General features: G+C 35.6%; 57 protein-coding genes and 1 pseudogene (1 of these 58 running past the window's edge). 23 read left to right on the forward strand and 35 right to left on the reverse strand.

Going from position 1 to position 57,671, the window contains the following annotated elements:
- Positions 1 to 121 precede the first annotated feature (121 nt).
- From N3C60_07920 to N3C60_08035, 24 genes are all read right to left on the reverse strand, one after another.
- Entirely contained in the window at positions 122 to 883 is a 762-nt protein-coding gene (locus N3C60_07920) for an indole-3-glycerol-phosphate synthase (GenBank protein MCX8084829.1), read from the reverse strand.
- Complete coding sequence (trpD, locus tag N3C60_07925) at positions 876 to 1,865, reverse strand: anthranilate phosphoribosyltransferase (protein MCX8084830.1); 990 nt, start codon at positions 1,863 to 1,865, stop codon at positions 876 to 878. The genes N3C60_07920 and trpD overlap by 8 nt, the downstream gene beginning before the upstream one ends.
- A gap of 11 nt (positions 1,866 to 1,876) precedes the next feature.
- Positions 1,877 to 2,431, reverse strand: coding sequence for an aminodeoxychorismate/anthranilate synthase component II (locus N3C60_07930; GenBank protein ID MCX8084831.1), 555 nt, complete (start codon positions 2,429 to 2,431; stop codon positions 1,877 to 1,879).
- Positions 2,415 to 3,884 (reverse strand): anthranilate synthase component I family protein, encoded by a 1,470-nt coding sequence (locus tag N3C60_07935; protein MCX8084832.1) that lies wholly within the window; start codon positions 3,882 to 3,884, stop codon positions 2,415 to 2,417. The genes N3C60_07930 and N3C60_07935 overlap by 17 nt, the downstream gene beginning before the upstream one ends.
- Before the next feature lie 261 nt (positions 3,885 to 4,145).
- A complete protein-coding gene (locus N3C60_07940; GenBank protein MCX8084833.1) occupies positions 4,146 to 4,592 on the reverse strand; it encodes an Hsp20/alpha crystallin family protein in 447 nt (148 codons plus the stop codon).
- A gap of 68 nt (positions 4,593 to 4,660) precedes the next feature.
- Positions 4,661 to 5,731 (reverse strand): radical SAM protein, encoded by a 1,071-nt coding sequence (locus N3C60_07945; GenBank protein MCX8084834.1) that lies wholly within the window; start codon positions 5,729 to 5,731, stop codon positions 4,661 to 4,663.
- A 60-nt stretch (positions 5,732 to 5,791) separates the two neighbouring features.
- Positions 5,792 to 6,580, reverse strand: a complete 789-nt coding sequence (locus tag N3C60_07950) for a TonB family protein (GenBank protein MCX8084835.1) — start codon at positions 6,578 to 6,580, stop codon at positions 5,792 to 5,794.
- A 103-nt stretch (positions 6,581 to 6,683) separates the two neighbouring features.
- Positions 6,684 to 7,091, reverse strand: coding sequence for a methylmalonyl-CoA epimerase (gene mce / locus N3C60_07955; protein ID MCX8084836.1), 408 nt, complete (start codon positions 7,089 to 7,091; stop codon positions 6,684 to 6,686).
- Positions 7,092 to 7,099: 8 nt separating this feature from the next.
- Positions 7,100 to 8,536 carry an Asp-tRNA(Asn)/Glu-tRNA(Gln) amidotransferase subunit GatB gene (gatB, locus tag N3C60_07960; protein ID MCX8084837.1) on the reverse strand — a complete coding sequence of 479 codons (1,437 nt, stop codon included), beginning with the start codon at positions 8,534 to 8,536 and terminating at the stop codon, positions 7,100 to 7,102.
- Positions 8,533 to 8,937 (reverse strand): gamma-glutamylcyclotransferase, encoded by a 405-nt coding sequence (locus tag N3C60_07965; protein ID MCX8084838.1) that lies wholly within the window; start codon positions 8,935 to 8,937, stop codon positions 8,533 to 8,535. Before N3C60_07965 ends, gatB begins: the two co-directional genes overlap by 4 nt.
- The gene (gene bioC, locus N3C60_07970) at positions 8,927 to 9,673 is read right to left on the reverse strand and encodes a malonyl-ACP O-methyltransferase BioC (protein ID MCX8084839.1); all 747 of its coding nucleotides are present in this window, start codon (positions 9,671 to 9,673) and stop codon (positions 8,927 to 8,929) included. Before bioC ends, N3C60_07965 begins: the two co-directional genes overlap by 11 nt.
- Entirely contained in the window at positions 9,663 to 10,319 is a 657-nt protein-coding gene (locus tag N3C60_07975; GenBank protein ID MCX8084840.1) for a DUF452 family protein, read from the reverse strand. The genes bioC and N3C60_07975 overlap by 11 nt, the downstream gene beginning before the upstream one ends.
- Positions 10,316 to 11,479, reverse strand: a complete 1,164-nt coding sequence (locus N3C60_07980; protein MCX8084841.1) for an 8-amino-7-oxononanoate synthase — start codon at positions 11,477 to 11,479, stop codon at positions 10,316 to 10,318. The genes N3C60_07975 and N3C60_07980 overlap by 4 nt, the downstream gene beginning before the upstream one ends.
- Complete coding sequence (gene bioA, locus N3C60_07985) at positions 11,464 to 12,843, reverse strand: adenosylmethionine--8-amino-7-oxononanoate transaminase (protein MCX8084842.1); 1,380 nt, start codon at positions 12,841 to 12,843, stop codon at positions 11,464 to 11,466. The genes N3C60_07980 and bioA overlap by 16 nt, the downstream gene beginning before the upstream one ends.
- Before the next feature lie 39 nt (positions 12,844 to 12,882).
- Complete coding sequence (lpxK, locus tag N3C60_07990; GenBank protein ID MCX8084843.1) at positions 12,883 to 13,794, reverse strand: tetraacyldisaccharide 4'-kinase; 912 nt, start codon at positions 13,792 to 13,794, stop codon at positions 12,883 to 12,885.
- Positions 13,795 to 13,797: 3 nt separating this feature from the next.
- Positions 13,798 to 14,037 carry a hypothetical protein gene (locus N3C60_07995; GenBank protein ID MCX8084844.1) on the reverse strand — a complete coding sequence of 80 codons (240 nt, stop codon included), beginning with the start codon at positions 14,035 to 14,037 and terminating at the stop codon, positions 13,798 to 13,800.
- Positions 14,038 to 14,156: 119 nt separating this feature from the next.
- Positions 14,157 to 15,539 (reverse strand): amidophosphoribosyltransferase, encoded by a 1,383-nt coding sequence (purF, locus tag N3C60_08000; protein ID MCX8084845.1) that lies wholly within the window; start codon positions 15,537 to 15,539, stop codon positions 14,157 to 14,159.
- Positions 15,540 to 15,542: 3 nt separating this feature from the next.
- On the reverse strand, positions 15,543 to 17,774 hold the full coding sequence (purL, locus tag N3C60_08005) for a phosphoribosylformylglycinamidine synthase subunit PurL (GenBank protein ID MCX8084846.1): 2,232 nt from the start codon (positions 17,772 to 17,774) through the stop codon (positions 15,543 to 15,545).
- Positions 17,771 to 18,472, reverse strand: coding sequence for a phosphoribosylformylglycinamidine synthase subunit PurQ (gene purQ, locus N3C60_08010; protein MCX8084847.1), 702 nt, complete (start codon positions 18,470 to 18,472; stop codon positions 17,771 to 17,773). Before purQ ends, purL begins: the two co-directional genes overlap by 4 nt.
- The gene (gene purS / locus N3C60_08015) at positions 18,472 to 18,714 is read right to left on the reverse strand and encodes a phosphoribosylformylglycinamidine synthase subunit PurS (protein MCX8084848.1); all 243 of its coding nucleotides are present in this window, start codon (positions 18,712 to 18,714) and stop codon (positions 18,472 to 18,474) included. The genes purQ and purS overlap by 1 nt, the downstream gene beginning before the upstream one ends.
- Before the next feature lie 96 nt (positions 18,715 to 18,810).
- On the reverse strand, positions 18,811 to 20,265 hold the full coding sequence (locus N3C60_08020; GenBank protein ID MCX8084849.1) for a leucyl aminopeptidase: 1,455 nt from the start codon (positions 20,263 to 20,265) through the stop codon (positions 18,811 to 18,813).
- Between the two features lie 13 nt (positions 20,266 to 20,278).
- Complete coding sequence (locus tag N3C60_08025) at positions 20,279 to 20,659, reverse strand: hypothetical protein (GenBank protein ID MCX8084850.1); 381 nt, start codon at positions 20,657 to 20,659, stop codon at positions 20,279 to 20,281.
- A 10-nt stretch (positions 20,660 to 20,669) separates the two neighbouring features.
- Entirely contained in the window at positions 20,670 to 24,989 is a 4,320-nt protein-coding gene (locus N3C60_08030) for a tetratricopeptide repeat protein (protein ID MCX8084851.1), read from the reverse strand.
- Positions 24,990 to 25,013: 24 nt separating this feature from the next.
- On the reverse strand, positions 25,014 to 27,023 hold the full coding sequence (locus tag N3C60_08035) for a hypothetical protein (protein MCX8084852.1): 2,010 nt from the start codon (positions 27,021 to 27,023) through the stop codon (positions 25,014 to 25,016).
- Between the two features lie 130 nt (positions 27,024 to 27,153).
- Between N3C60_08035 and N3C60_08040 the strand changes: the two genes are divergently transcribed.
- From N3C60_08040 to N3C60_08085, 10 genes are all read left to right on the forward strand, one after another.
- Positions 27,154 to 27,933 carry a DUF72 domain-containing protein gene (locus N3C60_08040; protein ID MCX8084853.1) on the forward strand — a complete coding sequence of 260 codons (780 nt, stop codon included), beginning with the start codon at positions 27,154 to 27,156 and terminating at the stop codon, positions 27,931 to 27,933.
- Entirely contained in the window at positions 27,917 to 29,188 is a 1,272-nt protein-coding gene (locus N3C60_08045; protein MCX8084854.1) for an aminotransferase class III-fold pyridoxal phosphate-dependent enzyme, read from the forward strand. The genes N3C60_08040 and N3C60_08045 overlap by 17 nt, the downstream gene beginning before the upstream one ends.
- Positions 29,181 to 29,453 (forward strand): EscU/YscU/HrcU family type III secretion system export apparatus switch protein, encoded by a 273-nt coding sequence (locus tag N3C60_08050; GenBank protein ID MCX8084855.1) that lies wholly within the window; start codon positions 29,181 to 29,183, stop codon positions 29,451 to 29,453. Before N3C60_08045 ends, N3C60_08050 begins: the two co-directional genes overlap by 8 nt.
- Before the next feature lie 9 nt (positions 29,454 to 29,462).
- Positions 29,463 to 30,248: an SDR family NAD(P)-dependent oxidoreductase gene (locus N3C60_08055; GenBank protein ID MCX8084856.1), complete on the forward strand. Its 786-nt coding sequence runs from the start codon at positions 29,463 to 29,465 to the stop codon at positions 30,246 to 30,248.
- Between the two features lie 10 nt (positions 30,249 to 30,258).
- Positions 30,259 to 30,552 carry a metalloregulator ArsR/SmtB family transcription factor gene (locus N3C60_08060; protein ID MCX8084857.1) on the forward strand — a complete coding sequence of 98 codons (294 nt, stop codon included), beginning with the start codon at positions 30,259 to 30,261 and terminating at the stop codon, positions 30,550 to 30,552.
- A gap of 62 nt (positions 30,553 to 30,614) precedes the next feature.
- Positions 30,615 to 31,115, forward strand: a complete 501-nt coding sequence (hfq, locus tag N3C60_08065; GenBank protein MCX8084858.1) for an RNA chaperone Hfq — start codon at positions 30,615 to 30,617, stop codon at positions 31,113 to 31,115.
- Position 31,116: 1 nt separating this feature from the next.
- Positions 31,117 to 31,488 (forward strand): response regulator, encoded by a 372-nt coding sequence (locus N3C60_08070; protein ID MCX8084859.1) that lies wholly within the window; start codon positions 31,117 to 31,119, stop codon positions 31,486 to 31,488.
- Between the two features lie 88 nt (positions 31,489 to 31,576).
- Positions 31,577 to 32,704 carry an efflux RND transporter periplasmic adaptor subunit gene (locus tag N3C60_08075; GenBank protein ID MCX8084860.1) on the forward strand — a complete coding sequence of 376 codons (1,128 nt, stop codon included), beginning with the start codon at positions 31,577 to 31,579 and terminating at the stop codon, positions 32,702 to 32,704.
- Positions 32,704 to 35,829, forward strand: a complete 3,126-nt coding sequence (locus tag N3C60_08080; protein ID MCX8084861.1) for a multidrug efflux RND transporter permease subunit — start codon at positions 32,704 to 32,706, stop codon at positions 35,827 to 35,829. Before N3C60_08075 ends, N3C60_08080 begins: the two co-directional genes overlap by 1 nt.
- Entirely contained in the window at positions 35,826 to 37,202 is a 1,377-nt protein-coding gene (locus N3C60_08085; GenBank protein MCX8084862.1) for a TolC family protein, read from the forward strand. The genes N3C60_08080 and N3C60_08085 overlap by 4 nt, the downstream gene beginning before the upstream one ends.
- Here N3C60_08085 and rsmD read toward each other — a convergent pair.
- The 11 genes from rsmD to N3C60_08140 all read right to left on the reverse strand — a co-directional run bounded on the left by rsmD (position 37,193) and on the right by N3C60_08140 (position 45,342).
- Positions 37,193 to 37,735 carry a 16S rRNA (guanine(966)-N(2))-methyltransferase RsmD gene (gene rsmD / locus N3C60_08090; protein MCX8084863.1) on the reverse strand — a complete coding sequence of 181 codons (543 nt, stop codon included), beginning with the start codon at positions 37,733 to 37,735 and terminating at the stop codon, positions 37,193 to 37,195. The genes N3C60_08085 and rsmD overlap by 10 nt on opposite strands.
- Positions 37,671 to 38,651, reverse strand: a complete 981-nt coding sequence (locus tag N3C60_08095; protein MCX8084864.1) for a radical SAM protein — start codon at positions 38,649 to 38,651, stop codon at positions 37,671 to 37,673. Before N3C60_08095 ends, rsmD begins: the two co-directional genes overlap by 65 nt.
- On the reverse strand, positions 38,638 to 39,327 hold the full coding sequence (rnc, locus tag N3C60_08100; protein ID MCX8084865.1) for a ribonuclease III: 690 nt from the start codon (positions 39,325 to 39,327) through the stop codon (positions 38,638 to 38,640). The genes N3C60_08095 and rnc overlap by 14 nt, the downstream gene beginning before the upstream one ends.
- Entirely contained in the window at positions 39,320 to 40,558 is a 1,239-nt protein-coding gene (fabF, locus tag N3C60_08105) for a beta-ketoacyl-ACP synthase II (GenBank protein ID MCX8084866.1), read from the reverse strand. The genes rnc and fabF overlap by 8 nt, the downstream gene beginning before the upstream one ends.
- A gap of 78 nt (positions 40,559 to 40,636) precedes the next feature.
- Positions 40,637 to 40,873, reverse strand: coding sequence for an acyl carrier protein (locus N3C60_08110; protein MCX8084867.1), 237 nt, complete (start codon positions 40,871 to 40,873; stop codon positions 40,637 to 40,639).
- A gap of 22 nt (positions 40,874 to 40,895) precedes the next feature.
- Entirely contained in the window at positions 40,896 to 41,636 is a 741-nt protein-coding gene (fabG, locus tag N3C60_08115) for a 3-oxoacyl-[acyl-carrier-protein] reductase (GenBank protein MCX8084868.1), read from the reverse strand.
- The gene (gene fabD, locus N3C60_08120; GenBank protein MCX8084869.1) at positions 41,629 to 42,561 is read right to left on the reverse strand and encodes an ACP S-malonyltransferase; all 933 of its coding nucleotides are present in this window, start codon (positions 42,559 to 42,561) and stop codon (positions 41,629 to 41,631) included. The genes fabG and fabD overlap by 8 nt, the downstream gene beginning before the upstream one ends.
- A gap of 15 nt (positions 42,562 to 42,576) precedes the next feature.
- A complete protein-coding gene (locus tag N3C60_08125; protein ID MCX8084870.1) occupies positions 42,577 to 43,554 on the reverse strand; it encodes a ketoacyl-ACP synthase III in 978 nt (325 codons plus the stop codon).
- Between the two features lie 7 nt (positions 43,555 to 43,561).
- Positions 43,562 to 44,641, reverse strand: a complete 1,080-nt coding sequence (plsX, locus tag N3C60_08130; protein ID MCX8084871.1) for a phosphate acyltransferase PlsX — start codon at positions 44,639 to 44,641, stop codon at positions 43,562 to 43,564.
- The gene (rpmF, locus tag N3C60_08135) at positions 44,642 to 44,824 is read right to left on the reverse strand and encodes a 50S ribosomal protein L32 (protein ID MCX8084872.1); all 183 of its coding nucleotides are present in this window, start codon (positions 44,822 to 44,824) and stop codon (positions 44,642 to 44,644) included.
- A 14-nt stretch (positions 44,825 to 44,838) separates the two neighbouring features.
- Positions 44,839 to 45,342, reverse strand: coding sequence for a DUF177 domain-containing protein (locus N3C60_08140; protein MCX8084873.1), 504 nt, complete (start codon positions 45,340 to 45,342; stop codon positions 44,839 to 44,841).
- A gap of 196 nt (positions 45,343 to 45,538) precedes the next feature.
- Between N3C60_08140 and trkA the strand changes: the two genes are divergently transcribed.
- The 13 genes and pseudogenes from trkA to N3C60_08205 form a co-directional block, all read left to right on the forward strand.
- Positions 45,539 to 46,882 (forward strand): Trk system potassium transporter TrkA, encoded by a 1,344-nt coding sequence (trkA, locus tag N3C60_08145; GenBank protein MCX8084874.1) that lies wholly within the window; start codon positions 45,539 to 45,541, stop codon positions 46,880 to 46,882.
- Between the two features lie 46 nt (positions 46,883 to 46,928).
- Complete coding sequence (locus N3C60_08150) at positions 46,929 to 48,338, forward strand: TrkH family potassium uptake protein (protein ID MCX8084875.1); 1,410 nt, start codon at positions 46,929 to 46,931, stop codon at positions 48,336 to 48,338.
- A gap of 9 nt (positions 48,339 to 48,347) precedes the next feature.
- Positions 48,348 to 49,022: a 7-cyano-7-deazaguanine synthase QueC gene (gene queC / locus N3C60_08155; GenBank protein MCX8084876.1), complete on the forward strand. Its 675-nt coding sequence runs from the start codon at positions 48,348 to 48,350 to the stop codon at positions 49,020 to 49,022.
- A gap of 9 nt (positions 49,023 to 49,031) precedes the next feature.
- Positions 49,032 to 49,994: a 6-phosphofructokinase gene (gene pfkA / locus N3C60_08160; protein ID MCX8084877.1), complete on the forward strand. Its 963-nt coding sequence runs from the start codon at positions 49,032 to 49,034 to the stop codon at positions 49,992 to 49,994.
- Between the two features lie 4 nt (positions 49,995 to 49,998).
- Positions 49,999 to 50,535, forward strand: a complete 537-nt coding sequence (locus N3C60_08165) for a cob(I)yrinic acid a,c-diamide adenosyltransferase (protein ID MCX8084878.1) — start codon at positions 49,999 to 50,001, stop codon at positions 50,533 to 50,535.
- Positions 50,510 to 50,962, forward strand: coding sequence for a GatB/YqeY domain-containing protein (locus tag N3C60_08170; protein ID MCX8084879.1), 453 nt, complete (start codon positions 50,510 to 50,512; stop codon positions 50,960 to 50,962). Before N3C60_08165 ends, N3C60_08170 begins: the two co-directional genes overlap by 26 nt.
- 16 nt (positions 50,963 to 50,978) lie before the next feature.
- Positions 50,979 to 51,506, forward strand: coding sequence for a CvpA family protein (locus N3C60_08175; GenBank protein MCX8084880.1), 528 nt, complete (start codon positions 50,979 to 50,981; stop codon positions 51,504 to 51,506).
- On the forward strand, positions 51,506 to 53,779 hold the full coding sequence (locus tag N3C60_08180) for a Smr/MutS family protein (protein MCX8084881.1): 2,274 nt from the start codon (positions 51,506 to 51,508) through the stop codon (positions 53,777 to 53,779). The genes N3C60_08175 and N3C60_08180 overlap by 1 nt, the downstream gene beginning before the upstream one ends.
- Before the next feature lie 65 nt (positions 53,780 to 53,844).
- Positions 53,845 to 54,339 carry a bidirectional hydrogenase complex protein HoxE gene (gene hoxE, locus N3C60_08185; protein MCX8084882.1) on the forward strand — a complete coding sequence of 165 codons (495 nt, stop codon included), beginning with the start codon at positions 53,845 to 53,847 and terminating at the stop codon, positions 54,337 to 54,339.
- A gap of 133 nt (positions 54,340 to 54,472) precedes the next feature.
- A pseudogene (nuoF, locus tag N3C60_08190) lies at positions 54,473 to 55,933 on the forward strand (NADH-quinone oxidoreductase subunit NuoF).
- Positions 55,930 to 56,640 carry a bidirectional hydrogenase complex protein HoxU gene (gene hoxU / locus N3C60_08195; protein MCX8084883.1) on the forward strand — a complete coding sequence of 237 codons (711 nt, stop codon included), beginning with the start codon at positions 55,930 to 55,932 and terminating at the stop codon, positions 56,638 to 56,640. The pseudogene nuoF and the gene hoxU overlap by 4 nt, the downstream one beginning before the upstream one ends.
- Positions 56,637 to 57,170: an NADP oxidoreductase gene (locus N3C60_08200; GenBank protein MCX8084884.1), complete on the forward strand. Its 534-nt coding sequence runs from the start codon at positions 56,637 to 56,639 to the stop codon at positions 57,168 to 57,170. Before hoxU ends, N3C60_08200 begins: the two co-directional genes overlap by 4 nt.
- A gap of 9 nt (positions 57,171 to 57,179) precedes the next feature.
- A protein-coding gene (locus tag N3C60_08205; protein MCX8084885.1) for a Ni/Fe hydrogenase subunit alpha crosses the window boundary here: on the forward strand, positions 57,180 to 57,671 show its 5' portion. 921 nt of this gene lie beyond the right edge of the window; the window shows 492 of its 1,413 coding nt (coding positions 1-492); it begins with the start codon at positions 57,180 to 57,182; its stop codon lies off the right edge, out of view.

Raw genomic sequence — 57,671 nt, forward strand, 5'->3', positions numbered from 1 at the left:
TTCTACCCCTTTTTCAAGCCCAACAAACCTTTTGCTAAAAGGATAAAACACCACACCAATAGCAGAAAATCCAAGATCTACAGCCCAATCCACCTGTTCTTTCTCCGTCAAACCACACACCTTAACAAACATCTTTTACCCCACTCATGAGTCTTTTAAAATGCTCCTCAAGATTATCTGCTCGCATAAGCGCCGTACCCACCAAAAACCCTTTTGCTCCCGCCTTCCTAAAGAAAGCTATATCAGATTCATCATCTATACCACTTTCTGCAATGACAAAAGGGTGTTCCACCTGTGAAATAACTTCACCTGCTCCTTTTTTATCGATGACAAAGGTATCTAAATCACGACTATTTACTCCAAGCAGATCCACATTCAAACCTCTTACTCTATAATATTCTTCCAAAGTGTGAACCTCTAAAAGGATATGCAATGACAGACCCCTCGCATAACGGCAAAGCCTTTCAAGCTCCCCATCTGATAATATAGCGGCAATAAGTAATACAGCATCTGCACCATTTACATAAGCATAGTCCAACTGAACCTCAGAAATGATAAAATCCTTACAAAGCGTAGGTATAACAAGAGTATCCGATGCTTTTTTTAAATCGGCAAATGATCCACCAAAATACTTTTCATCCGTGAGCACACTCACCATGCCAGCACCAAGCCTCTCATACTCTTTTACCTGTTTTATAATATCATTTATCTCTTTAATCACCCCAGCCGATGGCGATCTCTTTTTAAACTCAGCAATAATCGGTCTATAAGACAAAAACTTAACGGGGTCTAAAACAGGTTTATCCCTTTTTAAGAAAACAGGTTTTAAACCTTTTATAAACTCCCTTTTGTAGTCCACTATTTCAACAAGCTTTCTATTCATTTTCGCCCCTTAATTGGCTTATTTTTTTGAAAGCATTCCCAGATTTAATATTATCGTAGGCCCTTTTGTAACTTTCTTTCAACTCCCACTTGTATTTTATATACAGGGCTACTGCTGTATTAAGGGCAAAGATCTTCACAATATCCTCATTTTCACCCTTAATACCTTCTATGAAAAGTTTTAGTGCTTCTTCACCATTCTCCACAACAGGTAAAGGGAAAGGTTTGAAAAACTCAGAAGGATCTATAAAAAAGTAATCTATTTTACCATCTTCTATTATATAGGCTTTTGTTATCTCCGATGTAGATACTTCATCAAAACCATCATCAGAGGAATATATAACCATATCCCCTTTATTCAACATAAGAGCTGCATCAGCATAAGTCTTTAACATCTCCCTCTTACTAATACCTATTATCTGATAGGCGGGATTACCAGGATTTAACAAAGGCCCTAAGAAGTTAAAAATTGTAGATGTCATGATCTCTTTTCTTATTTTAGCTACATTTTTTAGAATAGGATGAAAAAAAGGAGCAAACAAAAATACAAACCTATGTTTTTTAAAAAAATCTTCAGCCTCTTTTTTTTCGAGCCTACAAGGTATATGTAAAAGTTCAAGGATATCGGCAGAACCAATTTTACCAGATTGGGCAATATTCCCGTGTTTGATCACAGGCTCACCCATAGAAGCCAGATTTATAGCTACAGCTGTGGATATATTCACAGTGGACTTCCCATCACCTCCTGTACCACAGGTATCTATAGCGTCAGGTAGATCATGTTCAAAGGGGATCATCTTATCCATGAGCACCTTAGCAGCAGCAGCTATCTCTTCGGCGCTTTCTTTTCTATGTTTCATCGATATCAAAATCGAAGCTATCTGCGCTTCTGAGAGCTGATTAGTCACCATAAGCTCGAAAAGCTGTTTTGACTCTTCAAATGTCAATATTGCACCGTTATTTACTTTTTTTACCAGTTCCATAATACCTCCCTCTAACCTTCACATACATTTATAAAGTTATATGCTATTTCAGCACCATATTCACTTAGATACGACTCAGGGTGGAACTGAACACCAAAAAGCTTTCTCTCGAAATCTTCAAAAGACATAATCTCCCCATCAAACATAGATATCGATGTAACATATTGGGGTGGTGCATCCACAACCAGGGAATGGTATCTCACAGCCTTAAACTCAGTAGGCAACCCCTTTAGCAACACAGTATTTTTTACTATCTTTATAGTATCTACTTTACCATGCATAATCGACTTTGCCCTTCTAAAACCATATCCCAAAACATGACTAATAGATTGCATACCCAAGCAGACACCAAAAATGGGCTTTTTACCCTGATACTCTTCAATGTAGCGCAATGTAGTACCAGCATTGGTGGGATTAGAAGGACCAGGCGAAAGGATAATCCCCTGAAATTTATCAGCAGATATATAATCATCATTTTTTATGACATGTACCTTAGCTCCTACAGACTCAAAAAGTGCCTTTAGATTAAAAGTGAAAGAATCATAGTTATCAACTAATAAATACATTACTTTCCTCCAGTGTTTTTATTCTTTTCACAGCTGCATTTAGGGCTGCAAGCTTTCTTTCCACCTCCAAATGCTCCTTTTCAGGGACACTATCATATACTATCCCAGCACCTGCTCTAAAGATTGTTTCATCTTTTTTAACAAGGGCACTTCTAATGGTTATGCAAGTATCCAAATTCCCATTAAAAGATAAATACCCAGTGCATCCAGCGTAAAAACCCCTTGGACTTTTTTCGTAATGATTGATCAACTCCATAGCCCTGACCTTTGGGGCACCTGTCACCGTACCTGCTGGAAAGGTCTTCATGAATAGTTTTAAAGCATTTTCACCTTTTTTCATTCTCCCAGAAACCTCAGAAACAATATGCACAACATGGGAATAAACCTCTGCCTCAAAACTCTTGTCCACATGAACAGAATCTGAATCACACCCAGTGTAAAGATCGTTACGAGCAAGATCGAGTAACATGAGGTGCTCCGAAATCTCCTTTGAATCATTGAGGAGTTCCTTCTTGATCTTCTCAAGATCATCACCTACTGGGTACGTACCTGCTATAGGCTTTAAAATCGCTTTATCACCAACAACCTTTAGATGTATCTCTGGAGATGAACCCGATAGAACATAATCCTCAAACTTAAGATAGAACATATAAGGTGAAGGATTAACGTTTCGTAACGTCCTATAAAGGGTTACAGGATTTATTTTACCTTTGAGGGTATATTTATTAGAAAGAACACATTGAATAAGTTCACCACTTTCAATATCATTTTTTATCCTATTAACCGTATCTATGAACTCTTTTTCTTCAAAATCCCTTATAACTTCCCCAATATCATCGGATTCAAAGTTATCGAAATTAAAGCTAAGAATTATATTAGCCATCTCACTTAACTTTTTAACCGCAAGATCGTAGTTTTTCGAAGGTTCTTTATCCACCTTTACAGACTTTGCAGCATACATTTTGCCACAATGATTATCAAATACATAGAACTCATCCACAAGCATCAGTGCCATAAGGTCCATTTTACTATCTTCCTTGAGCTTTTCCCTTAAAAAACCGAAATAATTTGCCATCTCATACCCAAAGTATCCCACATAACCACCACAAAAGCCTCCAAAAACCTCATCTGCATAACCGTTGAATGATAAAATCTCATTATTGAGATAATCCATAGGATTGATATCAACCTCTGTCTTTTTAGACCCAGATTCTACAAAAAGTTTACCATCTTTGAATCTAACTATCTTTTGAGGATTGAACCCAAAAAAAGAATAACGCGAAAATGTCTTATCAAGGTTAGCACTTTCAAGTAAAAAGATATTCCTTTCATTGGAAAAGTTTCTTAAAAGAGCTATGGGAGTAAAAATATCCCCAGCTATCTCCTTATAAACAGTTATCCTATTGTAATTTTCAGCCAAAGACAAAAATCTTTCTTTGTCGGGAAATATCATATCTACCTCCATTTACTTTAAGTATAAAAAAAAGCCGTGTTTTTTCAAACACGGCTTTTCTTCAAACTTAAAAGCCGTGCGGTTGTCACCGCACGGCCACAATCTATGGGCAGGGGACAACCGTCATATTATATCAGCTGTCCACCACCAATTTCTTCTATTGTTTAATACTCTACAGTACATCATATTATGCTTACTATCACAAAAAAAAACGTTTGTCAAACTAATTATAAAAAAAGCCACCATAAAGGTGGCCTCTTATTACTCGATATTGATCTTAATGGCCTTAGGCTTGACTTCCTCCTCTTTTGGTAATACTATGCTCAAAACCCCATTCTTAAAAGTAGCCTTAACGTTATCAAGCTTTATAGGCTTTGGAATAGATATATGCCTTACAAAAGAACCGGAGAACCTCTCCCTGTGATAATAGTTCTCCTTCTCATCCACCTTTTCTTCCTCTTTCTTACCTTTAATACTCAGCACACCATTTTCAAAATGTACCTCAATATCCTTTTCATCAAACCCAGGTACATCCACTACAACCTTAAACTCATTGTCATTCTCAGATAGATCAAGCTTAGGTGAAAAAGAGGTAACAGCTAAATCTTTTGTGCTAAAAAACCTGTTAAAAATTTTGTTGATCTCCTCTTGAATAGTTGAAAGTTCATTAAAAGCAGAAGGAAAAGATGGCTTGAACCTCTCTAACATACCACACCTCCTTTCAATTTAATCCCTATCAAATAATATATGTATAGTTAATTTTTTTTCAAGAGTGTTCATACACCACATTTGTAGTTTGTTGGTATATAGTCACAAAACGGTTCTTCTTTCATGTATGAACCATCCACAGCATACGCCCTAGCTCGACAACCACCGCAAACACCAAGATATTTGCACACCCCACATTTACCCTCATAAGCTTTGAAGTTTCTCAAGTCTGTAAAAAGGGTAGACTTTTCCCAAATATCTTTGAACTTTTCCCTAAAAACGTTTCCTGCAGAAAATGGGAAATAAGAGCATGGGTAAACATCCCCCTCCGAATTGACAAAACATATACTCTGCCCAGCAATACACCCTTTGCCACCACCAGTAGAAAAAGTGAGGCTCCTACGATCAGTGTCTCTGCCCTCCTGTTTGCTTCTCTCATGCCAAATTCTGTAGTACTGGGGAGCACAAGTAGGTCTTACAAGGATCTCGTTTTCATCCCTTTCCATTTCGTAGTGCCAATTCAAAATCTTCTCATAATCCTCTTTGCTTACAAGCTCATTCATTATCTCTTCACCTCTACCAGTGGGCACTATAAGGAACATATACCAAGCTGTAGCACCTAATGACTTGGCAAGTTTATAAACATTTTCTATGTCGTGTTGATTTCTTTTTGTAAAAGAGGAGTTTATGATAAACTGAATGCCATGCTTTTTAAAAAGGGAGACTGCATTCATCACACCATCGAAGGCACCCTTTTGCCCTCTAAAGTCATCATGGATCTCCTTTGTGGAACCATCAAGGCTCAAAGAAACTATCTTGATCCCTGATTCTTTGATCTTGGTACACACATCATCAGTTACCAAAACACCATTGGTAGCCATACACATGCGAAAGCCCTTTTGAGTACCATATTTAGCTATATCAAAAAGATCTTTTCTTAAAAGTGGTTCACCCCCAGAAAGCACCACCACAGGAGATGCAAACTCTGAGATATCATCCATAAATTTATAACACTTATCCAATGTAAAAGCCCCTTCAGAGGAATGTAAATCAGAAGAAGACCTGCAGTGTACACATTTAAGATTACATTTAGAGGTCACTTCCCATGCCATCCATTTTAAATCCCATTTTTTATGCATAATCATCTCCAAAATTTTTATTAAATATTAAGCATATCTCATATCATATCAATAGTTTTTTTATCTTATCCACATCCCACTGATTGTATAGATAAAATATCCATCTACGTTTAATATATTCAAACCAAAGCTTTCTGGTAGTGGTACCTTACCCATTGTTTTTAGTGCGTCTACCGCAGCTCTATCCAGCGCAGAGTAACCAGAACTACTTACCAGATTTATATTGGTAATTGTTCCATCTTTTAATATGGAAAATTTTATTCTAACAGTACCTTGTTCACCTTTCAAAACAGATTCAGAGGGATAACGCCATACATTGTACAGTCTTTGTTTAAATTTATAAAAATATGATGTATATTTAACCTCAAAACGATTAAAATCCACCTCCTCCTCTTTGTTTTCCTTCTTAGCTATATCTCCTATCACATCCTTTGGATTTAAAATCTTTGCCATCTGCTCCTTTGTAAGTTTTTTCTTTTCCTCAACCTTCTGTTCATCTTTTTTCTCCTGCACTACCGGTTGTTCTCTTTTTACCTCCTCATGTTTCTCTTCCACCGTCTCTATGGGAGATGGTTCTATTTTTGGGGGTTTATGCTCCTCTTCTTTTTTTACAACAGGATCCTTTTTTTCCTCAATCGGTACTTTAAAATCACCTATTTTTGGAGCATAGCTTTCAGGAATTATGTTTTGAGGTCTTTTTTCAATACTCTGTTTCCCATTTTCAATCTCATATTTTTCAGGCAAAATCTTAACAGGCTTACGGGGAAACTTTATGATATCCACATAAGTAGGCTCTTTTTTTTGTTCTTTCTTTTGATCTGGTAACTTAGTAAAATAAATAAATATCAAATGTATCAATAATGAGATAAACAAAAATATGTTAAATCGTTTCATATTATAGTAATTAGGAGCAAAATGATACCAGAAAGTTCATTTCACCCCTTTTTTCATCTTAATGCCCTTCACCTGGTTGGGAAAGCTCCGTCAGAACTCCATTTGTACTCTTTGGATGAACAAAAGCTATCATTTTACCATGGGCACCTGGTTTGGGCTCATTGTCTATCAATTGACAACCCTGTGCCTTCAACATCTCAAGAGCCTTTGATATATCCTCCACTTCATAAGCTATGTGGTGTATCCCTTCACCCCTTTTTTCTATAAATTTAGCTATAGGGCTATCAGGGCTTGTTGCCTCCAGAAGCTCAATATTTGATTCCCCCACTTTGATAAAAGCCACCTTAACCTTCTGAGACTGCACTTCTTCAAAATGATACGGGGTAACACCTATAGATCTATAAAAATTAAGAGCATCCTCCAGAGACCTTACAGCTATACCCACATGATCGATTTTGTGTAACATAAATCCCCCTATTTTAATAGTTTTAACAATAGCTCGTTAACAATCTTTGGATTAGCTTTACCTTTTGTTTCCTTCATAATCTGCCCAACAAAAAATCCTATAAGTTTCGTTTCACCATTTTTATACCTTTCAACCTCTTTAGGCGACATTTCCAAAACTTTTACAACTACAGCTTCAAGAGCAGACTCATCTACAATCTGTACAAGCCCTTTTTCTTCAACTACTGTTTTCGGAGATTTTTTACTATTTATTACTTCATCAAAAACATCCTTTGCAATCTTAACAGAAATAACCCCCTCATCTATCAATCCAATCAGTTCTGCCAAATCATCGGGAGAAATTCCCACAGCATCTATACTCACAAGTTTTTCGTTCATTACCCTCAGCATCTCAGTTTGAATCCAGTTTGAAATAGCCTTATAATTTTTACATTTAAAAGCAACCCTGAAGAAAAATTCTGCTATCCCTCTGGAGGAAGACAGTACTTCCGCATCATACTCAGGTAGATGATACTCAGTAAGAAGCCTTTGATACACCTTATCGGGAAGATCTGGCAACTCCCTTTTAAGCTTTTCAATATAGGAATTCTCGACAACAACAGGTACAAGATCCGGATCAGGAAAATACCTGTAATCATGGGACTCCTCTTTACTCCTCATTGAGACTGTAACCCCTCTATCGGGATCCCAGAGTCTAGTCTCCTGTACTATTAAGTTACCACTTTGAATCTCACTGATCTGCCTTCTTATCTCATAATCGATGGCCTTTTGAACATTTTTAAAAGAGTTCATATTTTTTATTTCAACCTTTGTTCCAAACTCCTTTTGCCCAATAGGCCTCACAGATACATTCGCATCACATCTCAAAGAACCCTTTTCCATACTGCAATCAGAAACACCTATATATTCAAGGATCTTTTTTAAATTTTCCAAATACAGTTTGGCTTCTTCAGAACTTCTCATATCCGGTTCACTTACTATCTCAATAAGTGGGGTACCAGTTCTGTTATAATCTATATAGCTCGAATTGGGATTACCTAAATTCTCTCCATGTATCAATTTGCCAGCATCTTCTTCCATGTGTATCCTTGTAATACCTATCCTTTTTATACCATTTTCTGTTTTTATATCCACATATCCGTTCAAACAGATCGGTAGTTCATACTGGGATATCTGATAGTTTTTTGGTAAATCTGGATAAAAATAGTTCTTACGGGCAAAAATAGATCTATTTTGAATGGTGCAGTTAAGGGCTAAACCAGCCTTTATAGTATATTCCACCACTTTTTCATTCAAAACAGGCAGTACCCCAGGCATACCTAAGCATACTGGACAAACATTAGTATTTGGTTCACCCCCAAACTCTGTAGAACAAGAACAAAAAATCTTTGTATTGGTATCAAGCTGAACATGAACCTCTAAACCAATCACTGGCTCAAACTTCATACAATCTCCCTATAATTAACATTTTTATTATCCCAGATACCGCTTTCCAGTATCTGTACCCCCTTTATACCTTTTGTGCATACAAAACAATAAGCTTTGATCGGATCACTTTCCCCTTCTTTGTATACATCTATGATGGTGTTGACTTTATCGTTGTATTGGGGCTCTAAAAACTCTATAACATCCCTTACATTAAACACCGTAACCAATTCCCCATATACCTTATAATTTCCCTCAACAAAAAAAGTAGGATACCCTTTTCTTACACCTAATGTACCATAGGTATAAGCTGGCTCATTTTTTAGAACAAAATGGGAAAAAAGTTTATAAAATGGTCCGTCTGATTTTAATGTCCCATACAAAAAAAATTTATCTATAAAGACAGGCTTATTAAAAGTCATTTCCCACTCCAGTCTTTTTTTCAACGATAAAGCAAATCGGATGATATGTCAATAGATACCCCCTTTCAGTCTTAAATTTTGAATAACCATCTACAAAACCTTTGAGATCTCTTTTGGTCCAATGAATCTTTTTTATATTGTTTACCCCTGTAAGTTTCATATGTCTAAGGATCTCTACAGGATCATTAAAATATAGATCCTCTCTACTCTCTGATACATACACTAAATTAAAATCATTTTTTAGCAATTCTACATACCCATTTAAATTAAAATAGCTCAACCCCACACCTGTGATATCCTTTATCTGCTTTAAATTATCAGATCCAAATGTGGTAAAAGCAAGTATCCCTCTTTTCTTCAAACTGATACATATTTTTTTAAAAAGACTCTCCAAATCTTTCACCCATTGGAAAACAGCATTTGAGATTACAAGGTCATATCTATCAGATGGTAAATCTATATCCTCAATATCTCCTACTAAAAACTCATACTCATGATTATCAAAATCCACAAACCTGTTTATGTCATTCAAAGTGAGTTTAAGATAAGATATGTGCCTATATATAAGTTTTGTCAATAATCCAGTTCCACAGCCTATCTCAAGAATATTTTCGTAATAACTACCCACTTTAAGGGATAGACAGTTGATGAGATCTTGGGCCATATTTTTCTGAACTATTGCATTTTTTTCGTAATCCTTTGATATTTTCTTAAAATTATTTCTATCACTGAGCATTCAAGAGCTCTCTCCAACTCTTAAATCTAAAAAAAGGGAAATGGTCTTCATCCACAAACATAAAATCTAATTCATTTTGCCAAAAACTCATTTGATTTGTTGGAGGGAAAATTTTATCATTTTCAGATATAATTGCAATGTTATATATGTTTTCCAGTCTCCCAGTTTCATCAACAAAAACCTTTAAATTTTTTAACTCTTCCTTTGCAATTTCAAGATCATAACTTAGAAGATGTTTTAATTTGCTATAGTTTTTTCCAAAAACCCTTCTATAAAATCTATCCAAGCTCTCCTCAGATAAATTATTCAAAGTTCCTAAAAAAATACTCTCCGGAATACCAAAAAAATCATCCACAGGCTTAAGTGTACCGTTTACAGCAATCGATTTGAATATATTCACATTTTGTTGCTTGATTACTGAAGAAGCAATAGATACCCCAAAAGAAAAAGCTACAAGATATACCTTAAAATATGATGCCACATCCTCCCACAAAGAACTATCCAATTCAAAATCCCTGTAATCATGGATAAAAAAGATATCTAAATCAGATGAATCGATCTCTTCATAGATTTCTGGCTTCATCATATAGCCACTAAAAAAAACCAACAGCTCCTCGTTTTTCCTCTTTTTCTTAACTACTTTCATGTTTCACCCCCTTTTAAACCAGCCAACACCAACTCAATATCTTCTTCATCCATCAAACTGTTTAATGAAAATCTAAGCCTAGATGTCCCCTCTGGAACAGTAGGTGGTCGTATTGCAGGTACTAAAACCCCACTTTCTCTAAGTTTCTTAGAAACCTCAAGGGTTTTATTGGAATCGCCTAATATGAGCGGAACTATATAGCTATTACCCAATGTTTTATAATCCATCTGAATAAGCAATGATCTAAAGCGCTTTGATAGCATAAAAAGTTTATTTATTTTTTCCACTAATGTTGGTATCTTTTTCAATATAAAATAGTTCCAGAATACTACAACAGGTGGAAGCCCAGTAGTAAATATGAATGGTCTCGAAAAATTAACGATAAGCTCAAAAAAAAGATCATCTGTAGCAATAAAACCACCCACCGAAGAAAAAGCCTTGCCAAAAGTACCAGCCAGCAAATCTATTTTATCCAATACACCCATCTCATAAGCAATCCCCTTTCCATTGCCATAAACACCTATAGAATGGGCCTCATCCACATACAAATAACAGCTGAACCTTCTTTTTATTTCGACAAGCCTTTTAAGATCGGCAATATCTCCATCCATACTAAATAGAGACTCAGTAACTATAAAAACGTTTTCATACCCATTTCTATTCTTTTCTAAATAAGCCTCAAGGCCATCATAATCCAGATGTTTGTATCTTATATGTTTTGCCTCAGATAATCGCAGTCCATCTATTATACTTGCATGATTAAGCTTATCAGAAAGGATAAGATCCCTTTTATCCGTCAAAGCCGGTAAAACTCCAATATTCATATGATAACCGCTGTTAAAAACGATAGCTCTTTTTTTGCCCAGAAAGGTAGCCAATTCTTCCTCAAGCATTTTATAAATAATAGGATTACCGGAGATCAACCTGGATGATGCACTTGAAAATCCATGCCAGTTTAAATCAAGTTCGATACTATCATAAAAATCTCTCAAAAGATCTACATCAGTAGAGATACCCAGATAATCATTGGATGAAAAATTTAAATACCTATGACCTTCAATAAAGATATATTTACTATACTTTTTATCATAATACTGTAACGTACGGTAATTATTTTTTTCTTTTATATTAGATAATCTTCTAATCAGTTTTTCAACCAACTGTATCTCTCCAAAACTGTCTCAATACTCTTTTGAGATTTTAAAAAAATTAGATCAAGATCCTTCTTTTTAACAGTTATTGGTAACAGCCAATAGATGGTATCCCCTAGAGGTCTGAGGATTAGGTTATTTTTCAGTGACTCCTTATAAATCTGAAAACCTATTCTTTCTATAGCTGGGTAAGGCTTACCCGTATTCGGATTGACAATATCAATAGCCCCTATAAAACCGATAAATCGTACATCACCCACATAAGGTTTTTCAGAAAAACCTTTCACCTTTTCAACAAAGTACTCAGAACCACTACGATATTTATGTATCGGTTTTTTTATGAAGTTTTCTAAGGTACCTATGGCAGCAGAACAAGCAATAGGATTACCAGTATAGCTATGCCCATGAAAAAATGTTTTGTAAGAAAAATAATCATCGTAAAATTCATTGTAAATCCAATCGGTAGTAACTGTAAGCGCCAGCGGCAAGTACCCACCAGTCAACCCCTTTGATAGACAAACTATATCAGGAATCACCCCCGCATGCTCAAAGGCAAACATCTTCCCTGTCCTTCCAAAACCTGTGGCCACCTCATCAAAAATTAACAACACCTCAAACTCATCACACAACTGCCTTATCCTTTTAAGCACAACAGGGTTATAAATATTCATTCCTGCAGCACATTGAACCACAGGCTCCAGAATAATGGCAGCCAATTCATGACTTTTTTCTTGGAATAACAGTCTCAGTTCATCCACACATTCACCATTACATCCAGTATCTGCATTCATAGTATGGGACAAGGTGTTAAAAGGGCATCTCTTGCAATAAGGTGCTTTTACCTGATAAGAGTTAAACATGAGAGGCTTATACAACTTGTGGTATAAATCTATACCTCCCACACTTACTGCTCCTATTGTATCCCCATGGTAACTGTTTTCAAAAAAAACAAACTTTGTCTTCTGAATAACTCCCTTGTTTTGCCAATACTGAAAAGCCATCTTTATGGCCACCTCTACAGCCGTGGACCCATTGTCAGAAAAGAAAAAACGGCATAACTCTTTTGGCAAAAACTTAGTCAACAAGCTCACCAGTTTTACCGCATAAGGATGTGTCATCCCAGCAAAAATTACATGCTCCAGTGAATTTAACTGACTCCTTATATTATGGCTAATATGCTTGTTACAATGGCCAAAAACATTAGTCCACCAAGAGGAAACTGTATCATAATAGTAGTTATTATCAATATCGTAAAGCTTTACCCCTTTACCTCGGACAATAACTACATGCTCCATCTGCTCGTAATCCTTCATCTGGGTAAAAGGATGCCATATATGCTTTTTATCTAATGCTATAATTTCATTCTTTTTCATATCGACCTTAAAAAATATTAGCACCAAAAGTGGGATTTATCAAGTGGAGTTTGATTTCATAAAACTTTCTATTGTACTAAAAAAATTATCCTCCCCATCGATCTTTGTTTCTATCTTCACATACATACTTTTTTTTCTCATCTCACAGGGTAATTTTACATAATCTTTTTCTGTTGTTAAAAAAAAATCTGCATTAAACCTGTTTTGTACAATCTGTAACTTCTCATAATCCTTAACACTATAAATATGATGATCACTGAAACCTCTAAATGCAGCAATATTTACCCCATTTTTTATCAAAAAATCATAAAACTGTAAGTTATTGGCAAGCCCCGAAAAAGCGACAAAACTCAAAGATGAATAGTTAACCAACTCATCCCCATGATAAATTCCACAAAAAACCACATCAGAAAAATATATCGGTTTACCAACCACATAACAACTTACCCTGTTGGGAACCCCCCTTCTACCCTTACATTTTGTAAATACTACAATATCTGCCCTTTTTATACCATTTGGCAATTCCCTAAGGTATCCAAAAGGAAAAGGTAAGCCAGTCGAAATGGGATTTTCATAATCAAGCAAAAGGATATCAACATCCTTATCTATATCTTTTCTTTGGTAAGCATCATCAAGGAGTATAATATCAGGATTTACATCCCTAATGATATGTTTGATTGCAAAACCTCTATCTTTACAGGTTACAACGTATGCCTTTTTGAGTTTACTTGCAATCAAATAAGGTTCATCAGCTGCTAAAGGGGGACAGAGCTTAACCTGTTCACCATCTGATATCACATTGTAATCATACCCTATCCTCCCCTTGTATCCCCTCGATAAAACCGCTACCCTAAAACCCTTTTCTATATAATAAGCACCAAGCTTAATAACCATGGGTGTTTTACCAGTGCCACCCATGGTTATATTACCTATAGAAATGATTTTAGCCAATATCTAAACCTTTTTCTCCAAGTGTTCAACTATTCTCTGATAGATCTCATTTGCATCTTCCAGCCCCCACGCAACAGGTGTCTTCCCCACAGCCACATAAGGAAGAGGTAACCTATTTTCCACAATTGTGTTTATATCTTCAATATAATCGAGAACCTCCGGAGTAGATATATCCACATATTTAAGTTCGAAGGCTTCTTGTCCCATTTTGTTTGTTAGCAAAGCATCCACCTTGTTAGCCATTTCAAAGTAAGGATCATCTTTTACCCCACAACCTGAAGGGAAATAAGAAGGTGCTCAGCCAGACACAAAATCTGTACTTGTTCCAAAAATTTTGATCAAGATCTTTTCCATGTATAACCTCACATTTTATTTATAGTCTCACCATCACCATGCAACGTTGGGTAATCGCCAGTAAAACAAGCATCACAAAAGGGTAGGTTTTTCACACACTCATACATCCCTTGAATAGATAGATAACCCAGTGAGTCCGCGGTAATATATTTTCTAATCTCATCTATAGTATGGGTAGATGCAATTAACTCTTTTCTTGTAGGTGTATCTATACCATAAAAACAGGGGAACTTGGTTGGAGGTGATGATATTCTCATATGTACCTCTTTTGCTCCAGCCTCCCTGAGCATCTTTACAATTTTCCTACTTGTAGTACCCCTCACTATGGAATCATCCACCACCACAACCCTTTTTCCTCTTATGATGGAAGTAACAGGATTTAATTTTATTTTGACGCCAAAGTGTCTGATGGATTGGGACGGTTCTATAAATGTTCTTCCAACGTAGTGGTTTCTAATCAACCCCTGTTCGTAAGGCAAACCACTGTACTCAGAATACCCCAAAGTGGCAACTACGCCCGAATCAGGGACAGGAATAACAATATCGGCTTCTACTGGATTTTCAAGAGCTAATCTCTTACCAAACTCCTTGCGCACATCATAAACATACTTTCCAAATATCATAGAATCTGGTCTTGCAAAATATATGTATTCAAAAATACATGGTCGAGGCACAACGCTTTCAAAAGGTTTGAAGCTTTTGATACCATCATCGTTGATAATGACCATTTCTCCAGGCTCTATCTCTCTAATAAACTCAGCTTCTACAAGATCGAGAGCTACCGTTTCACTGGCAAGCATATATCCACTTCTTATTTTACCAAGAACAAGAGGTCTTACTCCCATAGGATCTCTAACACCGATTAATGAGTGTTCGGTCATAAAGATTAAAGAGTATGCCCCCTTTAAAAGGGAAAGGGCATCTACGATCGCCTCAATGAGTGTAGGTTTTTGATTTTTAGCAAGAAGATGGATGATTATCTCACTATCAGTAGTGGACATAAAAATAGAACCACTTTCAACAAGCTCCTGTTTTATCTGGGAAGCATTTACGATATTCCCATTATGCACCAAAGCTATTTTACCTTTGTTGATTTCAGCAAATATAGGCTGGGTATTCGAAATATTGTTTGCTCCTGTAGTGGAATACCTGTTGTGACCTATAGCAATATCACCCTTGAGCTCTCTAAGAACATTATTAGAAAAGATATCAGCTACAAGACCTAAGGATTTGTGAATATAAAAAGAGTGCCTATCAGTAGAACAGATGCCTGAGCCTTCCTGACCCCGATGCTGGAGCGAGTACAAAGACAAATATACCAAATTAGCCGCGTCTTTATCACCATAAACACCAGCTACACCACATTCTTCACGAAATTTATCCCAAAGCATACTCTAACCCATCGCTTTTTTAATAACAGTTTTGTAAATATATTTTGGTATATCAAGGGGGATATTAATAAGATTCTTTTTGTTATAATTTACTATGATATTCCTTCCAGAAGTTTCACCAATCTTAGAAAATGGCAAACTATAGGATCTTAAAAGCTTTTCAACATTTTTACAGTTTATCTTCTCAACTTCGAGGATCACCATACCCTGAGATTCGCTGAAAAGATAGGCATCAGCCCTCATATCACCTTTTAAATTTACAACAAAACCGATATCGTTTTTAAAAGACATCTCAGTAAGTGCAATCACAAGACCACCTTCGGATACATCGTGGGCAGCAAGGATTAATTTCTGTTTAGCAGCATCCACCATAAAATCTATGAGATCTTTTTCATAGTACAAATCGACCTCTGGCACTTTACCTTTTATAAGACCATGGATATGACTTAGATACTCACTACCACCTATCTCCCCCCTATTTGAACCAACGAGATATATAACATTGCCTAAATTTTTAAACTCAGAAGTAATAACATATTCCTGCTTATCAACCACACCAACAGCCACAACAGTAGGTGTAGGAAAAACAGCCTTTCCGTCAGTTTCATTGTAAAGACTTACATTACCACTTACCACAGGCACATTTAATCGTTTGCATGCAGATGCCATACCTTCGACAGCATTTACAAACTGCCACATTATTTCAGGCCTTTCTGGATTACCAAAATTAAGACAATCTGTAATGGCAAGGGGCCTTCCACCACCCATAGCAACATTCCTACAAGCTTCCACAACAGCCTGAACTCCACCAATAAATGGATCTAAGTAGCAGTATCTTCCATTACAGTCAGAAGACATAGCAATACATCTTTCAGAACCTTTTATTCTTATGACTGCAGCATCAGACCCTGGTAAAACTATTGTATTTGTTTGTACCATGTGATCATACTGTTCGTAGACATATTCCTTTGAAGCGATATTGGGGCTTTCAAACATCTTCATCAAAATATCGTTATAATTCTTAGGTTCAGGAATATCATTTATATCAAATTTTCTAACCTCATCTATATACGCTGGTTTTGAATATGGTCTATCATAAACTGGAGCCTTATCCGACAAAGGAGACGCTTCTAAACATGCCACTTCTTCTCCTTCCCAATATAGACGTACGTAACCATCCCCAGTGACTTCTCCAATCACCTCAGCATCCAGATCCCATTTATCAAATATCTTTTTAATTTTTTTCTCACAACCCTTCTTAGCAACAATAAGCATCCTCTCCTGGGATTCTGACAACATAATCTCATAGGGATTCATATTCTTTTCCCTAACAGGAACTTTATCAAGATGAAGCTTCACCCCACTACCAGCCCTTGATGCCATCTCAAAGGATGAGCTGGTTAGCCCCGCAGCCCCCATATCCTGAATACCCACTACATAGTCCTCCTGCATGAGTTCTAAACAAGCCTCTAAAAGCAATTTTTCTTTAAAAGGATCACCAATTTGGACATTAGGCCTCTTAGAAGTATCATTTGAGGAGAATTCTTCACTGGCCATCGTAGCACCATGAATACCATCCCTACCAGTCTTCGCACCAACATAAATTATGATATTCCCAACACCTTCAGCTTTTGCATAAAAAATCTTATCTTTTTTCACCAAACCAAGTGCAAAGGCATTGACCAAAGGGTTTTTTTGATAACATTCATTAAAAAACACCTCCCCTCCGATCGTAGGCACACCAAAACAGTTACCATACCCGGCAATCCCAGCCACAACCCCTTCAAAGATATGTTTTGTTTCGTTGTTATCCAATTTTCCAAACCTCAATGAGTTCATAGCTGCTACAGGCCTTGCACCCATAGTAAAGACATCCCTCAAAATACCACCAACCCCTGTAGCTGCCCCTTGATAAGGCTCTATATAAGAAGGGTGATTATGGCTTTCTATTTTAAAACATGCACATATATCCCCATCTATCTCTATTATTCCTGCATTTTCACCTGGCCCTTGAACAACCCATGGAGCAGTCGTTGGAAACTTTTTAAGATGTATTTTACTACTTTTATAACTACAATGCTCACTCCACATCGCTGAAATAATACCCAATTCGATATAATTAGGTGTCCTACCCAAAAGTTTCTTAGCCATTTCAAATTCCTCTGGTTTTAACCCCATCTCCTGGGCTATTTTGACATCTACTTTTGGGAATCCAAATTTATCATAAACACTCATATTACACCCTTTTCCAGAAATTTTTTAATCGATCTAAAAATATGGATTCCATCTTCAGACCCCAACACCCTTTCCGAAGCTCTTTCAGGATGGGGCATCATACCCAAGACATTGCCATTTTTGTTTATAATACCTGCAATATTATAAACAGAACCATTAGGATTTGACTCCTCATCAACAACTCCTGATTCAGAACAGTATCTAAATATAATCTGATTGTTCTCCTTAAGTTCTTCGAGCCCTTTTTGGTCTATATAGTAGTTTCCATCCATGTGGGCTATTGGAATCTTTAAAACCTCACCAACGGTATAAAGGTAAGTAAAAGGTGTGTTTATATGTTCAACAGAAATACTTACATTTCTACATATAAACTTTAGATTTTTATTTCTCATTAATGCTCCGGGTAACAAACCTGTTTCTGTCAATATCTGAAAACCGTTGCATATACCTATAACAAAACCACCTTTCTCTGCAAAATCCACTACAGCATCCATAATAGGGGATTTACTAGCAATCGCCCCACATCTTAAATAATCACCAAACGAGAAACCACCCGGCAGTACTACCAGATCATACTTTTTTATTTTTTTATCCTTGTGCCAAATAAAATCTGTATCAAAACCTACAATATCTTTTAAAACGTAATAACAATCATAATCACAATTAGAGCCCGGAAAAACTACCACCCCAGCTTTCATTATTTATCACTCACATATTTTATAGTATATTCTTCTATTATAGGGTTTACCAACAACTTTTCTGTTAATTCTTTTATCTTATCCTCATATTTTCTGACTTTATCAAATTCTATTTCTATTATTTTACCTACCCTTACATCATTTACAAAATCATAACCCAATTTGGACAAAGACCCAAGTACCGCCTGACCCTGTGGATCTAAAACCACCTCTTTTAGCTTAATAGTAACAATAGCTTTCATCAATCCATCTCCTAAAAGTATTAGATAGTTAGAACGAAACGATATTACAAAAAAGTTCTCTACATATCAAGAAAAACTTTTAAAATAAACTACAAACTACCCGCAAGAAGCTTTCCACTTAAAAAACTCATATAATGATCTCAAACCAAAACCAGTACCACCTTCACCATAAATTTTATGACAATCGTCCATAAATGCTGTCCCAGCTATATCAAAATGAGCCCAAGGTACACCTTCTATAAATTCATCCAAAAATAATGCTCCAATTATTGCTCCAGCTTCTGTTCTTTTCTTGGATATATTCTGTATATCAGCGTTTTTACTTTTTATTCTTTCCTTATAATTTTTATGTAAGGGTAGCCTAACAATATACTCCACATTTTTATCAAAAAACTGGCTTAACTCTGTGAACAACCTATCATCATTACAAAAACATCCAGCTATATCTGACCCCAAAGCTGTCACACATGCTCCAGTAAGAGTTGCTAAATCGATAAGCAAATTAGGTTTTTCTTTTATAGCATACGAAATAGCATCAGCAAGTATCAAACGACCTTCAGCATCTGTATTTAGAATCTCCACTGTTTTACCATTAAATGATTTTATTATATCCCCAGGGCGATAGGCCTCAGCACCAATAGTATTCTCTACCAATGGGATATACCCAGTTACATTTAGAGGAAGCTTGTTTTGAGCAATGGCATTAACAAGCCCCAAAACTGTCGCAGCTCCAGCCATATCTGATTTCATACTCTCTATGCTACCTGTTGGTTTGAGGTTTGTTCCCCCAGAATCGAAAGTTACTCCTTTCCCCACTAAAGCATAATTATCTGCTCTACCCCCTTTATACCTGAGGATAAGAAAGCGCGGTTTGTTTTCACTCCCTTTACCAACATAATATAACAAATTCATGCCTAATGACTTAATCTCTTCTTCACCAAATACCTCTATAAACACATTATCAGGTAATATCTCTTTTGCAATCTCACAAAAAGTATTCGGTGTAAGTTCATTTGGAGGCATATTGATAAGGTCTTTGACTTTGTATATGCAGATGAATATATTTTTTAACTCTTGCAATAAATCGCAACTTAAATACTGCATAAAAGACTTATTCAAAACTATTTTTAGGTCAGTACGACTACATATATCTGTTTTATACAGATCAAAAGAATAATAGGCAAAAAGGATCCCCTCTAAAAATTGGTAAAAAGATCTACTATCCATATCTTCTTTATCAAGATAATGTACATATATTGAATCATAACCCTTTTTATCAATCAACTTTAAAACCTTATGCCCCATCTCTAGAGCATCTTGTGATGAGAAACTACCTTTATTAAAAGGGATAATCACCACATTTACGAGATTATCATTGTAAACAAAACTGTATTTCTTAGGCTCCTTATCCTTTAATTCATCTTTTGTACAGATTTCATTCAAAAGAAGACTAAAGTTATTATCAACATCTTTTATAAATTTATTATCAACTTCTAAAAAAAATAAATAATTTTTATAAAAAGCACCTTCATCAAATGAAATTTCAATCATCGATTCTCCACACCTATTTTTTTTTCAATTCATTAATTAAAGCAAGACTATCTTCAGCCAAAGCAGATTTTGGATATTTAGTCAATAAATTACTAAGCACCTCTCTTCCATTAACGATATCACCTTTCTCAAGGTAATTCAGTGCTGATTTAAATAGCTCCAACTCTTCATCACCAACCTCATCTTTACCGGCCCAATATAGCTCATCCTTACTTACCTGTTCTTCAGCTTTTACTCCAGCTACAGCAATTTTCGTATTATCTCTTGCTCCTTTTAGCTTCTCCAAATTCTCTATTTTAGTTTTAGACTTAGCTATTAACTGCTGAGTATCAGCATAGGTATACACCATACAGATAAGTAAGAAAAAAAAGAGAAAAAACACCTTACCTTTCATATTGAAAACCTCATTTTTTTATTTCAAGTAACTTTTGCTCCCAAGTTCTTGCACTTGTTTTATCCATTAATTTTTCATACGCTGAAATGATATTATAGATATAAACATAACTATTTGACATCTCATAAGCCTTTTTATACATATCTATTGCTTCCTTATATCTTTTCTTATAATAATAGAGGTTACCTGTATCGTTGTAAAATTGAGGGGTTTTATAACCAGCTCTCATTATAATATCCGCTACAGTTATAGCATCATCTATCATCCCCTGAATGAAAAGTCTATACAATAGATTTTCCACTTTATAATCAGGGTTCTTTATATACTCCAAGACAAATGTATCTCTGATCTTTTTCAACTCACTTATTGATATATTATAATTAGATTGAAAGTTCACCGGTAAAGACAGATTCAATTTTTCTAGCTCGAATGTTGGAGGTTTGTAAATTTCCCAGCCCTTTTCTGTAAGGGTTACAGTCAACCCTTTGTTATAATTTTTTTTATAAAGGTTCAAACCTTGCCTCCAAGCATCATAAAAGGATGAGTTTATAAGAGTAGATTCAATAGGCAAAAACAATCTCCCATCGATATCAACAAAATCGTCACCTTTTAAACCAAAATACGAAACCTCTGTTGAGCGAATACCACTATCAAACATAAGCAATATATGACCAGGAAAATCAACAAAAGCAGTCTTAATACCAAGGCTCTCAAGCAATGAACTCAAAAGAGCTACTAAATCATCACAATCACCTGTTTTTCTCTTAAGGGTATCAGAAGGATACTGTACATAATCAATAGCATCTATATGTCCTGACACAACAGAATAAGGACTATTAGGGTCTTGTTGATACTTGATTCCATAGGTTTTCAAAAACTCGAACACAGCCACACCCAATGAAATATTGTTATTAATAAATCGATTGGGGATGTTATTAACAATCAGTCTACTTATATCTAAAATATTTGGATCTCTAGGTGTAATGAAAGTCGCAAGTTTTTTCTTATCATCCCATATCAAAGCATTTTTCTCAAATATATTAAGGACACCAACTGCTTTTATCTCATTTTGATTCCCATCCAAAACATAACTCACTTTTATCTCCGCTTGAAACTTTGAATTTTCAGTTAACTCTAACACCTTGTTGTTAAATACGGCATTAAGTTTTAATACTATAGACTTATTTACATCCAGTAACTCTAAAACATTTTCTGTGGGAAAATCCATATAACCTTTAACAAATAATGAGTACTTTATGTTATGCAATGGCTTTCCTGTGTTATTTTTCAAAGAAATTTCCATAACAGGATTTTCAGAATATGACTTATATTGATTTACAAAGACATTGTACGATTTCAACACAGCTAATGTTACGGGAGATTGACTTTTTGCAGATAGATAGTTTGATTTAACAGTTAATCGCTTATCATCTTTTGCCATATCTCTTTCATAGGCTAATAAAGTCCTTTCGACCTTATCTTTAACTTTATTGAAAGCATCTACCAATGCGGATTTCTTACCCTCCTCCTCATTAATATGATAAGCTGTTCCACCTTCTGTCAATACAGCATATTCCCTCTCTAAAAAGACATCAGAAAACCGTATCTCCACATTAGCACTGAACAGATTAAGGGTGCTACCCAATTTGCTTGGCAGTTGCTTTGCATCAGATTTTAGAAATATTATTAGATCTGCCATATTATCTTTTGCTTTTGCATAATAAACACCTAAATCACATATTTCATATTTAAGATCAGTTGTTTCAAATTTATGTTTCTTCAATAGCTTTCTTACCTCATCAGAAACAAAATTTACATTACAAGTAATATAAGCAATTCTGGTATCTTTTTTATCCTCACCAAAAAATCCTAAAGATCTTAGATCATCTTTTAATTGTTGTTCATCAAGAGCATAAATAAAATATACTGAAGTTGAAATATCTGTCGATAACTTACTTACAGGATATACAAAAGGTACATACTTGGAAGTCGTTGTAAAAATCTTTTTATCCAACTCAGCAAGCTTATTTTTATCTAACTCTAAAACTAAATCATCAACAAGTTCTTTTAAAGCTTTAAGCTCCATTCTTTTAGCCAATACCTGCTCGACGTTATCACTCAATCCAACAGAAGGTGCCTTGATATCCGAGATTTTTATTATAAAACGTGCGTTCTTGCCCTTAGTTAGATTATTGTTAACTATCTCCCTAAATCTAAGATCAGTTTTATTCAACAATTCACTACCAGCTTCATAAGAAACATACTTACTATATATGTAAGCAAAAAATTCAAGAGGAGTAAGATTCTTTAAATCAATTACACGTTCGATCTTTCCTATGATATCCCTTATAGCTTTTTGATCATCTTTGATAGCAACATTGACAAGTTCAATTTTTAGCGAGTCTATATAATCATGTTTTAAACCATTCAAAGATTTTTTAAAAGGGAATATTGTTAACACATCAACATTAGAAGAAAATCCATTTATTATATCACTAAGGTTTTTAGAAAGATGATCGTCGAATTTTACCTCTCGAAGATGTAAAGGATTACTACTTTTGATATAAAAATTATTTTTACCAAAAGTGATACCTTTTTCATCTATAACACCACTAACAAAATTAACTGCTAACTCATTACCCTCAAATCTGAACGTGCCTATCAAATTTCCATCTTGGATATCAGCCCCTATATGGGATTGTTTTATAGTCAGAGACGAGGCATCTACCTTGCCACCTCTTACTATCTTTAACCCTTTATTATAATTCCTAATTTCAACATTCTTAAATGTTGCACCACTATTTGATACCTGTAAAGTTTCCCCACCCTCCAATATAGCATGTTCAATTAAAATAGCAGCATCACCAGCATCCTGAACAATCAAATGATAACCCTTACCTTTGATGGTTACTTTTTCAGATATACTTCCAGCAAGTCTCACTTTACCATTAACTGTTAATGTCACATTATCAAATAACTCTATTATAACCCCGGGTTCAGCAGTAACCTCTACACCTTTTGAAACAACCGTATTAGTAACCACCCTATAAGGGCTACCCTCTTTATAAAGAACAAGATTTTCTTTAATTTCACTGGCGACCTCTGTTGGTCCTTTTTTAACATAATAAAACTTTATTTCAGCAGGTTGACTTAAATTCCCAGCAAGATCTCTTGCAAAAACCCTATAATAGTATGTTTTTCCAACAGTAGCGTTATCATCGAAAAATTCTGGCACTTGAGTAACCCCAATCTCCACAAACTCACCTGTTTCGCTTCTCATAATAAGAAAATCTTTTACATCCTCCAACTTCTTCCAACTAAGCTGCACTCTATCTTTTAGCCCATGAACTTTTAAATTTTTAACTTCAGATGGAGGGATAGAATCCAATTCGATGGGATGAAAAACAGTAAAATTGTTTTCAAGCTTCGACTTTGGGCTGAATAAAGTAACTTTCATCAATTTATTTTTAACGTTGTCCCCTTGATTAACAATATACTTCCCCACATAATTGCCAGGCTCTATCTCGGTAAGAGGAATATTTTTAGCTACATCAGGAATTTCAAAACTGCCAATACAATTTGGCTCACCTTTCATGGCCACTAAAATCTCAGAATTCAATCGGAAGGGGCTATCTTTAGCATTAGTAATCACAGAAAAGATAACTGGTGGCTTCCTAACAACTGCTACCTTAGGTTCTGGGATCCCTTTAGCCATCTCCCTAAATAATCTATCCATAAGGGATATCTTTACTGAATCTCTCAAAACCAATGCGGAAGAAATTGCTGTAGATATAGCTCCCCATGGAGAAAGGGGTACACCACCACTTCTTTCTGCCACAGACTCTTCCTTTTCCCAAATCAATTCCCCAGTATCACCTGCAACTAATTTGGCTTTAACTTTTATAGACAAACTTCCATAAACACCAGCATATACCTTTTCTATTGAAATCACCTCTGCATAAAACAAGCCATCTACCCCTAACCTTTTAGCTAACGTAGCATTATCCAAATCAAACCATTTTTTACCTGTTTCCTTTTCCAAAATAGCTAATTTTTCATCAATTTCATCCAATTTAATATTTTCAAATTTTTTAGAAGAAATATGATTGTTAAATGTTATTCTTAATTCTTTTTTATCCTCATCTGTTCCCTCGCCAACAAAAGGTAACACAGCCACTGTTTTGGGAACATTATCTTTATTAAAAAGGCCTACTGCTGTATCTTTTAATGTTTTAATAGTGTTCAATAAACTAGTAGCATATGACACCTTATATATAAACAGTAGTAAAATAAAGATATAACCTACCCTTTTTAACACCCCGTGTATCATATGCCACACTCCCTTACAATAGCTTTACATGTTAACAATGGTATCTACATATTTCAGAATTTTCATTTCTATATCTTCATAGTTCATTTTCTTTCTCTTTAAAATACTCACAGCATCTATATACCTTTCTATAGCTTCTAATATACTATTCTCTTTTTCTAAATCTTGAGCCTGTTTAATATAACGACTTTCAGGATCTTTAAACAAAGCCCTTGTTTCATTTTTTATCTTAACAACAGCTTCATCCTGTGCTTTTTTAAGTAACTCAGCATCAGTGGGCAACTGAGCCACTTTGAAAGGAATTTTAAAATCACCTATCTCTATACCTTCACTGGATTCATCAATAGCATCCTTTTTTATATCAACAATCCCTGTATGAACAAGCTTACCATTCATATCAACTATACGATAACTAATACTCAACACAGCAACTTTTTTAAAGTATTTTACATTATACTTCACATCTTCAAAAACAGGTTTTTCAATGTTTCTAGATGGGGCAGGAGGTATCTCTTTCCCCTCTTTTTCTAACTTTGAAGCAAGTTTTTGCCAGTCTTCATACTCTGGATTTGGAACCAACTCTGTCTTTGTTTTCACTCTAATAGATTTTTTACCTTCTTGCATGGTTGACTCTACCTTATACTCCAGTACATCCCCAAGTAAAAAATAGTCTGCACTAGCTATTTTTAACCCACCTGTCTTCTGGGCAGCTTGGGATGCTAAATTAAGTTCAAATTCCTTTAACAAGACATCTGTTGATTCCCTTTCAATAATTTTAAGTTCATCTTTTAAATCGTTATATAAACTAAGCATAATATTGGATGTGAACAAACCTCCAGCATCAGGTGCATTTTTGGGACTTTTAAAAGGTATTATAGCAAGGCTTTTTATTGACCTGGCAGCAATTTTATCATCAAGTTTTTTTAGGTTTTCTTTTAGTTCAGGATAGGCAGGGTTAAGATTGAACAGTAGTCTATAATAAAGATATGTCAATCCTAATCTATCAGCATCTTCAGCTTTTTTAGCTTTTAAGTATAGGGTATCATAATATTTACTTAACTCTTTTTTAGGAACTTTAACCAAACCACGCTTTTCAACCGGTATCTTAGTTATTAAATCAAATGCCTTTTTGAAATTATCATAAGCCTGCCACACAAAATCCTGCTGAGAATAATCTAAACCAACTTGAAAGTAAAATTCAGAAAACTCTGCTAATGCTTTGTTATACAGTTCTTTTACTCTGACTGTGTCATCGGGATACTCCATTGCAATATTATATGCCTTTATAGCCTCTTCAAATTTCTTCTGCTTTTTCAACTCCTCAGCTTTCTTAATATAATAATCAGCATTATCTTTTTGCTCCGCCTCAGCTTTTAATCCAGCAATATTCTGATAACCACTATCTATTTCGTAGAGCTGATCAATCATAGGTTTTGCCTTTCTCCATTGATCAGTCTCAGCCAATTTTAGTATTTCTGGGTATAAAGTTGTTAAAGCTGTATTTTTGATTTCATTTATCTTCAGATTAAAGAAAGAATTATCGATATAAGCATTTTCATTCAATAAACTTACGGCTTTAGCATATTCTCTATTTTTAAGATATTCATCCATCTGCTTTATAACACTATCTTTTTTTGATATTGTAAGCCTCCTCTCATTTGAGAGCTGAGCAGCAAGCTTATCGACCTGGTTTTTTTCAATATTAAACTCATAAAGAGATTTTACATCCTCTTCAAACTTGACAATCAACCCTATTGGTATCAAAGGAGTTTTAGATTTAATTGACCTAATTTCATCATTTATACTGTTAAATTTCTGATCAAACAATATTTTATTTAATTTTCTGTATTCCTCACAATATTCCTTATTTTCTGGAACCTTAGAACAAAGATCCTTATAAATTTTATAAGCTTCCTCTAATCTATTGGCAGAGGCTAACTTTTTAGCATTTTCAAAACTTTCCCTGAAAGGATCGGGTGCACAAGCATAGATTAAGACAACCAGTATCGAAAACAAAAATATATTTCTCACCATCACACACCTCCTATTGAAATTATAACATAAAATGCTACCAAAAACCACATCTTTTTGTTACTATAATTTTTATTGATTTCTAAAAAAAAAGATTATATGAATATATAAAAATTACAAAGGCAGATACAAGATGAACATTTATTTAGGGACTAGTGGTTACAAGTTTGATGACTGGATTGGGGTTTTTTATCCAAACAGTATAAAAAAAGTAGAAATGTTAGAGTACTATGTAAAACATTTTAATCTACTCGAACTTACGTTTACCTACTACAAAATGCCATCTTATGGAGAGATTAAAAACATATTAGATAGAAGCGGTAGTAATACCGTTTTCACGATAAGGCTACCACACTTTTTCCAAAAAGATAAATTCACTTCTGAAGACGTAAAGAATTTCTACATTGCCATCTCCCCCATCATCGAATCAAACAGACTATATGCACTTTTTTCTGACTTCCCATACAAATTCACCGCATGCAAAAAGAACTTTGAATACATACTAAAATTAAAATCTACCTTCCAAAATCATCCCCTGTTTGTAGAACTACCCAACAGGACATGGTACAAAGAAAGATTCATCTCTGACTTTAGAAATAGTAGTATAGGTTTGATAACCCTTGATCTACCACCCATTGTTGGTTTTGCACCCTATTACCCTTTTATCTTAGACAATAAAATCTATTTAAGGTTGTACGGTAAAAGTGAGCTCTGGCTTACCCCCGAAACTAAAGAACTCAGCTATAACTATCCTAAAAACTTTCTCGAAAAGCTCGCAAACGATATCAAAAAAAGAGAAGATGTGGAAAATATAGCTATTTCTTTCTGCAATGTGGTAGATGGTTACGCACCTTTAAACGCATTGGATTTAAAAGATATGATCAGAGGTAAAAACAGTGAAAAAAATATATGAGGAATACAAATTAAGATTCTCTAAATCCAAAAATATCTTCAAGCGATATCAAGCTGTATTTCCAAAAGGTGTAAGCCATGACATACGTTTCTTTACCCCTTTTCCATTTATTGTAAAGAGTAGCAAAGGCCCCAAAATCACCACAATAGATGATATAGAGTTAATTGATCTTTGGATGGGCCACTACACAAATATATTAGGGCATGCCAACACATCTATCATTGATGAAATCAAAGAAGTATCAAGAAAAGGTATCCAGATGGGTATATTAAACGAATATCAACTGCTATTAGCAGAGAAAATAAAAGAAGCTGTCCCCGAAATGGAAACTATGCGCTTTTGTACCTCTGGTACTGAAGCAACCATGTATGCCACAAGGGTTGCCAAAAGCTATACCAAAAGGGATATCGTTGCTAAGATTGAAGGTGGCTGGCATGGCGGAAACACCGATTTATCCTTTGATATAAAACCACCTTACAAAGGGATGAAAGAAAATATAATATCACTACCCTTTAACGACACTACAACCTCTTTAGATATCCTTTCAAAGATAAAAGGGAACCTGGCAGCCATAATCCTTGAACCAATATTGGGAGCTGGTGGAGGTGTAAAAGCAGAAGAAGAGTTTCTAAAAGAGATAAGAGCCTTTTGTGATAAGAATGGAACATTGCTCATATACGATGAAACAATTACCGGGTTTAGATTTAGATTTGGAAGCATTTGGCCCATTTTTGGTGTAAAGCCAGATCTATTTACTTTTGGGAAAATAGTAGGTGGGGGCTTTGCTATAGGAGTTTACGGAGGCAAAAAAGATATCATGGATGTTATTAAAAAAGGGGAAATTATCACAGGTGGAGGTACATTTTCCGAACATATTTTATCTATGGCTGCAGGATACAAAACCCTATCCCTTTTAGAAAAAAAGGATTATAATAGGCTCAACAACAAAGGAGAAAAACTCAAAAAGACGATAGAAGGTTTCATCCCAAAAAATATTAATGCTTTTGTTTCAGGATACGGTTCTCTTTTATCTATACATTTTCTTACAAGAGGAGATATTCAAAAAAATAAGCCATCCTCCTTTTTAAGCTATTTAGACTATGAAAAAGAAAGCCTGTTTAAAATAGCTATGATTCTTAACGGTGTCTACACAATGCATTCTGGGGGCTGCATAACCTTTGCCCACAAAAAGACCGATATTAATCAGATAATCTTAGCCTATAAAAACTCATTTGAGGCATTGGCTGATGGATAAAAATAAAAAAGCTACTGCTTTAAGATACGACGCTGAAAAGGATAAAGCACCAAAAGTTGTCGCCAAAGGTAGAGGTCTAATCGCAGAGAAGATATTAGAAAAAGCAAAAGCCCATAATATTGAAATAAAAGAAGATCCCGACCTACTCGAGGTTCTTTATAAACTCGATATATATCAGGAGATCCCTGAAAATCTCTATAAAGCAGTAGCAGAAATCTTATCTGAGGTTTATAAAATCAATAACAGAAGAAAAAGCAAAACATAGGAGGCAGCTGTGGAATATTTAAAATCTTTAAAAAATAAAAATGTTTTGATTACGGGTGCATCAAGTGGTATAGGTGAAGCATGCGTTAAAAGATTTGCCCAAGAATCTGCAAATCTCATTTTTTGTTCTAGAAATATCGAAAAGCTATCAAAAATCGATAAGGAGTTAAAGGAGAAATACGACATAAAAACCTTTTACGGTAAAGTTGATGTGAGAAATCTATCAAAAATTCAGGATTTTCTAAAATCGATCCCCCCAGAACTTTCAAACATCGATATTCTCATAAACAATGCTGGGCTTGCTCTGGGGTTAGAAAAGTTTTATGAAGGTAATTATGAAGATTGGGAAACAATGATAGATACAAACATAAAAGGGCTACTATACTTCTCCAAAGAAATTGCTAATATCATGCTAAGCAAAAACATACACGGACATATCATAAACATAGGCTCAATAGCTGGCCTTAGTGCATATCCAAATGGAGCTGTTTATTGTGCCACAAAATCTGCAGTCAGAGTTCTCACAGATGGCATGAGAATGGATTTAGTTGACAAACCGATTAAAGTATCAAATATAGCACCCGGAATGACTGAAACAAACTTCAGCATAACACGATTTCATGGTGATATAGATCGAGCTAAAAAAGTATATGCTGGAATAAAACCCTTATCGCCTGAAGATATAGCAGAGATAGTGGTTTTTACTGCAAAGCTCCCAGAACATGTCCAGATAGGAGAACTCACTGTCACCCCCCTTCACCAATCCCATTCTATGGTAATATACAAAAACATATAGAGGTAAAAAGATGGATGCAAAATGGTTAGAAGAATACTCAGAAAAACTAAAAACAATTGGTCACCCTATAAGGCTAAAAATAGTTTTAGGGTTGATGCACAATGAGTGCAATGTAACAAAAATATGTGATGGTTTAAAGATACCACAGGCTACCACAAGTCAGCATCTTGCAATCCTTAAAAATAAGGGGATTCTCGATTGTGTTAGAAATGGTACCACAGTTTGCTACAAAGTAAAAGATGAAGCAATAAAAGAGATCTTAAAAAGGTTACTTGAGGTCACCAACACAAAATTTGAATGTTAGTTGTTTTAAATGTTGACTTTTTGTAGTAATTTTTGTATAATTTATAAAATTATGGGGGAAATATGTCTTTATATGCTCAGTTGGAGTTTGTTTATTTACAGAATGCTTCTATAAAATCTGTGCCTCTTCTATTTATTATGAATAACAAAGAACGATTTAGAGGCAAGATAATAGATTTTGATCAGTATACCATTATCTGCGATGATTTAGGTTATAAAGTAGCCCATAACAAAAAGGATATAGCAACAATTGCTTCTGTTAAAAATATTATCGATATTGAGTATATAAGTAAGGTCTACTACCAAACCAACCTCGGTAAAAAACCTAAACACTTAAAACCACCTATGCAGGACATATTCCTAAATGAGGTTAGAAAATCTAAATCCCCCGTTACCATATACCTTAGGAATGGAGTGAAAATCAAAGGCAATCTAATTGGTTTTGACGATTATACTATACTTCTATCCTACGAAGATAAACAACAGCTCATATATAAAACGTCTATTTCAACGGTTCATCCTATTTATCAAGAGGGTGAAATAATTAAATACGATGGGGAATAGTATGGATAATGCTAAAATTAAGATCTTGATTGTTGATGATGAAGAACATACCCGCTTAGGTTATGCAGAGGTTTTAAGACTTGAAGGGTACAATGTGGATACTGCAGAAAATGGTCGAGAAGCTTTTTACAAGCTGGAGAAAGAAAACTTTGACGTAATAGTAACTGATCTACGCATGCCTGAATTGGATGGGCTAGCCCTCATCGAAAGAATTCGTCAGATAAAAAAAGAACAAAAAATAATTATAATAACAGCCTTTGGTACCTTCAAGACTTACAAACAGGCAAAAGATGTGGGTGTAACACTTTTTCTGAACAAACCTGTAAGAGCTAAAGACCTCAAAGAAGCGATAAGCACAATTCTTTCGAACTAAAAAGAATACCCCAAGCAATTTACCATTGACATTTTATGAAAAAAGATTTAATGACTGACTAATCAGTCTAATAGAGCCGGAGGATACAATGAAACTGACAAAGGGAATAATCAGCATAATATTTGGTATCATCGCGATAGGTTTGATTTTTTGGGGATATAAAAAACTTATAACCAAGCCACTATCAATGCCTCCTCAGATGCAAATCCAATTTTCTGTGGACGTATATAAAATAGATAAAAGCAAAACACTCGAAATACCCATCGAATATCCAGCCAGAATAGTTCAATTTAGTTCAGTCAATATTGTCTCAAGAGTATCTGGTATATTGTTAAAAAAACATATAAAAGATGGATCCTTTGTTAAAAAAGGTGACTTACTGTTCAGTATTGAGCCTGATTTATACTTAGCTAAAGTTAAACAAGCTGAAGGTAATTTAGAACAAGCCAAAGCAAACCTAATAAGAGCAAAAAGTGAATTTGAAAGAACAAAAAAGTTATACGAAGAAAAGATCAGTAGCCAACAAGATTACGAAAGTGTTCTATCAAACTACGAATCTGCCAAAGCCATACTAAAAAATGCAGAAGGGGCATTGGAAATAGCAAAATTGGAACTAAGTTACACTAAAATATATTCCCCCACTGACGGCATCGCCCATATAAAATTAGTGGATGAAGGTAATTATATAACCCCAGGAACTCATCTAATAACCATAAACAAAATCGATCCAGTCTACATAGAATTTTCAATACCAGATAGCGATAACAAAAAATACTCGATTGTAAGCTCTATTCAAAAGGGTTTAATAAAACCGGTTATCTCAGAGAATAGGTTTGTTGGAAGGTTTGATTTTGTTGACAACCTCATGGAGGCAACAACAGGAACAATTAAAGTAAGAACTATCTTTGATAATAAAAATAATAAGTTAATCCCAGGAGATTTTACAAGATTACTACTATTAGGATTAAAATCGAATGAAGGTGTAAAAATACCTTCAAAGGCTATTATTCAAACTTCATCAGGACCAATAGTTTATGTCGTCAAAAATGGTACAATAGTTGTCAAGCCAATATCCATATTCAGAGAAGAAGGCGATTTCTCAATAGTAAAAGGGGACTTTAATGATAAAGATGACGTCGTGGTCAATAACCTACTTAAAATCAAACCAGGGATCAATGTAAAAGTTGACAGAGTTATAAATCAGGAGCAGAAATAATGTTGTCAAAATTTTTCATAAATAGACCAAGATTTGCCACTGTAATTTCCATTGTAATAGTTATAATAGGTCTTATTGCACTAAAACTTTTACCAGTTCAAGAGTATCCAAGTGTCGTACCACCCACCGTCATGATTCAAGCAGTTTACCCCGGTGCAGATGCTGACACATTAGCGAAAACAGTAGCAGCTCCATTAGAAGAATCGATAAATGGCGTAAAAAATATGATTTACATGACATCTACGGCATCACCATCAGGTATACTTAATATAAGTGTCGTATTTGAAGTTGGTACAGACCCAAAACAAGCAAATGTGGAGGTAAACAACAGAATTCAGATAGCACAGAGCAAACTACCAGAAGAAGTTAGAAGACAGGGTATCACAGTAAGGGAAAGATCTCCCGATATTTTACAGGTCATTGCTTTCACTTCAGAGGATAACTCTCACACTGGTTTGTGGCTAAACAACTACATTAACAATACCGTAGTGGATGAATTAAAAAGGGTTAAGGGTGTTGGTGACGCATTCCTATTTGGTAATCGGGAATATGCCATAAGAATATGGATAGAACCTGACAAATCAGCTAAATACAACATAACAATAAACGATATTCTTAGTGCCATTAGAAACCAAAACATTCAAATAGCTGCCGGTAACTTAGGGGAAGAACCCCAATCGGCAAAAAACAGTTTCACTTACACAATAACAACACCAGGGAGATTAAAAAGCCCAGAGGAGTTTGAAAATATCATCCTTAGGAGTAATCCAGACGGCTCAAAGCTTGTAATCAAAGATATAGCAAAAGTGGAGCTTGGTGCAGAACGATATTTGTTAAAAGCTTTCTATAATGGTAGAGAAATGGCACCTGTAGGTATATTTTTGGCTCCAGGTGCAAATGCTTTGGAAACAGCCAAAGAGGTCAACAAAAAGCTAAAAGAGATATCCTCAAACTTCCCCAAAGGTGTCAAATATACAGTTGCTTATGATACCACAAAATTTATAGAGATTTCGATAAACGAAGTTTTAAAAACTCTCATAGAAGCTTTGATATACGTTACCTTGGTCCTTTTCATCTTTTTAGGTAAAATCAGATCTACAATAATCCCCAGCCTTGCAATACCTGTCTCCATAATTGGTACTTTTGCAGGTATGTACTTGCTGGGTTTTTCTATAAATATGTTGACGCTTTTTGGTTTGATACTATCTATCGGACTAGTTGTTGATGATGCGATAATAGTCATCGAAAACACTGAAAGAATTCTTCATAACAATCCAGGTATCTCTACAAAAGAAGCTACGCTAATGTCCATGAAAGAGATCCAAGGACCAGTGATAGCTAATGTACTTGTTTTGTTTGCAGTTTTTGTTCCTGTGGCGTTTATGGGTGGATTTAGTGGAGTAATGTATAGGCAGTTTGCAGTGACAATCGTAATTTCTATGTTTATATCAGGTATAGTAGCACTTACCCTTACTCCTGCTTTATGTGCCACAATCCTGAAAAATCAGGAAAAACCACCAGTATATCCACTTCAACTTTTCCACAGACTGTTTGAATGGATAACAGATAAATTTTCAAAAACAGTTGCTCTAACGATAAAATATGGAGTTTTCAATCTTATCATATTCTTAGGTCTAACCCTTTTAGCAATAGATATCACAAAAAAAATACCTACAAACCTTGTCCCTGAAGAGGACAAAGGGGCACTGATGATCATATCTTACCTGATGCCAGGCTCCTCCCTCCAAAGAACAGAATTGGTCCAAAAAGAGATAACAGACATCATTCTAAAAGAAGGTAACTTCACCGGTGCAACAGCCATGGCAGGTCTTGATATTGCTGGATTTGCCTACAAATCTGATTCTGCTGTAATGTTTGCTAAACTAAAGGATTGGGATGAAAGAAAAAGAAAAGATCAATCATCCTTTGCACTTGCTGGGAAGCTATACGGTATTTTCTCACAAAACAAAGAAGCCTTAATCTTTCCGGTCAATCCTCCCCCAATAATGGGCATGAGCAATACCGGAGGATTTGAGGTATATCTACAAGATAGAACAGGTGGAGATCCTCTCCTACTGGGTAAATATGTTCAAGAATTAGTAACAAAAGCAAATCAGCGTTCCGAATTAACACAGGTTAGATCAAACTATAATCCTAATGTTCCCCAATATCGCATCTCGGTAGACAAAGAAAAGGCAAAAGCCTATGGTATAGAAATATCCGATATATACTCAACTTTAAATAGTACCTTGGGTACCAGCTATGCAAACGACTTTAATCTCAGTGGTAAAACATACCACGTCAATGTCCAACTGGATGAAAAATATAGAAAAAGTGTTGATGACCTAAGTAACATTTATATAAAAAACAACAAAGGGATAATGATCCCTGTCTCTAATTTTATTGAAATAAAAAAAATAGTAGGTCCAAGTGTCATACAAAGGTTTAACATGTTCAACGCTGCCCAAATCACTGGGCAACCCAAATATGGTTTTAGCTCAGGTGATGCCATCAAAGCAATAGAAGAAGTTGCAAAAGAGGTACTACCTCCTGGATATACTATTGACTATGCTGGTTCTACTTTTCAGGAAAAAAGACAAGTTTCTGAGGGTAGTAGTGCTTTTTGGTATGCAATTCTATTTATCTTCCTCATATTAGTGGCTTTGTATGAAAGCTGGACACTTCCCATAGTCATCTTACTCACTGTACCCATAGCTATATTAGGAGCATCAAGCTTTGTCTTTTTTAGAGGTCTTGCCAACAATGTCTATTTTCAAGTAGGATTGATTACACTTATAGGGCTTACCGCCAAGAATGCTATTCTTATAGTAGAATTTGCCCAGCAAAAAATCAAAGATGGATCTACTATCTTTGAAGCTGCCATCGCAGGATCAAAAATAAGGTTTAGACCAATAATGATGACTGCTTTGACCTTTATATTAGGTGCATTACCCCTTGCTATTGCACAAGGAGCAGGTGCAAACAGTAGAATAGTGGTGGGAACAACTGTTGTTGGGGGTATGATACTTGTTACCTTTGTTGGTATCTTCTGGGTACCCCTCTTCTATTATATATTGATGAACATAAGATCATACTTTAAAAAAATCAAAGCAGGTGAAAAATGAAAAGAGCAATACTGTTTTTTTTATGGCTTATAATGGGATGCTCCCTAACACCAGAATTAAAAATAAATACCCCAAACATTCCAGAACAGATTAAGATAGCCCATTTTAGCTCCAACATAGACTTAAAAAATAATTGGTGGGAAGAACTAAACGATCCTATCCTGAACAGACTTATTGAAGATGGCCTTAAAAACAACAAAGAGATAAAAACTGCTGAAATGAAGATAGATATCGCTTTAGCAACCCTTGGCATAGAAAAAGCCACTCTATATCCAGAGACAAAAGCCTCTAGTAATATTGCAAGACAGAGTGTTAGTCAAGAGGTTTCCCCCTATAAAAAGTCTGTGGATAATTACTTCAACTTAGGGGCTTCATTATCCTATGAATTGGATTTTTGGGGAAAATTAAAAGCCCAGAGAGAGATTGCCAAATCAAACCTAAAAATATCTGTTTTCGATAAACAACACATAGCAAATTCATTAGTAGCAACCATAGCAAATATCTACATCCAGATACGCGCTAATGAAAAGGTTCTATCACTTTTGGATAAGCACGAAAAACTCCATGAAGAAACGGTGGCTTTTAGAAAAAAACAGTTAGAACTTGGCGTCATCAGCGAATATATCTTTGAACAAGCTAACGCACTATTGTTAAACATAAAAAACCAACGACTACAAATCATAGAGAATACGAACATTTTGAAAAACAGCTTATCTTTCTTAGTTTCAAAAGACCCCCAGACTTTAACGAACTTTGACATTAATACCACCACTGCAGACCTCACACCATTTTCTCTCCCAACAAATCTACCTTCAACATTCTTACTGAAGCGCCCAGATATAAACGCAGCAATAGAAAAAATAATATCAGCAAACTACAATATAGCGGTAGCTAAAAGCCTTTACTTCCCCAATATAACTCTTACTGCAAATACCGGCTTCGCCAGCAGTGACCTAACAAATATTGCCCAATCTTCAGCAAACTTTTGGAATATTGGTTCAATCATATATCTACCAATATTCGACTTCGGAAAGATTAAAAACACTGTAAGAAAATCAGAGTTATCAAGAGATATAGAGGTAATAAATTACGAAAAAACCGTTGAAAATGCTTTTAAGGAGGTTAATGAAGCTTTAATCAAAATTAGATCTATTTATACAAGATTAGAACACAAAAAAGATGAGTTAAATAGCCATAAAAAGCTATTAGAAATCTCTAAAAAATATTTTGAAACTGGCAAGACTAGTATATTAGACCTAATAGAAGCAGAAAGAAATTATATCTCAAAAGAGGTAGAGATGATCACCCTAAAAAAGGAGTTAATTCTATCTCAGATAGAGTTTTACAAGGCATTGGGGCTAACTTACCAATGAGTCTTTGATTTTTCATAAAAGATAAGCTTGTTGTCTCCATAAATCCTTTCATCCATAATTAAAAAAAATCCATTTGTAATTGACATTACTTTTGATGATTCTTCCACAATCAATAACCCTTCTGGTTTGAGAACATTATATTTGGAAAAAAGATCCAAAATTTCCATTAAAGAATATTTTTGGTATGGAGGGTCTATAAAGATTATATCAAAAATCTCCCCTTCTATGGACGGGATTTTTTTGAAAAAGTCCCCTTTGATTATTTGATATGATTCTTTATGTAAAAGGGGTATATTTTTCATAAGATTTTTTGTATCTACATCCACAAATACCACACTATCTGCGCCTCTACTTATAGCCTCTATACCCACTGCTCCCGTTCCACAACAAACATCTAAAAAAATTGACTTAACAACCCTGTCGGATATGATGGAAAAAAGAGCACTCCTTAGTTTATCAGTAGTAGGCCTAATTCCAGATCCTTTCGCAAACGATATCTGCCGCCCTTTTAAAAATCCTCCAGTTATCCTCAAAATCTTCTCCTAAAAATTTACTATACCAATTGATATCCTCTACTACTTCAAGCTTTGGGAATATTTTTTTAATTATATTCTTATATCCGTTAAAAAACCCGGGAAGAACATTATATTTCTCTGCAAAAGAAATCATAGCCACCGTTTTTACTAACTCACCCATAGCAGAGTGATAAAACCCAGCTACTATAGCAGATTTCAATTCCGATGAGTCCTGTAAACCAACACGAATAACCTCTATATGATGACCTTTGAAATATACAAAAGCCATTGATGTTAAAGCAAGCGTTATTGAAGGGCTATAAGGGCAAAATGCCCCTTGATTATAGATCTCTTCAAGCGGTGAATTTTTTAAAACAACTGTAGGGTATATCCTGACAAAATCTGGTCTCATACTACATACATCAATGACAGTAGTCCAAAAGTCATCAATACTTTCAGCAAACATACCCACCATAATCTGATGCCCAAGAGTAAACCGCTCTTTTACCCTTTTTGAAGCAGTTATAATGTCTGTTTTAGTGTAGTTTCTTAGATTAGCTTTTAACACTTTGTCTGAAGTAGATTGGACACCCATCTCCACCGTTTTTACCTTATTCAACACCAATTCCTCCAATACCTCCTCACCCAAACAATCTGGTCTTGTAGATATTCTGATATTACAAAACCCATACCTATGAGCCAATCTATAAGAGATATACCTATGTTCTTTTTCCATACATGTAAAGCTACCACCATAAAAAGCGATCTCATCCCAGTCTTTTTCATATTCTAAATAAACTTCAATCTGTTTGATTAGAGTCTTTTCAAAATCATCTATTTTCACTCCAGAAATACGCTCCTGATTGCAAAAAAGACATCTATTGCGACATCCAAAGAAAGGTATAAAAACAGGTAAAATCTTAGCTTTTTTCATTAAGCATTAAAAAGGCTTTTTTCGCTGCATCTTGTTCTGCTTTTTTCTTGCTTTTACCTTCACCAGTGCAGTAATAATAACCCTTTATAAAAAGATCCACAACAAATGTCTTATCATGTTCGGGACCAGTTTCATATTTTAACACATACTCAGGCAGATCTTCAAATAGTTTCTGGGTAAGTTTCTGAAGTTCACTTTTATAGTCTGTAAACTTATTCAACTTAATAACTTCATCAATCTTTTCAGAAGCTATTTTTATGATAAACCTACGGGCCTCATTGTACCCCCCATCAAGGTACATTGCTGCAACAACAGACTCAAATATATCACACAAAATAGAGGGTCTCCTACTACCTCCAGCAATGAGTTCACCTCTACCTAATCTTATAAATCTTCCAAGATCGATCTGTTGAGCTATCTGACTTATAAATTCCTCACTGACAAAATATGCCCTATACTTAGAAAGCACCCCTTCGTCAAATTCTTTGTATTTAATGGTAAGATACTCAGATATTATGAGCTGTAAAACTGCATCCCCCAAAAACTCCAGCCTTTCATAGTTTCTGTTTAATTTGTTTTCATACGAATAAGAGGAATGAGTAAGAGCTTCCAAAAGAAGCTCCTTGTTTTTAAACTCATAGCATAAAATATCGGTGATATTCTCACTATCACTCATATTTTTTTATTAACAACGATGCGTTAGTTCCTCCAAACCCCAAAGAATTTGATAAAGCATACCTTATCTCTGCCTTTTCAGCTTTGTTAGGAACATAGTAAAGATCACATTCTGGGTCCTGATTATCAAGATTTATAGTTGGATGTAGTATCCCGTTATAAATACTTAAAGCACAAACTGCAAGCTCTATACTCCCAGCTGCACCAAGAGTGTGCCCTGTCATAGATTTTGTAGAATTTATCTTAAGCTTGTAAGCATGTTCACCAAAGGCATTTTTAATTGCCTTTGTTTCTATGACATCGTTATAGGGTGTTGAAGTCCCGTGGGCATTTATATAATCAACAACATCCGGTGCAACCCCAGCATCTTTTATTGCCATAAGCATACATCTTCTTGCTCCATCACCTGTTTCATCGGGGGCAGTGATATGAAAGGCATCTGAGGTCAAACCATACCCAACAATCTCTGCATAGATTCTGGCACCACGTTTGATGGCATGCTCCAACTCTTCAAGGATCAAGATCCCTGCACCTTCACCCATGACAAATCCATCCCTGTCTTTATCAAAAGGTCTACTTGCTTTTTCAGGTTCTTCGTTTCTCCGTGATAGAGCTTTCATATTAGCAAAACCACCAAGTGCAGTAGGGGTGATAGCACTTTCACATCCACCTGCAAACATAAGATCCGCATCACCCCTTTGGATGATTTTAAAAGCATCACCAACAGCATGGGCACCAGTAGCACAAGCAGTAACTACACTTGTATTTGGCCCCTTGAGTCCATACCTTATAGAGACAGCTCCACTTGCCATATTTATAATAGAAGATGGTATAAAAAAGGGTGATATCCTACGGGGACCTTTTTCCATATAGGTTTTGTGGGTTTCCTCAATTGTAGAAAAACCACCAATACCTGAACCGATTATGACCCCTGCCCTTTCGCTTTCGATCTTTTCTACATCAAGATCAGCATCTTTCCTTGCCATCTCAGATGCAATCATACCAAAAAGTACAAATCTATCGAATATCTTTATATCTTTTTTATCCACAAAATCTTCATAGTTCAGATTCTTTACCTCTGCAGCAATTTTAACAGGAAATTCGGATGTATCAAAATAGGTCACTAATCCTACTCCACTTTTACCAGCAATCAAATTGTTGAAGGTTTCTTCTGTTCCAATCCCAACCGGTGTAAGGAGGCCTATACCTGTTATAACAACCCTTCTTTTCATAATTCCTCCAGAGTCTAATTTTGGGGTAATACAAAATGAACACCCATGACCCCAAAAACAGGGGCCATGGTGCAAAGTTTAACCAACAATCTTAGAGATATGATCAATAGCATCCCCAACAGTTTTTATCTTTTCAGCAACATCATCAGGGATTTCGATATCAAACTCCTCTTCGAGGGCCATGATAAGCTCCACTGTATCGAGGGAGTCAGCACCCAAATCATCGATAAAAGATGCTTCAGGTTTTACTTGAGCCTCATCGATATTAAGTTGCTCAGCTATGATCTTTTTCACTCTTGATGCAACATCAGCCATAATTATGCCTCCTTTTATTGTATTAAAAATACATACCACCGTTTACATGTAATACTGTTCCAGTTATATAGTCGGCGTCTGAAGATGCCAAGAACAAACAAGCTTTCGACACATCTTCTGCTTTACCAAAGTATCCCAAAAGTATTCGAGATAGCATAGCATTTTTAACATCTTCTGGAAGATCTTTTGTCATCTCAGTTTCTATAAAACCGGGCGCTATAGCATTTACCCTTATACCACGTCCAGCCAATTCTATCGCTGCAGATTTGGTCAAACCGATCAATCCACTTTTACTAGAGATATAGTTTGCTTGTCCAACATTGCCAGAAAAAGCGACTACACTTGAAATATTAATGATCTTACCATATCTTTTTTTCATCATACCTTTTGAAGCAGCTTTTAAACAATTAAAAGCACCTTTAAGATTCGTATTTATTACAGAATCCCATTCATCAGACTTCATTCTCATGATAATATTATCTCTGGTTATACCTGCATTATTAACGAGAACATCAACATAACCAAATTTTTCCTCAATCCTATCAAACATATCTTTTACTTCATTTTCATCCGCAACATCACATTTGAATGCTTCAGCAACATAACCTTGGGAAATTAACTCATCTTTAAACTGTAAAGCAGGTTGTTCACTTGAAGCATAATTAATACAGACTTTAGCCCCATTAGCAGCAAAATCTCTTGCAATAGCCTTGCCAATACCCCGCGATGCACCAGTTACTAAGACCACTTTATCCTTAAACATTTAACCCTCCAAGTGTTGCAATATCCTCAACCTTACCTATGTTAAAACACCTTACATTTTTATCTATTTTTTTTATAAGACCTGTTAAAACGTTACCAGCACCAACTTCCACAAAAGTATCAACACCATCTTTTATCATATTTCTTACCAAATCAGTCCACCTTACGGGAGCTGATACTTGCTTTATTAGGTTAAGTCTCACCTCATCAGAACTAATCTCTTTACTTGCCTCCACATTGCTATAGATTGGAGTGCGAAGATCAGTGATCCTTACTTTTTGCAAATACTCTGCCATTTTTTCCTCGGCAGGTTTCATCAAAGAGCAATGAAAAGGTGCACTAACAGGCAACTTAATTACTTTTCTCCCGCCCTTTTCTTTTATCTTTTCTATAAATAGATCTACAGCTTCAGCATGACCTGCCACTACCAACTGGGCATCGGAATTGAAATTGGCTGGTTCCACCACAAAACCGTCTTTCGAAATCTCCCTGCAGGTTTCTAATATTATGTTTTCATCCATCGATAAAACAGCAGCCATCGCCCCAACACCTACAGGAACAGCACTTTGCATAAACTTACCTCTGTTATGGACAGCTAAAACAGCATCTTCAAAGCTCATACCCCCTGCGGCGACAACTGCAGAATACTCCCCTAACGAATGCCCAGCAAATAGATCAGCGTTTATTTTATCTTTTACTAACTCCCAAACTGCCACACTTACCGTCAAAAGGGCTGGCTGGGTATTATAAGTTATCTTCAGTTCATCCTCAGGCCCTTCAAACATTATCCTGGACAAGCTATACCCAATCAGTTCGTCGGCTTTTTCAAAAAATCTCCTACATTCTTTATACTGATCAAAGAGATCTTTCCCCATACCTACATATTGAGACCCTTGGCCGGGAAATACCACAGCAATCTTACCCATTCACAACTCCTTTTTTCAAAATGTAAAAAGAGTAGAACCCCAAGTTAAACCACCACCAAAAGCAGCAGAAACAATATTGGCACCTTTTTTAATTCTTCCATCCCTTACAGCAATATCAAGCGCCGTAGGTATGGTAGCTGATGAGGTATTGCCAAACTTATCTAAAGTAACTATAACCTTATCATTGGAAAGATTGATCCTTTTGGCAGCAGCTTCAATAATCCTAAGATTTGCCTGATGGGGGATAAAAAAATCTACATCTTCATACCTTAAACCACTTGATTCCACCGCCTTTGCCGTTGCTTCAGCCATAGCTCTCACAGCTATTTTAAAAACCTCATTCCCTTTCATTTTTATAAGGTGATCATCTATATTTTTATTTTTCCTTTCCCCCATAAAATTGGTACCCAAACTATCAAGGGTAAGCAACCCACTTGCGGAACCATCAGCATTTAAGTGAAAGGATCTAAAACCTGGCTCATCACTCCTCGTCATCACAACAGCCCCAGCTCCATCTCCAAAAAGGATACATGTATTCCTATCGCTCCAATCTACTGTAGCCGATATCCTCTCAGCACCAATCACAAGTAGATTATAAGCCAAACCATTTTTTATCATAGAGTCAGCCACAGCCAAAGCATAGATAAATCCAGAACAAGCAGCAGACATATCAAATGCAAAACAGTTATTTTTTAGTTTAAGATGGTCTTGTATAAGACAAGCAGTCGACGGCATTATAGTATCAGGAGTAAATGTAGCTACTATGATGCCATCTATATCATTTCTATCTATATTTGCCATCTCTATAGCTTTTTCAGCAGCTTTTGTTCCTAAAATGGAGGTCGGCTCATTATCTGAGATCCTTCTCTCTCTGATACCTGTTCTGGTCAATATCCACTCATCGCTAGTATCCACCATCTGCTCAAGATCTTTATTAGTCAAAACCTTTTCAGGAAAATAAGAACCAGTACCGATGATCCTTGAATATACCATAAGAACCTCACCCTTGGATTTGTGAAGCAATATTTTTAACTTTGTCCTTTAAACTGCTCCAAAAAGTCTGTTCTCCATTACATTCAACATTAAGCTTTATATCCTCAGCTATATGCGTATTGACTTTATTTAAAGCAAGCTCATACGATACTCTAATACCATTTTTTACAGCATTGGCATTAGAACTTCCGTGCCCTATTATAACTATGCCATCTACACCAAGAAGAGGTGCACCACCATACTCTGTATAGTCTGTCCTTTTTTTGACCCTTTCAAATGCACCCTTCGCAAGAAGAGCACCAATCTTAGAAATAAAACTCCTCTTTAACTCCTCTTTTAGCAAAGTTGCGATATAACCTGCAGCTGCTTCACTCGATTTTAGTGCTATATTCCCAGTAAATCCATCACATACGATCACATCTGCTACACCTTTAAAGATCTCCTTAGCCTCAACATTCCCTATAAAATTTATCACATTAGAGTTTTTCAGCAATGAAAAAACAGATTTTGTTAACTCATTCCCTTTAACATCTTCCTCACCTATGCTTAAAAGTCCAACCTTTGGGTTATCCAGCTTTAAGATATATTTTGCATAGGCTTTACCCATAATAGCAAACTGAAGAAAATGAATAGGTTTACAATCAACGTTAGCTCCTACATCCAGTATTATAGTCTTAGACCTTATATTAGGAAAGACAGCACCTATAGCCGGTCTATCAACACCTTCAATTGTTCTTAAAATAAGCTTTGCCACAGCCATCATAGCACCGGTGTTACCAGCGCTAAAAAAAGCATTGGCCTCACCATTTCTTACCAGTCTCATCCCCACATGCATAGAAGAATTCCTTTTTCTTCTTGCTGCTAATGCCGGGATATCATCCATTCTTATCTCTTCCTCTGCATTAACAATAAATAATCTATCTAAATTAGATGTTTTAGCTTGTTTCTCCAGTTCTTGTTTGACAATACGCTCGTCACCAACTAAAATAATATCGATAGGATACTCCTGTCTTGCCAACAGAACACCTTTGATGATTTCCTGGGGAGCATAATCGCCCCCCATAGCATCAACAGCAACCCTTATCATTTAGATCTCTTCGATCTTTAATACCTTTCTTTTGGCATAATAGCCACAGTTTGGACAAATAGTATGGGTAAGCTTCAACTCACCACAGTTATCACATTTTGCATGACCATGGGGGATTGCCCTATGATGACTTCTTCTTGCACCAATCTTTGACCTACTTGATTTACCTTTTGGGTTTGGCATTTTACACCTCTATGTTATTTATTATTCTGCAATAGCTTTGTAAGCGCCTTCCAGCGCTCATCGACTTCAGCATTACATTCACATTTTTCTTCATTGAGGTTTCTACCACATTTTGGACAAATACCTTTACACTCATCCACACATAGTCTTTTCATCGGTCTTAAAAGTATGGACTCCTGAAAGAGTATTTCATGTATATCAACATGATCCTCTTTAATATGGTAAAACCCAAGATCATCTTCGTCGAGTTCTTCTTCAGAGCTAAGGTTCACAGTGTCTTCCCTTACCAACTCCACAGTAATATGTTCTAAAAAACTTTCATCGAACTTCTTCAAACATCTATCGCAAACATCACTTATCACAAGCTCTAAATCACCATCCAATACATAACCCTTTTTAATTGGGTAAAGTTTTCCATCAAAACTTTTTATAAAAAAACTGATATCATCTACATCAAAACTAAAACTTGTTTTTACAAGATTTCCTTCCTGTTTAATCTGTTCAAAAAAAATTTTCATACCTTCACCGTCAAAATTTGAACTAACCTTATATGTTAATCTAAAGACATTGTCAACTTTAAAAATTATTGGTATTATTAAATATAAGTTTTTACAATAAGTTCCGTTTTAAGATCCCCATTAGTCAAAGTAACCAACTTTCATTTGATTTTAACAAAAATTATTGTTATAGTAATATAAAAAAGAGGTGTAGAGTTTGAAGATAATCGTTGCTGGTGCAGGAGAGGTAGGTTTTAATTTAGCTAAACATTTAGTGGAAAACGGTAATGACATAACAATAATAGATCGCGACAAAGACAGAATCAAATATGTTAATGAGCATCTTGACTGCTACACTATTGTGGGTGAGGTAACCAACTACGATCTTTTAAAATCAGCAGGCGTAAATGAAGCAGATATCTTTATTGCGGTAACGGATTCAGATGAAGTAAATATGATCTCATGCCTCATTGTTCATTCCAACTTTTCTGTGGATACAAAAATTGCAAGAGTTAGAAATATCGATTACCATAAGACAAACCTTTTTGATAAAAAAATTGCAGGTTTTGACTATTTGGTCAACCCAGAAGTAGAAGCAGCCAAATCAATTATAAGGGGTGTAGAGTACGGCGCCATAAGCGATGTATTTGTTTTCGATGATACAGACATACAGTTCCGAGAGGTTTTTGTTGATAGCGATGTGGATATTGCTGGTAAGTCTTTAGAGAGTATCAGGAAAAACTCAAAGATCCCTTTCGTAGTTGCCTCCATATACAGGGAAGGTCAGCTTTTAATCCCCTCAGGTAAAGATATTATCCAACCTGAAGATCACCTTTTTATTGTAGGTACTAAGACAAACCTAGATATGCTTTTTTCATATATAGGGATAAAAAGAAGAAAAATCAAATCTGTCATAATTGCTGGTGGCGGAAAAATACAACGAATAGTTATAGAGGGTCTAATCAGTAAAGGAAGAGATATCATAGTCGTAGAAAAAGACTACGAGAAATCAAAAAAATTAGCGGACATGTTCCCTGAGGTTTTGGTAATAAATGGTGATATATCTGATGAAACACTTTTGGAAGAGGAAGAGCTCCACAAAAAAGACCTCATAATCACAGCAACAGATAATGATGAAATCAATATATTATCTGCCAGTTATTATAAATCTATAGGTGTTAAAAGGGCGATAGCCCTCATCGACAAGGCAAACTATCTCCACATGGCAAGTAGTCTTGGAATAGATATATCAATAAGCCCAAAGCTAAGTGCTGTAAATACAATATTAAAATATGTTAAAAAAGGGAATATAATCAATATCTACTCGCTCTTTGATGGAAAAGGAGAAGCCATAGAATTCCTACTGAATCATCGTTCAAAACTCGATGGCGTAGCTCTAAAGAATTGCAAAATCCCACAAAATGCAGTTATAGTAGCCATAACGAGGAATGGAAAAAGCTATATCCCTGACGGAGACTTTGTTTTTAAAAGCGGTGACATAATAATAGCCTTTGCTCTTAAGGGATCTGATAAAGCATTGGAGGAGTTTTTCAAACAGTAGTTATATGCGATTCAAATTCATATTCAAAGTTTTTGCATACCTGGTTATGATTATCTCTCTTTTTATGATCTTACCTATTATTGTAGCCATGTACTATAAAGAACACCATGCCATAAGAACATTTTTCATTGTTATGATAATAAGTTTACTCTTTAGTGCTTTAACAATTCTCACATTAAGAAAAACTAAAAGGGACTTTTTGTCATCTGCAGATGGAATGTTTTTGGTATCTATTGGATGGTTAGTAATATCAGCAATCAGTGCTTTGCCCTATTATTTAACAGGATCAGTTACCTCTTATACCGACGCATTTTTTGAAAGCATCTCAGGCTATACCACAACGGGGGCTACCATATTCAAGTCTGTTGAAGATCTGCCCAAATCGATTCTTTTCTGGAGATCCCTTACCCACTGGTTAGGTGGTATGGGTATTGTGGTACTTACCGTAGCAATTCTTCCCCTCTTGGGTATAGGAGGAATGCAGCTTATCAAGGCAGAAGCCCCTGGGCCATCAGTAGATAAAATATCCCCCAGAATCACCACCACTGCTAAATATCTTTGGTATATATATATAACACTTACTTTTTCAGAAATTGCTCTTTTGTATCTCGGTGGAATGAGCTTTTTTGATGCAATAAATCACTCATTTGCCACATTAGCAACTGGTGGCTTCTCAGTAAAAAACGAAAGCTTTCTAACATACAAAAACCCTTACTTCGAATGGGTAGTAGCTGTTTTTATGATACTTGCAGGGATGAATTTTACATTGCATTACCGACTATTTCTTGGTCATTTTAATATACTCAAAAGAGATTCAGAATGGAAGTTTTATATATCTTTGATATTAGCCTATACCACCATAATAGGATTAGATCTTTATTCCAAAACAAACCTAAACCTTCATGACAGTATTAGATCAGCCTTTTTCCAAGTAGCCACTATTTTAACTACAACAGGTTTTGCCTCAGATGATTATGAGAAATGGCCACTGTTTTCCCAAACACTGTTATTTGCTTTGATGTTTGTAGGTGGTTGTTCTGGTTCTACAGGTGGAGGGATAAAAGTCATCAGAATTCTAACTCTTCTAAAACAAGCAATAAACGAAATGAAATATTTGGTGCACCCCAGAGGGGTATTTGTATTAAAAATAAATGGTGAATCAGTGCGAAAAAACACTGTATATGCAATATCTGGATTCTTTTTTCTTTACATGCTAACAGTGCTTTTTGTAACACTTGCTGTAAGCTTTTCCGGCGTAGATTTAGTTACATCTGTAAGCGCATCTTTAGCATGCGTTGGTAACATTGGACCAGGTTTTGGCAATGTGGGACCCATGGAAAATTATAGTTTTTTTCCTGATTATGCAAAATGGACACTAAGTATAGGTATGCTTTTAGGTAGGCTTGAAATTTACACGTTTCTTGTTATAATTACTCCATATTACTGGAAAAAATAGGAGCATTTGATGTCAAAAGCTATAGTGTTAGTTAGTGGTGGATTAGATAGCTGTGTTACTGCATCTATAGCAAAAAACAAAGGTTATGAGTTATACTTTCTTCATATAAACTATGGTCAAAAAACAGAAGAAAGGGAACTCAAGGCATTTAACGACCTTGTCCAGTATTTCAACGTCAAAGATAAAAAAATTGTTGATATATCCTATTTAAAGGATATTGGTGGTTCATCCCTGACATCCCCCAATATGGAAGTGGAAAAAGGTATCCTCAACAGGCAAGGTATCCCAACAACTTATGTCCCATTTAGAAATGGTAACATCATATCCATCGCCGTTAGTTGGGCCGAAGTGATAAAGGCTAACAGGATATTTATAGGTGTAGTAGAAGAAGATAGTAGCGGTTACCCTGATTGTAGAAAAGCTTTTTATGATGCTTTTAACAATGTTTTAGAAGTAGGATTAGCCTACACACACCTTAAAATAGAAACCCCTCTTATTGACAAAACAAAGGGTGAAATAGTAAAAATCGGCAATTCCCTCAAAGCACCTTTCCAACTTACTTGGTCATGTTATAAAGATAACGAAATAGCCTGCGGGGAATGCGACAGTTGCCTGCTTAGATTAAAAGGATTTAGAGACGCTGGCATAGATGATCCCATACCTTATAAAATAAAACCTTTTTAGGGGGAAACTATGAAAAAGATTGCAGTTATGACAAGCGGTGGTGATTGCCCCGGAATGAACGCTGCCATAAGAAGTGTAGTTAGAACAGCTTTAGCACACGATGTGGAGGTATATGGCATTGAGCAGGGCTATAAAGGACTCATAGAAGGGAAGATCATAAAGATGGATAATAAATCTGTTGCAAATATCATTCAGAGGGGTGGAACAATCCTAAAAAGCGCAAGATCAACGGAATTTAAGACTGACGAAGGTCAAAGAAAAGCTGTAAACACCCTGGCTGAACATGGTATAGAAGGGTTGGTGGTAATTGGTGGAGATGGTTCGTTGACAGGTGCTAAAATACTTTCCGAAAGATATGGAATAAAAACTATTGGAATACCCGGATCCATTGACAATGACCTTTGCTGTACCGATATGTCAATAGGTGTTGATACTGCACTAAATACCATAGTGAGAGCTGTGGACTCAATAAATGATACAGCAAGCTCCCACGACAGAACGTTCCTTATTGAGGTTATGGGGAGAAACTGTGGATATTTAGCACTGATATCTGCCATCGCCACAGGTGCTGAAGCTGTTTTGATTCCTGAGGTTCAATACGATATAGAGAAAATTATAGCCAAGATCAGAAAAAGGTATGAACAGGGTAAAACTAGGAGTATCATAATAATAGCAGAAGGGGTAGGTTCTGCTACAGACTTTGGGAAAGTGTTTGGTATGATTGGTGGATTCGATACAAGGGTTACAATATTAGGACATCTGCAAAGGGGTGGTAGTCCCACAGTGTTTGATCGAATCTTAGCCACACGAATGGGTACCGCAGCTGTAGAAGCCCTCTTAGCTGGTAACTCTTCCTGTATGACTGCTCTACAAAAAACCAAGATAGAGTTGGTCCCTTTCAAGGATATAATAGGTCTTAAAAAACCTCTTGACCACAAACTCCTTGAAATTGCTGAAATGCTGAGCAGGTAACAAAATGTCAATAGCCACTAAAAAGGGTGATGATGGTAATACAGCCCTTTATACGGGAGAAAGGATATCCAAAGCTGATCTGAGAGTAGAAGCCTACGGAACAGGAGATGAACTGATATCTTTTTTAGGGCTATTAAAAAATATATGTAGTGATTTATATGACGAGATTGAGTTTATTCAAAACAAGATTTATCTGACAAATGCTTATTTGGCATCAAAAGGAAATATCGATGATTTTTCCCTAAAAGATGACGATATCTTATATATAGAAAAACTTTTATCCCAATATGAAGAGGAAGTGGGAAAACTAAACGGCTTCATCGTGCCCTCAGAGTGTTATGAGGCATCTATAGCAGATATTTGTAGAACAGTTTGTAGGAGATTTGAAAGAAGGGTAGTAGAATTATCCCATCTGGAAAATATTGACAAAATTTTTTTAAGGTTTATAAATAGGCTCTCTGATCTACTTTTTATGATGGCAAGGGTAATAGCTAAAAGAAAAGGAGGAAAATCTCATGGGTTTGAAAGAAAAAATAAATGAAGATATGAAACAGTATATGAAAGAAAAAAATCAATTAGCACTAAATGCCATAAGAATGATAAAATCTGAAATAAAAAACGCCGAGATAGCAAAGATTGGCGAATTATCTGAAGAGGAGATTATAAAGGTTATTCAATCATCGATCAAAAAGAGAAAAGATGCCATAGAACAATTTAAAAACGCTGGTAGGGAAGATCTTGTGCAAAAAGAGACTGAAGAACTAAAGTATTTAGAGGTTTACCTACCTCAACCACTAACAAAAGAAGAGGTCATCCAGATCATAAAAGATGAGATTGCAAAAGTAGATATATCTGATAAGAAGAACTTTGGAATTGTAATGCGCTCTGTCATGACAAAGATTCAGGGCAGATTTGACGGTAAAGAGGTAAACAATTTAGTAAATGATGTTATCGCCGGTAAACTTTAAAGAACGAGTCATCTAAATGGGTTTAAGTGGCTGGGATATATTTTTTCTCCTCATTATTGCTGTTTTTACAATAAAAGGTTATCTAAGGGGTTTAATATGGGAGATACTTAGGATCTTGGGTATAATAATTGCATATCTTTTTTCCCATCAGATAAATCCAGTTTCCCAGAAGATACTAATTTTTTTCGGCTTTTCTGAGCATATGGCAAAAGTATTTGGATTTGTATTAACTTTTATAATTATATTTATAGTAATCATATTCATCTCATATATTCTCAAAAAGTTTTTCAAAGCTATTAAGATAGGTTGGATTGATAGTCTAGGGGGAGCTTTTTTTGGTTTCTTAAAGTCTGTAGTAATAATGAGTGTACTTTTAAGCTTTTTAGTTTCCATCACACCAAGATCAGAATTCAGTAAGCAACTTATGTTATCCCCCATCTCATCGAAAATAATCTCGATAAATCCTTACATCTATGACATCATAAACAAAATAAGTGGTAACAGATTTTCAAACCCATTCAATCAGAGTAAAAAAGTGCTTTAATGAAAGAAACATTGGAACAGTTAGATTTTGAAACATATAAGGACTCACTAAAAAGATTCTCCCCCTCAAAATTTTCTGATGATTTCATAGATCATCAACTTAAACCACTTTTATCTATAAATGACATACTAAGTGAACAAAAAATAGTTGAAGAAGCAATAAATATCTTCAAAAGTTTTGATGGAGCCCTCCCAGACTCAAAAGACTACTACACCTTCTACCAAAAACTTATGGATCCTTTTTCCTCATGGCTTATCCAAGATCTTTTGGTTTTTGGAGAGTACCACCGTCAATTAGGAGAATTTAAAAAGAAAATATTTAGTGAAAACCAGATAAATCATCTTAAAACAATCTTTGCTAACATATATACTCTTGGAGATATAGTTGACAATATCTTTGACAAAGTATCCGCTGACGGTAGTTTGAAAGACCACGCATCAGAAAAACTATTTGACATAAGAACGGAGCTTAAAGCCATTAAAGCTAAACTTTACCAGTCCCTAAACAGGATTTTAAACAGTAAAGATGCTGAAAAGTTTGTTCAAGAAAAAGTGATCAAAGAATACAACCATAGGCTTGTCCTTCTGCTAAAACCGAATTTCAGACAATATCTTGAAGGTATAGTCCACTCCATATCCAGTAGTGGTCTAACCATGTATGTGGAACCATCATCGAATGTGGATATGAACAACAGGTATCAAGAACTTCTGTCCCTTGAAGAGTTAGAGATAAGAAAGATACTACTTCATCTTCTTGATAGTATAAGATCCCATCTCTATGAGATCACAGAAACAGTAAAATCGATCACAAAGATATATTTTTACTATGCCATTTTCCAATACGTGGGAAACAGAAGATACACATTCCCAATTTTTTCCAGTGATCTCCTGTTAGAACAGATCCATCACCCCTTGATATTGGATATAAAACAAGAACAATCCGTACCAATAAACTTCAATATGGATAAAAATACAAATGTAGCAATCATAACAGGGCCAAATGCTGGCGGAAAAACAGCTGCACTAAAATCGATAGGATTAAACTGTATTATTGCAAAATGTGGTCTACCTATCTTTGCAAAATATGCTGAGATCATAAACTTTGAATCCATCTATGCTGATATCGGTGATCAACAATCTTTAATCATGGATCTAAGCACCTTTACCTCACATATGGTTAATATCAAAAATATACTTGAAAATGTTGATAATAGATCGCTAATTCTTTTAGATGAATTAGGTACTGGAACCGATCCTAAAGAAGGTGAAGCCCTTGCTTTATCAATAATAAAATATCTCCAACAAATAGGATCTAAGGTGATTATCACTACGCATTTCAATGGAGTTAGAAATCTTGGTTTACGGGATAAAGGGGTCATGCTATACGGTGTTGATTTCAACTATGATACCTTTGAACCAAAATTTGTACTGATAAAAAACCTAATGGCTAAATCAGATCCATTAATCATTGCTACCAAATTAAATTTTAAGAAATCTATTATAGAGGAAGCTTATCGAATAATAAACGAGTATAAATCCTTTGAAACCCTAACCCTTGAGGAACTCAATGAGATAAAACTTAAAATAGAATATGAAAAAAAACAGCTCGAAGAGGAAAGGAAGCAAATTAATCAACAAAAACAAGAGCTCCATAAAAAGGAAGAAGAATTTAAAAAACTTATATCCCAAAAAGAATCGGAAATTTTAAAAGAATCGCTAAATATTTTAAAACAAGTTAAAACAATAAAAACCTTCCCTAAAGATGAAGTCGACTCCCTAAAAAAACAGATATCATCAAAACTCAACCTATTAGAACAAAATACCCACATCTTGGATATAAAAGAAGGAGATTTAATAAAATTAAACCAATACAATAAAGTAGCTAAGGTTTTGGAGATAAATAAAAATAAGGTATTGATAGATCTTGATGGATTGAAACTTACCTTAGATATCAAAGATCTTAAAGGTGAAAAGATCACAACATCAGAACCAAAAGATAGCTCAATCTCTGTGAAGACATCTGTCTTAAAATCCCCTAAATATGAAATAGTCCTTATAGGGAAAACAGTAGAAGAAGCATGGGACGAACTCGACAAATTTATTGACAAAGCCCTGATTTCCGGCTGGGATAAAATCTATGTGATACATGGAAGAGGTACAGGAGCCTTAAAAAAAGGCCTACAAAATCTTTTAAAGTCAGATAAAAGAGTTAAATCTTTTAGAATAGCCGATCTAAAAGAGGGTGGAAACGCTATAACCATTGTTGAACTTTGATATTAATTTTCATCCATTACAATTTTATGTTATAATATATTTAGAAAATCTCAGGAGAGTATTATATGTTTGGAAAGATAAACCCTCCATCAGATGATAAAAGATGGCGATTTGTTTTAAACACAATGAAGAAATATGGCTTTTCTCCAGATGCACTTATAGAGGTCCTGCATACTGTTCAAGAGTACTTTGGATATATAGATGAAAGCGCCATAAGGTTTGTATCTGAATCATTGAAGATTCCATTCAGCAAAACTTACGGTGTGGTAACATTCTATCATTTCTTTACACTAAAACCAAAAGGTGAGCATACCTGTGTAGTATGCACTGGAACAGCCTGCTATATAAAAGGAGCTGGTGAGCTTTTAAACCATATTTCCCTTGAATGCAATATTAAAGACGGTGAAACCACTAAAGATGGAAAAGTATCACTACTTACAGCAAGATGTGTTGGAGCCTGCAGTTTGGCACCCGTAATTGTTTTTGACAATGAAATTGCTGGAAATGTTACAAAAGATCGTGTAAACGAAACGATTAAGAGGTGGACAGATGATATATGAAAATTTATTAGAGATGATTGGAACAAAACTTGACAAAGATAAAAGATCGATAAAAGTATGTGTAGCTGCTGGATGTATAGCTCTAGGAAGCGACAGAGTATTAGAAGAACTAAAAAAGATATTTCCCAATAGAGAGGTAAAAGGTGTTGGCTGTATTGGTCTGTGTAGTAAAGGTGGGCTTATCAGAGTCGATCCAGATGGTGTTATTATAGAACATGCTACCTATGACAATTTAGAAAAGATAGTAGAAGAGATAAAGAATGCAGATAAAAAAGAGCAACAAGACAAAAATTTCTATGAAAAACAATTCAAGATAGTATTAGAAAACTCAGGCAAAATAGATCCAGAATCGATCGAGGATTATATCTTGGAAGGTGGTTACAAAGCTTTTTTAAAATGCATAAATGATATGAGCCGAGAAGAGGTAATTTCGGAAATCATGAAAAGTGGGCTTAGAGGACGTGGAGGTGGAGGTTATCCAACAGGCTTGAAATGGAGTACCGTAGCCAAGATGCAAAACCAGAGCAAATATGTTGTCTGTAACGCTGACGAAGGTGATCCTGGAGCATTTATGGACAGATCAGTATTAGAGAGTGACCCCCATAGGGTAATTGAAGGTATGCTAATTGCTGCCTACGCTGTAAATGCCTCAAAGGGGTATATATATGTTAGAGCAGAATACCCTTTAGCCATCAAGCGGTTAAAAATTGCAATAAAACAGGCAGAGAAGTATTCCTTATTAGGCAAGAATATAGCTGAATCAAACTTTGAATTTCATTTAGAGATCCGCTTAGGTGCTGGTGCTTTTGTATGCGGTGAAGAAACAGCTCTCATCTCGTCAATAGAGGGTAAAAGGGGTACACCTAGACCAAGACCCCCTTATCCTGCTGAGTCTGGGATAAAGGGATTACCTACCCTCATAAACAACGTTGAAACATATGCAAACATCCCCACAATAATAAACAAAGGTGCCCAATGGTTTGCCTCTATCGGTACCGAAAAAAGCAAAGGAACAAAAGTATTCGCATTAGCAGGCAAAATAGTCAATAACGGTTTAGTCGAAGTACCTATGGGTATAAAACTTAGAGAGTTAATCTTTGATATCGGTGGTGGTATACCAAATGGCAAGGACTTCAAAGCTGTTCAGACTGGAGGACCCTCTGGAGGTTGTATCCCTTTGGATTATATAGATACACCTGTAGATTATGAATCGATGATTAAATTAGGTTCAATGATGGGTTCTGGGGGAATGATTGTTATGGATGAGGACACGTGTATGGTGGATGTAGCAAAATATTTTATGGATTTCTGCAAATCCGAATCCTGTGGAAAATGTGCCCCTTGCAGGAACGGAACGATTCAGATTTTTGACCTACTTGATAAGATCACAAAAGGTGAAGCAACTGAATCTGATCTTACTACAATGCTAAAACTTGCAAATACGATGAAAAAAACAAGCCTTTGTGGACTTGGCCAATCGGCTTCAAATCCTGTTTTAAGTACATTTAAGTACTTTAGAGATGAATACTATGAACATGTGGTAAATAAGTTTTGCCCTGCAGGTGTATGTAAGTTCAAAGGAGAATTAGTATGAAAATCAAAACGTTAACGATTGATCATTTAGAAGTATCCGGCAGAGAAGATCAAACAATCCTTGAAGTAGCCATAGAACACAATATAAGAATACCCACCCTATGCCACTTAGAAGGACTAACCCCCATTGGAGCATGCAGAGTATGCATAGTGGAAATAGATGGAAAAAGATTGGCACCTGCATGTATCACAAAGATCGAAGAAGGTATGAAAGTCATTACAAATTCACCTGAAATATTGGAACATAGAAGATTAATTGTTGAAATGATATTTGCAGAAAGAAATCATATCTGCTCCATCTGCATAGCAAATGGTAACTGTGAACTACAGGACCTATCGATAGAACTTAAGATAGATCATTTCGAAATGCCAAATAAATATCCCAAATGTGAAGTGGATCTAAGCCATGAAAAGTTTGGCTTAGATCATAACCGGTGTGTTTTATGTGTGAGATGTGTAAGGGTTTGTGCTGAAATAGAGGGAGCCCACACCTGGGATATAAAAGGAAGGGGGTACGACGCCCGTATATTCACAGATTTCGATGAGGGATGGGGAAAAGCTGAAAGCTGTACAAGTTGTGGGAAATGTGTTCAAGTTTGCCCAACAGGTGCTCTATTTGAAAAAGGTAAGCCAGTCGGAGCAAGAAAAAAAAGAGATTTCTTGCAATATCTAAAAGTAATGCGTAGTAGCAGTGGGGGATCATTATGAACAAAAAGAAGTTAGCTACCATTTGGCTTGATGGTTGTTCCGGTTGCCATATGTCTTTTCTTGATATCGACGAAAGAATCGTAGAGATCTTAACATACTTTGATATCGTCTATAGCCCCCTTGTTGATCAAAAAGAATATCCTGATTTTGTAGATGTAGCACTGATTGAGGGTGCTGTAAGTACCCATGAAGATATACAAAAATTAAAGAAGATCAGAAGCAAAACAGCCGCTTTAATTTCGATTGGGGATTGTGCCATTACTGGCAATGTTCCTTCCATGAGAAACCCATTTAATCTGAAAGAGGTAATTCATAGGGGTTACCTTGAAAATTCCGATGGTATCGTGGATCCGGTTTTTACCGATGTACCACCGCTACTTAGCAAAGTATTACCTGTTCATGAAGTTGTACATGTTAATTACTTTTTACCCGGTTGCCCTCCCCCTGCAGAAGCTTTTTATAACTTAATAAAATCTTTATTAGAAAATAATGAAATAGATATTTTCAATTTTACAAGATTTGGAAAGTGAGGAAATGTTATGAAAAAAATAGTCATAGACCCGGTTACCCGTATAGAAGGACACGCAAAGATTACCATATATCTCGATGAGACAGGTACTGTAAGGGATGCTAAATTTCATGTAACCCAATACAGAGGTTTTGAAAAACTCTGTGAAGGAAGGCCCTTTACAGAGATGCCGAGACTCATGGCCAGAACCTGTGGGATATGTCCAGTTAGTCACCTTATAGCTGCCGCTAAAGCCTGTGATGAAATTATGGCTGTAAAAGTACCAAAAGCAGGAGAAAATATTAGAAAGATAATAAATTATGCCCAGATATTACAATCCCACGCGTTGAGCTTCTTCTATCTATCAAGCCCCGATATCCTGTTAGGAATGGACTACGATCCTTCAAAAAGGAATATTAACGGCGTTATTGAATCTAACAGAGAATTCATTCTCAACGGAATATTTCTAAGGAGATTTGGTCAAAGTGTAATTGAAATGGTAGCAGGTAAAAGGATCCATCCA

Origin of the sequence: Calditerrivibrio sp., assembly GCA_026415135.1 — a bacterium.
Classification (GTDB): Bacteria; Chrysiogenota; Deferribacteres; order Deferribacterales; family Calditerrivibrionaceae; genus Calditerrivibrio.

Coding starts and splice junctions, on each gene's coding strand:
- N3C60_07920 (MCX8084829.1), bottom strand. CDS start 883: ATGAATAGAAAGCTTGTTGAAATAGTGGACTACAAAAGGGAGTTTATA.
- trpD (MCX8084830.1), bottom strand. CDS start 1,865: ATGGAACTGGTAAAAAAAGTAAATAACGGTGCAATATTGACATTTGAA.
- N3C60_07930 (MCX8084831.1), bottom strand. CDS start 2,431: ATGTATTTATTAGTTGATAACTATGATTCTTTCACTTTTAATCTAAAG.
- N3C60_07935 (MCX8084832.1), bottom strand. CDS start 3,884: ATGATATTTCCCGACAAAGAAAGATTTTTGTCTTTGGCTGAAAATTAC.
- N3C60_07940 (MCX8084833.1), bottom strand. CDS start 4,592: ATGTTAGAGAGGTTCAAGCCATCTTTTCCTTCTGCTTTTAATGAACTT.
- N3C60_07945 (MCX8084834.1), bottom strand. CDS start 5,731: ATGCATAAAAAATGGGATTTAAAATGGATGGCATGGGAAGTGACCTCT.
- mce (MCX8084836.1), bottom strand. CDS start 7,091: ATGTTACACAAAATCGATCATGTGGGTATAGCTGTAAGGTCTCTGGAG.
- gatB (MCX8084837.1), bottom strand. CDS start 8,536: ATGAAGTTTGAGCCAGTGATTGGTTTAGAGGTTCATGTTCAGCTTGAT.
- N3C60_07965 (MCX8084838.1), bottom strand. CDS start 8,937: ATGACTTTTAATAAGCCTGTCTTTATAGATAAATTTTTTTTGTATGGG.
- bioC (MCX8084839.1), bottom strand. CDS start 9,673: ATGCTCAGTGATAGAAATAATTTTAAGAAAATATCAAAGGATTACGAA.
- N3C60_07975 (MCX8084840.1), bottom strand. CDS start 10,319: ATGAAAGTAGTTAAGAAAAAGAGGAAAAACGAGGAGCTGTTGGTTTTT.
- bioA (MCX8084842.1), bottom strand. CDS start 12,843: ATGAAAAAGAATGAAATTATAGCATTAGATAAAAAGCATATATGGCAT.
- N3C60_07995 (MCX8084844.1), bottom strand. CDS start 14,037: ATGGCTAACAAGGTGGATGCTTTGCTAACAAACAAAATGGGACAAGAA.
- purF (MCX8084845.1), bottom strand. CDS start 15,539: ATGCTTTGGGATAAATTTCGTGAAGAATGTGGTGTAGCTGGTGTTTAT.
- purL (MCX8084846.1), bottom strand. CDS start 17,774: ATGAGTGTTTATGATAAATTTGGATTCCCAAAAGTAGATGTCAAAATA.
- purQ (MCX8084847.1), bottom strand. CDS start 18,472: ATGAAAGCTGGGGTGGTAGTTTTTCCGGGCTCTAATTGTGATTATGAT.
- purS (MCX8084848.1), bottom strand. CDS start 18,714: ATGAAAGCTATTGTTACTATTAAGCTAAAAGAGGTGGTTTTAGATCCA.
- N3C60_08020 (MCX8084849.1), bottom strand. CDS start 20,265: ATGATTGAAATTTCATTTGATGAAGGTGCTTTTTATAAAAATTATTTA.
- N3C60_08025 (MCX8084850.1), bottom strand. CDS start 20,659: ATGAAAGGTAAGGTGTTTTTTCTCTTTTTTTTCTTACTTATCTGTATG.
- N3C60_08030 (MCX8084851.1), bottom strand. CDS start 24,989: ATGATACACGGGGTGTTAAAAAGGGTAGGTTATATCTTTATTTTACTA.
- N3C60_08035 (MCX8084852.1), bottom strand. CDS start 27,023: ATGGTGAGAAATATATTTTTGTTTTCGATACTGGTTGTCTTAATCTAT.
- N3C60_08040 (MCX8084853.1), top strand. CDS start 27,154: ATGAACATTTATTTAGGGACTAGTGGTTACAAGTTTGATGACTGGATT.
- N3C60_08050 (MCX8084855.1), top strand. CDS start 29,181: ATGGATAAAAATAAAAAAGCTACTGCTTTAAGATACGACGCTGAAAAG.
- N3C60_08060 (MCX8084857.1), top strand. CDS start 30,259: ATGGATGCAAAATGGTTAGAAGAATACTCAGAAAAACTAAAAACAATT.
- hfq (MCX8084858.1), top strand. CDS start 30,615: ATGTCTTTATATGCTCAGTTGGAGTTTGTTTATTTACAGAATGCTTCT.
- N3C60_08070 (MCX8084859.1), top strand. CDS start 31,117: ATGGATAATGCTAAAATTAAGATCTTGATTGTTGATGATGAAGAACAT.
- N3C60_08075 (MCX8084860.1), top strand. CDS start 31,577: ATGAAACTGACAAAGGGAATAATCAGCATAATATTTGGTATCATCGCG.
- N3C60_08080 (MCX8084861.1), top strand. CDS start 32,704: ATGTTGTCAAAATTTTTCATAAATAGACCAAGATTTGCCACTGTAATT.
- N3C60_08085 (MCX8084862.1), top strand. CDS start 35,826: ATGAAAAGAGCAATACTGTTTTTTTTATGGCTTATAATGGGATGCTCC.
- N3C60_08095 (MCX8084864.1), bottom strand. CDS start 38,651: ATGAAAAAAGCTAAGATTTTACCTGTTTTTATACCTTTCTTTGGATGT.
- rnc (MCX8084865.1), bottom strand. CDS start 39,327: ATGAGTGATAGTGAGAATATCACCGATATTTTATGCTATGAGTTTAAA.
- fabF (MCX8084866.1), bottom strand. CDS start 40,558: ATGAAAAGAAGGGTTGTTATAACAGGTATAGGCCTCCTTACACCGGTT.
- N3C60_08110 (MCX8084867.1), bottom strand. CDS start 40,873: ATGGCTGATGTTGCATCAAGAGTGAAAAAGATCATAGCTGAGCAACTT.
- fabG (MCX8084868.1), bottom strand. CDS start 41,636: ATGTTTAAGGATAAAGTGGTCTTAGTAACTGGTGCATCGCGGGGTATT.
- fabD (MCX8084869.1), bottom strand. CDS start 42,561: ATGGGTAAGATTGCTGTGGTATTTCCCGGCCAAGGGTCTCAATATGTA.
- N3C60_08125 (MCX8084870.1), bottom strand. CDS start 43,554: ATGGTATATTCAAGGATCATCGGTACTGGTTCTTATTTTCCTGAAAAG.
- plsX (MCX8084871.1), bottom strand. CDS start 44,641: ATGATAAGGGTTGCTGTTGATGCTATGGGGGGCGATTATGCTCCCCAG.
- rpmF (MCX8084872.1), bottom strand. CDS start 44,824: ATGCCAAACCCAAAAGGTAAATCAAGTAGGTCAAAGATTGGTGCAAGA.
- N3C60_08140 (MCX8084873.1), bottom strand. CDS start 45,342: ATGAAAATTTTTTTTGAACAGATTAAACAGGAAGGAAATCTTGTAAAA.
- N3C60_08150 (MCX8084875.1), top strand. CDS start 46,929: ATGATTATCTCTCTTTTTATGATCTTACCTATTATTGTAGCCATGTAC.
- queC (MCX8084876.1), top strand. CDS start 48,348: ATGTCAAAAGCTATAGTGTTAGTTAGTGGTGGATTAGATAGCTGTGTT.
- pfkA (MCX8084877.1), top strand. CDS start 49,032: ATGAAAAAGATTGCAGTTATGACAAGCGGTGGTGATTGCCCCGGAATG.
- N3C60_08165 (MCX8084878.1), top strand. CDS start 49,999: ATGTCAATAGCCACTAAAAAGGGTGATGATGGTAATACAGCCCTTTAT.
- N3C60_08170 (MCX8084879.1), top strand. CDS start 50,510: ATGGGTTTGAAAGAAAAAATAAATGAAGATATGAAACAGTATATGAAA.
- N3C60_08175 (MCX8084880.1), top strand. CDS start 50,979: ATGGGTTTAAGTGGCTGGGATATATTTTTTCTCCTCATTATTGCTGTT.
- N3C60_08180 (MCX8084881.1), top strand. CDS start 51,506: ATGAAAGAAACATTGGAACAGTTAGATTTTGAAACATATAAGGACTCA.
- hoxE (MCX8084882.1), top strand. CDS start 53,845: ATGTTTGGAAAGATAAACCCTCCATCAGATGATAAAAGATGGCGATTT.
- hoxU (MCX8084883.1), top strand. CDS start 55,930: ATGAAAATCAAAACGTTAACGATTGATCATTTAGAAGTATCCGGCAGA.
- N3C60_08200 (MCX8084884.1), top strand. CDS start 56,637: ATGAACAAAAAGAAGTTAGCTACCATTTGGCTTGATGGTTGTTCCGGT.